Origin of the sequence: Mycobacterium paraffinicum (assembly GCF_001907675.1) — a bacterium.
Classification (GTDB): domain Bacteria; phylum Actinomycetota; class Actinomycetes; order Mycobacteriales; family Mycobacteriaceae; genus Mycobacterium; species Mycobacterium paraffinicum_A.
This window is the reverse complement of sequence record NZ_MPNT01000026.1, coordinates 1-54,562: the sequence shown is the minus strand read 5'-3', so window position 1 is coordinate 54,562 and position 54,562 is coordinate 1. Positions and strand designations below refer to the sequence as shown.

Annotated in this window: 58 protein-coding genes and 1 pseudogene (1 of these 59 cut by a window edge); 30 read left to right on the top strand and 29 right to left on the bottom strand. The window is 68.4% G+C overall.

The window, feature by feature from the left end; translation table 11 throughout:
* Together BRW65_RS22790 and thrS are read right to left on the bottom strand one after the other, a co-directional pair.
* A protein-coding gene (locus tag BRW65_RS22790) for an HIT family protein (RefSeq protein WP_073878556.1) crosses the window boundary here: on the bottom strand, positions 1–206 show its start. Its footprint begins 370 nt before the window's first position; 206 of the gene's 576 nt are visible here — the first part of the coding sequence; its start codon is at positions 204–206; its stop codon lies off the left edge, out of view.
* Positions 199–2,253, bottom strand: a complete 2,055-nt coding sequence (gene thrS, locus BRW65_RS22785) for a threonine--tRNA ligase (protein WP_073878554.1) — start codon at positions 2,251–2,253, stop codon at positions 199–201. Before thrS ends, BRW65_RS22790 begins: the two co-directional genes overlap by 8 nt.
* Before the next feature lie 220 nt (positions 2,254–2,473).
* Here thrS and BRW65_RS22780 point away from each other — a divergent pair, with 220 nt between their 5' ends.
* Positions 2,474–3,325 carry an LLM class F420-dependent oxidoreductase gene (locus tag BRW65_RS22780; RefSeq protein WP_073878552.1) on the top strand — a complete coding sequence of 284 codons (852 nt, stop codon included), beginning with the start codon at positions 2,474–2,476 and terminating at the stop codon, positions 3,323–3,325.
* A gap of 109 nt (positions 3,326–3,434) precedes the next feature.
* Positions 3,435–5,102 (top strand): cation:proton antiporter, encoded by a 1,668-nt coding sequence (locus BRW65_RS22775; RefSeq protein WP_073878550.1) that lies wholly within the window; start codon positions 3,435–3,437, stop codon positions 5,100–5,102.
* A gap of 6 nt (positions 5,103–5,108) precedes the next feature.
* Here the strand turns inward: BRW65_RS22775 and BRW65_RS22770 are convergent, their stop codons facing one another.
* Both BRW65_RS22770 and BRW65_RS22765 read right to left on the bottom strand, forming a co-directional pair.
* Complete coding sequence (locus BRW65_RS22770) at positions 5,109–5,732, bottom strand: PaaI family thioesterase (protein WP_073878548.1); 624 nt, start codon at positions 5,730–5,732, stop codon at positions 5,109–5,111.
* A 20-nt stretch (positions 5,733–5,752) separates the two neighbouring features.
* Positions 5,753–6,637, bottom strand: a complete 885-nt coding sequence (locus tag BRW65_RS22765; protein WP_073878546.1) for an aldo/keto reductase — start codon at positions 6,635–6,637, stop codon at positions 5,753–5,755.
* A 56-nt stretch (positions 6,638–6,693) separates the two neighbouring features.
* On the opposite strand from BRW65_RS22765, the gene BRW65_RS22760 reads away from it, so the two are divergent.
* Positions 6,694–7,194 (top strand): DUF1990 family protein, encoded by a 501-nt coding sequence (locus BRW65_RS22760; protein WP_073878544.1) that lies wholly within the window; start codon positions 6,694–6,696, stop codon positions 7,192–7,194.
* Between the two features lie 111 nt (positions 7,195–7,305).
* On the opposite strand, the gene BRW65_RS22755 is transcribed toward BRW65_RS22760, so the two are convergent.
* The 6 genes and pseudogenes from BRW65_RS22755 to BRW65_RS22730 form a co-directional block, all read right to left on the bottom strand.
* On the bottom strand, positions 7,306–8,247 hold the full coding sequence (locus tag BRW65_RS22755) for an NAD(P)H-dependent flavin oxidoreductase (RefSeq protein WP_073878541.1): 942 nt from the start codon (positions 8,245–8,247) through the stop codon (positions 7,306–7,308).
* Between the two features lie 4 nt (positions 8,248–8,251).
* A complete protein-coding gene (locus tag BRW65_RS22750; protein ID WP_073878539.1) occupies positions 8,252–8,596 on the bottom strand; it encodes a cupin domain-containing protein in 345 nt (114 codons plus the stop codon).
* Between the two features lie 31 nt (positions 8,597–8,627).
* Positions 8,628–9,053, bottom strand: coding sequence for a hypothetical protein (locus tag BRW65_RS22745; RefSeq protein WP_073878537.1), 426 nt, complete (start codon positions 9,051–9,053; stop codon positions 8,628–8,630).
* Positions 9,050–9,733, bottom strand: coding sequence for a helix-turn-helix transcriptional regulator (locus tag BRW65_RS22740; RefSeq protein WP_073878535.1), 684 nt, complete (start codon positions 9,731–9,733; stop codon positions 9,050–9,052). The genes BRW65_RS22745 and BRW65_RS22740 overlap by 4 nt, the downstream gene beginning before the upstream one ends.
* A gap of 7 nt (positions 9,734–9,740) precedes the next feature.
* Positions 9,741–9,854: pseudogene (locus BRW65_RS22735) on the bottom strand (ferredoxin family protein); the annotation flags it as partial.
* Between the two features lie 133 nt (positions 9,855–9,987).
* Positions 9,988–11,148, bottom strand: a complete 1,161-nt coding sequence (locus BRW65_RS22730) for a site-2 protease family protein (RefSeq protein ID WP_073878533.1) — start codon at positions 11,146–11,148, stop codon at positions 9,988–9,990.
* Between the two features lie 258 nt (positions 11,149–11,406).
* Here BRW65_RS22730 and BRW65_RS22725 point away from each other — a divergent pair, with 258 nt between their 5' ends.
* The gene (locus tag BRW65_RS22725; RefSeq protein ID WP_208611912.1) at positions 11,407–11,637 is read left to right on the top strand and encodes a hypothetical protein; all 231 of its coding nucleotides are present in this window, start codon (positions 11,407–11,409) and stop codon (positions 11,635–11,637) included.
* Positions 11,638–11,740: 103 nt separating this feature from the next.
* Here BRW65_RS22725 and BRW65_RS22720 read toward each other — a convergent pair whose 3' ends face one another.
* Both BRW65_RS22720 and BRW65_RS22715 read right to left on the bottom strand, forming a co-directional pair.
* The gene (locus tag BRW65_RS22720) at positions 11,741–13,135 is read right to left on the bottom strand and encodes a wax ester/triacylglycerol synthase family O-acyltransferase (RefSeq protein ID WP_073878528.1); all 1,395 of its coding nucleotides are present in this window, start codon (positions 13,133–13,135) and stop codon (positions 11,741–11,743) included.
* A 14-nt stretch (positions 13,136–13,149) separates the two neighbouring features.
* On the bottom strand, positions 13,150–14,409 hold the full coding sequence (locus BRW65_RS22715) for an alpha/beta hydrolase family protein (protein WP_073878524.1): 1,260 nt from the start codon (positions 14,407–14,409) through the stop codon (positions 13,150–13,152).
* Positions 14,410–14,621: 212 nt separating this feature from the next.
* Between BRW65_RS22715 and BRW65_RS22710 the strand changes: the two genes are divergently transcribed.
* Entirely contained in the window at positions 14,622–14,891 is a 270-nt protein-coding gene (locus tag BRW65_RS22710; RefSeq protein WP_073878521.1) for a hypothetical protein, read from the top strand.
* Positions 14,892–14,915: 24 nt separating this feature from the next.
* Here BRW65_RS22710 and BRW65_RS22705 read toward each other — a convergent pair whose 3' ends face one another.
* Positions 14,916–15,860 (bottom strand): GNAT family N-acetyltransferase, encoded by a 945-nt coding sequence (locus BRW65_RS22705; protein ID WP_073878617.1) that lies wholly within the window; start codon positions 15,858–15,860, stop codon positions 14,916–14,918.
* A gap of 368 nt (positions 15,861–16,228) precedes the next feature.
* Between BRW65_RS22705 and BRW65_RS22700 the strand changes: the two genes are divergently transcribed.
* Together BRW65_RS22700 and BRW65_RS22695 are read left to right on the top strand one after the other, a co-directional pair.
* Positions 16,229–16,492 (top strand): hypothetical protein, encoded by a 264-nt coding sequence (locus BRW65_RS22700; RefSeq protein WP_073878615.1) that lies wholly within the window; start codon positions 16,229–16,231, stop codon positions 16,490–16,492.
* 137 nt (positions 16,493–16,629) lie between these two features.
* Positions 16,630–18,471, top strand: coding sequence for an AMP-dependent synthetase/ligase (locus BRW65_RS22695; protein ID WP_073878518.1), 1,842 nt, complete (start codon positions 16,630–16,632; stop codon positions 18,469–18,471).
* Positions 18,472–18,578: 107 nt separating this feature from the next.
* Here BRW65_RS22695 and BRW65_RS22690 read toward each other — a convergent pair whose 3' ends face one another.
* Positions 18,579–19,382: a ribosome hibernation promotion factor gene (locus BRW65_RS22690; RefSeq protein ID WP_073878516.1), complete on the bottom strand. Its 804-nt coding sequence runs from the start codon at positions 19,380–19,382 to the stop codon at positions 18,579–18,581.
* Positions 19,383–19,394: 12 nt separating this feature from the next.
* Positions 19,395–19,676: a DUF1876 domain-containing protein gene (locus BRW65_RS22685; RefSeq protein WP_068085093.1), complete on the bottom strand. Its 282-nt coding sequence runs from the start codon at positions 19,674–19,676 to the stop codon at positions 19,395–19,397.
* A 217-nt stretch (positions 19,677–19,893) separates the two neighbouring features.
* Between BRW65_RS22685 and BRW65_RS22680 the strand changes: the two genes are divergently transcribed.
* Positions 19,894–20,541 carry a TetR/AcrR family transcriptional regulator gene (locus BRW65_RS22680; protein WP_073878514.1) on the top strand — a complete coding sequence of 216 codons (648 nt, stop codon included), beginning with the start codon at positions 19,894–19,896 and terminating at the stop codon, positions 20,539–20,541.
* Here BRW65_RS22680 and BRW65_RS22675 read toward each other — a convergent pair.
* The 3 genes from BRW65_RS22675 to pcaH are packed head-to-tail and all read right to left on the bottom strand — an operon-like array spanning position 20,532 to position 23,066.
* On the bottom strand, positions 20,532–21,758 hold the full coding sequence (locus BRW65_RS22675; protein WP_073878512.1) for a lyase family protein: 1,227 nt from the start codon (positions 21,756–21,758) through the stop codon (positions 20,532–20,534). The two genes, BRW65_RS22680 and BRW65_RS22675, sit on opposite strands and share 10 nt — an antisense overlap.
* Entirely contained in the window at positions 21,755–22,318 is a 564-nt protein-coding gene (gene pcaG, locus BRW65_RS22670) for a protocatechuate 3,4-dioxygenase subunit alpha (protein WP_073878510.1), read from the bottom strand. Before pcaG ends, BRW65_RS22675 begins: the two co-directional genes overlap by 4 nt.
* Entirely contained in the window at positions 22,311–23,066 is a 756-nt protein-coding gene (pcaH, locus tag BRW65_RS22665) for a protocatechuate 3,4-dioxygenase subunit beta (RefSeq protein WP_073878508.1), read from the bottom strand. The genes pcaG and pcaH overlap by 8 nt, the downstream gene beginning before the upstream one ends.
* Positions 23,067–23,331: 265 nt before the next feature.
* Between pcaH and BRW65_RS22660 the strand changes: the two genes are divergently transcribed.
* The 7 genes from BRW65_RS22660 to BRW65_RS22630 are packed head-to-tail and all read left to right on the top strand — an operon-like array spanning position 23,332 to position 28,776.
* Positions 23,332–24,627: a Rieske 2Fe-2S domain-containing protein gene (locus tag BRW65_RS22660; protein WP_073878613.1), complete on the top strand. Its 1,296-nt coding sequence runs from the start codon at positions 23,332–23,334 to the stop codon at positions 24,625–24,627.
* Positions 24,624–25,151 (top strand): 3-phenylpropionate/cinnamic acid dioxygenase subunit beta, encoded by a 528-nt coding sequence (locus BRW65_RS22655; protein WP_073878506.1) that lies wholly within the window; start codon positions 24,624–24,626, stop codon positions 25,149–25,151. Before BRW65_RS22660 ends, BRW65_RS22655 begins: the two co-directional genes overlap by 4 nt.
* A complete protein-coding gene (locus BRW65_RS22650; protein WP_073878504.1) occupies positions 25,148–25,426 on the top strand; it encodes a dihydrodiol dehydrogenase in 279 nt (92 codons plus the stop codon). Before BRW65_RS22655 ends, BRW65_RS22650 begins: the two co-directional genes overlap by 4 nt.
* Positions 25,410–26,204: a 3-(cis-5,6-dihydroxycyclohexa-1,3-dien-1-yl)propanoate dehydrogenase gene (gene hcaB / locus BRW65_RS22645; RefSeq protein WP_073878503.1), complete on the top strand. Its 795-nt coding sequence runs from the start codon at positions 25,410–25,412 to the stop codon at positions 26,202–26,204. Before BRW65_RS22650 ends, hcaB begins: the two co-directional genes overlap by 17 nt.
* Positions 26,201–26,923, top strand: a complete 723-nt coding sequence (locus BRW65_RS22640) for a class II aldolase/adducin family protein (protein ID WP_073878500.1) — start codon at positions 26,201–26,203, stop codon at positions 26,921–26,923. The genes hcaB and BRW65_RS22640 overlap by 4 nt, the downstream gene beginning before the upstream one ends.
* A gap of 45 nt (positions 26,924–26,968) precedes the next feature.
* Entirely contained in the window at positions 26,969–28,123 is a 1,155-nt protein-coding gene (gene macS / locus BRW65_RS22635; RefSeq protein WP_073878498.1) for a MacS family sensor histidine kinase, read from the top strand.
* A complete protein-coding gene (locus tag BRW65_RS22630; protein ID WP_073878611.1) occupies positions 28,120–28,776 on the top strand; it encodes a response regulator in 657 nt (218 codons plus the stop codon). The genes macS and BRW65_RS22630 overlap by 4 nt, the downstream gene beginning before the upstream one ends.
* A 298-nt stretch (positions 28,777–29,074) precedes the next feature.
* Here BRW65_RS22630 and BRW65_RS22625 read toward each other — a convergent pair whose 3' ends face one another.
* Complete coding sequence (locus BRW65_RS22625) at positions 29,075–29,731, bottom strand: TetR family transcriptional regulator (RefSeq protein ID WP_244168170.1); 657 nt, start codon at positions 29,729–29,731, stop codon at positions 29,075–29,077.
* Between the two features lie 179 nt (positions 29,732–29,910).
* On the opposite strand from BRW65_RS22625, the gene BRW65_RS22620 reads away from it, so the two are divergent.
* The 4 genes from BRW65_RS22620 to BRW65_RS22605 are packed head-to-tail and all read left to right on the top strand — an operon-like array spanning position 29,911 to position 34,544.
* Positions 29,911–30,777: an amidohydrolase family protein gene (locus tag BRW65_RS22620; RefSeq protein WP_073878496.1), complete on the top strand. Its 867-nt coding sequence runs from the start codon at positions 29,911–29,913 to the stop codon at positions 30,775–30,777.
* A gap of 3 nt (positions 30,778–30,780) precedes the next feature.
* The gene (locus tag BRW65_RS22615) at positions 30,781–33,015 is read left to right on the top strand and encodes an acyl-CoA dehydrogenase (protein WP_073878494.1); all 2,235 of its coding nucleotides are present in this window, start codon (positions 30,781–30,783) and stop codon (positions 33,013–33,015) included.
* Between the two features lie 35 nt (positions 33,016–33,050).
* The gene (locus BRW65_RS22610) at positions 33,051–34,250 is read left to right on the top strand and encodes an amidohydrolase family protein (RefSeq protein WP_244168169.1); all 1,200 of its coding nucleotides are present in this window, start codon (positions 33,051–33,053) and stop codon (positions 34,248–34,250) included.
* A 9-nt stretch (positions 34,251–34,259) separates the two neighbouring features.
* The gene (locus tag BRW65_RS22605; RefSeq protein WP_073878492.1) at positions 34,260–34,544 is read left to right on the top strand and encodes a hypothetical protein; all 285 of its coding nucleotides are present in this window, start codon (positions 34,260–34,262) and stop codon (positions 34,542–34,544) included.
* Positions 34,545–34,654: 110 nt separating this feature from the next.
* Here BRW65_RS22605 and BRW65_RS22600 read toward each other — a convergent pair whose 3' ends face one another.
* The 4 genes from BRW65_RS22600 to BRW65_RS22585 all read right to left on the bottom strand — a co-directional run bounded on the left by BRW65_RS22600 (position 34,655) and on the right by BRW65_RS22585 (position 38,402).
* Positions 34,655–35,971, bottom strand: coding sequence for an acyltransferase family protein (locus BRW65_RS22600; RefSeq protein ID WP_073878490.1), 1,317 nt, complete (start codon positions 35,969–35,971; stop codon positions 34,655–34,657).
* Between the two features lie 113 nt (positions 35,972–36,084).
* The gene (locus tag BRW65_RS22595; protein ID WP_073878488.1) at positions 36,085–36,378 is read right to left on the bottom strand and encodes a YiaA/YiaB family inner membrane protein; all 294 of its coding nucleotides are present in this window, start codon (positions 36,376–36,378) and stop codon (positions 36,085–36,087) included.
* A gap of 98 nt (positions 36,379–36,476) precedes the next feature.
* Positions 36,477–37,280, bottom strand: a complete 804-nt coding sequence (locus BRW65_RS22590) for an IclR family transcriptional regulator (RefSeq protein WP_073878487.1) — start codon at positions 37,278–37,280, stop codon at positions 36,477–36,479.
* A gap of 30 nt (positions 37,281–37,310) precedes the next feature.
* On the bottom strand, positions 37,311–38,402 hold the full coding sequence (locus BRW65_RS22585; protein ID WP_073878485.1) for a permease: 1,092 nt from the start codon (positions 38,400–38,402) through the stop codon (positions 37,311–37,313).
* 97 nt (positions 38,403–38,499) lie between these two features.
* Here BRW65_RS22585 and BRW65_RS22580 point away from each other — a divergent pair, with 97 nt between their 5' ends.
* Both BRW65_RS22580 and BRW65_RS22575 read left to right on the top strand, forming a co-directional pair.
* The gene (locus BRW65_RS22580; RefSeq protein ID WP_073878483.1) at positions 38,500–39,309 is read left to right on the top strand and encodes an SGNH/GDSL hydrolase family protein; all 810 of its coding nucleotides are present in this window, start codon (positions 38,500–38,502) and stop codon (positions 39,307–39,309) included.
* Positions 39,310–39,345: 36 nt separating this feature from the next.
* Entirely contained in the window at positions 39,346–40,002 is a 657-nt protein-coding gene (locus BRW65_RS22575) for a DedA family protein (protein WP_073878480.1), read from the top strand.
* An 11-nt stretch (positions 40,003–40,013) separates the two neighbouring features.
* Here BRW65_RS22575 and BRW65_RS22570 read toward each other — a convergent pair whose 3' ends face one another.
* Positions 40,014–40,634 carry a TetR/AcrR family transcriptional regulator gene (locus BRW65_RS22570; RefSeq protein WP_073878478.1) on the bottom strand — a complete coding sequence of 207 codons (621 nt, stop codon included), beginning with the start codon at positions 40,632–40,634 and terminating at the stop codon, positions 40,014–40,016.
* Between the two features lie 155 nt (positions 40,635–40,789).
* On the opposite strand from BRW65_RS22570, the gene BRW65_RS22565 reads away from it, so the two are divergent.
* Both BRW65_RS22565 and BRW65_RS22560 read left to right on the top strand, forming a co-directional pair.
* A complete protein-coding gene (locus tag BRW65_RS22565) occupies positions 40,790–41,227 on the top strand; it encodes an anti-sigma factor antagonist (protein WP_073878476.1) in 438 nt (145 codons plus the stop codon).
* Between the two features lie 39 nt (positions 41,228–41,266).
* A complete protein-coding gene (locus BRW65_RS22560; protein WP_073878474.1) occupies positions 41,267–42,352 on the top strand; it encodes a glutamate--cysteine ligase 2 in 1,086 nt (361 codons plus the stop codon).
* Between the two features lie 128 nt (positions 42,353–42,480).
* Here BRW65_RS22560 and BRW65_RS22555 read toward each other — a convergent pair whose 3' ends face one another.
* The 3 genes from BRW65_RS22555 to BRW65_RS22545 all read right to left on the bottom strand — a co-directional run bounded on the left by BRW65_RS22555 (position 42,481) and on the right by BRW65_RS22545 (position 45,069).
* On the bottom strand, positions 42,481–43,266 hold the full coding sequence (locus BRW65_RS22555) for a sulfite exporter TauE/SafE family protein (RefSeq protein ID WP_073878472.1): 786 nt from the start codon (positions 43,264–43,266) through the stop codon (positions 42,481–42,483).
* Positions 43,267–43,330: 64 nt separating this feature from the next.
* A complete protein-coding gene (locus BRW65_RS22550) occupies positions 43,331–44,263 on the bottom strand; it encodes a catalase family peroxidase (RefSeq protein ID WP_073878470.1) in 933 nt (310 codons plus the stop codon).
* Between the two features lie 17 nt (positions 44,264–44,280).
* Positions 44,281–45,069, bottom strand: a complete 789-nt coding sequence (locus BRW65_RS22545) for an SDR family NAD(P)-dependent oxidoreductase (RefSeq protein WP_139273212.1) — start codon at positions 45,067–45,069, stop codon at positions 44,281–44,283.
* A 178-nt stretch (positions 45,070–45,247) separates the two neighbouring features.
* Here BRW65_RS22545 and BRW65_RS22540 point away from each other — a divergent pair, with 178 nt between their 5' ends.
* Positions 45,248–45,823, top strand: a complete 576-nt coding sequence (locus BRW65_RS22540; protein ID WP_432206449.1) for a hypothetical protein — start codon at positions 45,248–45,250, stop codon at positions 45,821–45,823.
* 42 nt (positions 45,824–45,865) lie between these two features.
* On the opposite strand, the gene BRW65_RS22535 is transcribed toward BRW65_RS22540, so the two are convergent.
* On the bottom strand, positions 45,866–46,456 hold the full coding sequence (locus BRW65_RS22535; protein ID WP_073878468.1) for a carboxymuconolactone decarboxylase family protein: 591 nt from the start codon (positions 46,454–46,456) through the stop codon (positions 45,866–45,868).
* Between the two features lie 151 nt (positions 46,457–46,607).
* Between BRW65_RS22535 and BRW65_RS22530 the strand changes: the two genes are divergently transcribed.
* Together BRW65_RS22530 and BRW65_RS22525 are read left to right on the top strand one after the other, a co-directional pair.
* Positions 46,608–48,167 (top strand): long-chain-fatty-acid--CoA ligase, encoded by a 1,560-nt coding sequence (locus tag BRW65_RS22530; RefSeq protein ID WP_073878466.1) that lies wholly within the window; start codon positions 46,608–46,610, stop codon positions 48,165–48,167.
* Positions 48,164–48,949 (top strand): MBL fold metallo-hydrolase, encoded by a 786-nt coding sequence (locus tag BRW65_RS22525; protein WP_073878464.1) that lies wholly within the window; start codon positions 48,164–48,166, stop codon positions 48,947–48,949. Before BRW65_RS22530 ends, BRW65_RS22525 begins: the two co-directional genes overlap by 4 nt.
* Here BRW65_RS22525 and BRW65_RS22520 read toward each other — a convergent pair.
* A complete protein-coding gene (locus BRW65_RS22520) occupies positions 48,944–49,783 on the bottom strand; it encodes an enoyl-CoA hydratase/isomerase family protein (protein WP_073878462.1) in 840 nt (279 codons plus the stop codon). The two genes, BRW65_RS22525 and BRW65_RS22520, sit on opposite strands and share 6 nt — an antisense overlap.
* 172 nt (positions 49,784–49,955) lie before the next feature.
* On the opposite strand from BRW65_RS22520, the gene BRW65_RS22515 reads away from it, so the two are divergent.
* The 4 genes from BRW65_RS22515 to BRW65_RS22500 form a co-directional block, all read left to right on the top strand.
* Entirely contained in the window at positions 49,956–50,825 is an 870-nt protein-coding gene (locus BRW65_RS22515) for a formylglycine-generating enzyme family protein (protein WP_073878460.1), read from the top strand.
* 224 nt (positions 50,826–51,049) lie between these two features.
* Entirely contained in the window at positions 51,050–51,754 is a 705-nt protein-coding gene (locus BRW65_RS22510; protein ID WP_084187927.1) for a GntR family transcriptional regulator, read from the top strand.
* 59 nt (positions 51,755–51,813) lie between these two features.
* On the top strand, positions 51,814–53,166 hold the full coding sequence (locus tag BRW65_RS22505; protein ID WP_073878458.1) for an arylsulfatase: 1,353 nt from the start codon (positions 51,814–51,816) through the stop codon (positions 53,164–53,166).
* Positions 53,167–53,178: 12 nt separating this feature from the next.
* On the top strand, positions 53,179–54,562 hold a 1,384-nt coding region (locus BRW65_RS22500), incomplete at its 3' end, for an ATP-binding protein (RefSeq protein ID WP_073878456.1).

The window sequence follows — 54,562 nt, the reverse complement described above, 5'->3', positions numbered from 1 at the left end:
GCGACCACCAGGCCTTCCTCGTCCGACAGTCGCGGGATGTCGGTGAACGGCTGCTCGGTCTTGCCCGACGAGTTGGGGTCGCGCTTCATCGGCGCTTCGGCCAGATAGGTCATCCGGTACGGCGTCCACAGCCGTTGCAGGTGGTCACTCTCGCCGACACCGGTGTCCAGGATGGTGTCCTCCGTGCGTTCCGTGGGTTCACTCACCGCCGGTCACCTTCACCAGTTCGGCTGTGGGGGCGGCGTTCTCGCGTTCGGCGATCCACGCCACGATGGCGTCGACGGCGCTGTCGCGGGGCACACCGTTGATCTGCGTGCGGTCCCCGAAACGGAAGCTCACCGCCTTTGACTGGACGTCGCGGTCCCCCGCCAGCAACATGAACGGCACCTTTTGCGCCGTGTGATGGACGATCTTCTTGGCCATCCGGTCGTCGCTGCCGTCCACCTCCACCCGCACGCCGCGCGATTTCAGCTGCGCCGCAACGCTTTCCAGATAGGAAACGTGTTCGTCGGCGACGGGTATCCCGACCACCTGCACGGGCGCCAGCCACGCCGGGAACGCCCCCGCGTAGTGCTCGGTGAGGATGCCGAAGAACCGCTCGATCGACCCGAACAGGGCACGGTGGATCATCACCGGCCGCTGCCGGGTTCCGTCCGGGGCGGTGTACTCCAGCTCGAAGCGCTCCGGGAAGTTGAAGTCCACCTGGATGGTCGACATCTGCCAGCTGCGGCCCAGGGCGTCGCGGGCCTGCACGGAAATCTTCGGGCCGTAGAACGCCGCGCCGCCGGGGTCGGGAACCAGTTCCAGGCCCGACTCGGCCGCCACCTCGGCCAGGGAGTTGGTGGCCTGCTCCCACATCTCGTCGGTGCCGACGAACTTCTCCGGGTCCTTGGTGGACAGCTCCAGATAGAAGTCCTCCAGGCCGTAGTCGCCCAGCAGCTCGAGCACGAACCGCAGCAGCGACGCCAGTTCGCCGTGCAGCTGGTCGCGCGTGCAGAAGATGTGTGAGTCGTCCATGGTGAATCCGCGCGCCCGCGTCAGCCCGTGCACCACACCGGACTTCTCGTAGCGGTAGACGGTGCCGAATTCGAAGAGCCGCAACGGAAGTTCGCGATACGACCGCCCCCGCGACCGGAAGATCAACGTGTGCATCGGGCAATTCATCGGCTTGAGGTAGTAGTCCTGCCCCGGCTTGCGCACCGCTCCGTCGTCGCCCAGTTCGGCGTCGAGGTGCATCGGCGGGAACATTCCGTCGGCGTACCAGTCCAGGTGGCCGGAGGTGTGGAACAGCTGCGCCTTGGTGATGTGCGGGGTGTTGACAAACTCGTACCCGGCCTCGATGTGCTTGCGCCGCGAGTACTCCTCCAGCTCCCTGCGCACCACGCCGCCCTTGGGGTGGAAAACCGCCAGCCCCGAACCGATTTCGTCGGGGAAGCTGAACAGGTCCAGCTCGGCGCCCAGCTTGCGGTGGTCGCGCCGCTGCGCTTCGGCGAGCAGCTCGAGGTGGCGGTCCAGCGCGTCCTGCGATTCCCACGCGGTGCCGTAGATGCGTTGCAGGCTCGCGTTCTTCTGATCCCCGCGCCAATACGCGGCGGAGCTGCGGGTCAGCTTGAACGCCGGGATGTGCCTGGTGGTCGGGATGTGCGGGCCGCGACACAGGTCGCCCCAAACACGTTCCCGGCTGCGGGGGTTGAGGTTGTCGTAGGCGGTGAGCTCGTCACCGCCGACCTCCATGATGTCGGGGTCGCCGGACTTGTCGTCGACGAGTTCCAGCTTGTAGGGCTCGTCGGCCAACTCCGAGCGCGCCTGGTCCTTGGATTCGTAGACGCGCCGCTCGAACAGCTGCCCCTCCTTGACGATCTGGCGCATCCGCTTTTCCAGCGCGGCCAGGTCCTCGGGGGTGAACGGCTCCGCCACGTCGAAGTCGTAGTAGAAGCCGTCGGTGATGGGCGGCCCGATTCCCAGCTTCGCTTGCGGAAACATGCCCTGGACGGCCTGAGCCAGCACGTGCGCGGCCGAATGCCGGATGACGCTGCGCCCCTCGTCGGTGTTGGCCGCGACCGGGACGACCTCGGTATCGACTCCGGGCGTCCAGCTCAGGTCGCGCAGCTTGCCGTCGGCGTCGCGCACCACGACGACCGCGTCGGGTGCCCCGCGGCCCGGCAGCCCCGCCTCCCGCACCGCGGCCGCGGCGGTGGTCCCGGCGGGCACCCGGATAGGGCCTGCTGGGGACGGGTTTGCGGGGGCGCTCATCGCGTGGGTTCTCCTAGGTCGGTGGGTCGACGACCATGCTATCGGGGCGTCTCACGGCCGAGCAGGGCCGTCGAGTAGCGCGCTTGCGCCGACGTGCGAACGGTTCTCCGGATCCGGTCTTGGCTTCCCGTTTTTCGTCACGCCCTCCGGGTAGCCCACGGTGACCGCTCGATCGAGCGAAGTCGTCGCTTGGTACCGCGTGAGGCAGGGAGGCCACCCTATGCAATTCGGTTTGTGCTATTTCCCGACGGACTACGGTATGCGGCCGGACGAACTCGCAGCAGCGGGCGAAGAACGCGGTTTCGAGTCGCTGTTGTTCTGCGAGCACACCCACATCCCGACCAGCAGGAAGTCGCCCTACCCCGGGGGTGGCGAATTGCCCAGGATGTACGTGCACACGTACGACCCGTTCGTCGCGTGCACCGCCGCGGCGGCGGCGACGAGCCGCTTGAAGATCGGCACCGGGGTGTGTCTGGTGGTGGAGCGAGACCCCATCACGACGGCCAAGGAGGTGGCCAGTGTTGACCGCCTTTCCCTCGGTCGTTTCCTCTTCGGGGTGGGAGCGGGATGGAACCGCGAAGAGATGGCCAACCACGGCACCGACCCTCGCGTCCGGATGTCCGTGATGCGCGAACGGGTCGAGGCGATGCGGCAGATCTGGACCAACGACGAGGCGGAATACCACGGCGAGTTCGTCAATTTCGACCCGATCTGGTCCTACCCCAAGCCGGTCCAATCCCCCCTGCCGGTGCTGGTCGGCGGGATGGGCCCCACCGTGGAGGACCGCATCATTTCGTTCGGCGACGGTTGGCTGGCGCAGGACGTCACGCCGGAAAATCTGGACGAGTTCGCCGAGCGCGCGGCCCGATTGCAGCAGCGCGCCGCCGATGCGGGGCGAGCCCGGATTCCGATCAGCCTCTTCGCCGCATCGCCGGACCAGGGCATGGCCGAAAAGTACGCGTCCGCCGGGATCGACCGGTGCCTGTTCCTGCTGCCGGACGGTGACGATTCACAAGTCACCGGGGAGCTCGACAAGTTGGCCGAGCGAATCTCGATCGGGCAGAACGCCTAGGCCGACCGACTTCCAGCGCCCCGCCGTCGGGTCGAGGTCCGCCCGGCCCGGCAGCGCAGCGACGGCGCCCGCAGCGAATTGTCGGCAGAATGGGACGGTGGGGGCGCAGATGGCTTTGGCATTGCTGCTCGCCGCTGTCGGCGCCATCGTGGTGACGAACTGGGTCAGCGACCGCACCGGACTCCCCAGCGCGGGGCTGCTCACCCTCGTCGGTATCGGTTACGGGCTGCTGCCGGGGCCGAACGTCGGCCTGCGGCCCGACATCGTGATGACCTGCATATTGCCGCCTCTGCTGTACAACGCGGCCCTGGAGTCGTCGCTGGTCGGGATCCGCCGCAACCTGCGCACGGTCATCAGCCTGTCGGTCATCCTCGTTCTACTGACCGCGGCTTCGGTCGGCGCCGCCTTCGCCCTGCTCGTCACCGGTGCGACGCTCGCGGCGGGTGCGGTGCTCGGCGCGGCGGTGGCACCCACCGATCCCGTGGCCGCGCTCGCGGTCGCCCGTAAGGTCGGTCTGCCGCTCAACATCGTCACGCTCATCGAAGGCGAGGGGCTGCTCAACGACGCGACTGCGCTCACCACGTTGTCGGTGGCCATCACGGTGGCCAGGGGCGCGGACTTCTCGTTCCCGTTTGCGGTCCGGGAGTTCGCCCTGGCCGCGGTGGGCGGTCTGGTCATCGGGCTGGCCTTCGCTTGGTGTCGGCGCCTGTTGCGGCGGTTCCCGCACGACGTGATGACGGCCAACGCGATCTCGCTGGCCACGCCGTTCCTGGCCTATCTCGCGGCCGAACAGGTGCACGCGTCGGGTGTGCTGGCGGTCGTCGTGTGCGGATTGGTCGTCGGACACGACTCACCCCGCTCGGAGTCGGGCGCGAGCCGGTTGCAGACCCGGGCCGTGTGGCGGCTGGCCAACTTCCTTCTCGAGGGCCTCGTCTTCCTGTTGATCGGTCAGCAGTTTCCGGTCATCCTCGACGGCCTGCGCGGCTACCCGGTGTCGACCATCGTCGTGGCGACCACCGTGACCACCGCGGCGGTGCTGTTGGTGCGGCCGCTGTGGCTGCTGCTCACCCAGTCGCTGCCGCGGTCTCTGCATACCCGGCTCGGCAACGTCACGGGGACCGGCGATGACGACGACGATGATGATGATGATCCGGCCCAACCCAATCCCGGGCGCGACCGCAACGCGGAGAGGCTCAGTGGCCGTGAGATTTTCGTGCTGAGTTGGGCCGGCACCCGCGGCGTCGTCAGCCTCGCCGCCATCTTCGCCGTGCCCTTCACGACCGACAGCGGCGCACGGTTTCCCGTCCGGGATCTCTTGCTGTTCTGCACCCTGGTGGTCGTCCTGGTGACGCTGATCGGGCAGGGCAGCACGTTCGGCCCGGTCGTGCGCGCTCTGGGCGTTCACGCGAAGGCCGTCGACGAAGTGCGCCTCCGTAATCGGGCGCGCACGGCCGCCGTTCGCGCGGCCCTCGACGCCCTCAACGAGCTGGGTCATGGCAGCGAAGCCGACGCAAGGGCGATCGACGCAGTGCGGAGGCAGTTGTGCGCCCGGCTTGAGCGGTACCAACGCCGGCTCGATCTCCTGTCGGATTCCGACGACTTACCCGAGCACCCCGAATACGAGGCGGCCGTGGCGATCCGGCGGGCGGCCATCGATGCCGAGCGCGACGAACTGGTGCGCTGGCGTGACGCCGGCATGCTGCCCGATCGGAGCCTTCGGGTGCTCGAACGCGAACTCGACCACGAAGAGGTGACGCTGCCGACCAGCCGGCTCTGACTCGACTCAGGGCTGGCCGGGCTTGAGCCGCACGAACAGGGCGTCGGCTTCAGTGAGCAGCGTGTCGCCGTCGGTCAGCCGGCCGGAGACGAAGATCTTGCGCCCATCCACCCTGTCCACCCCGGCGTCGAACTGCAATTCCTTTTCGATGGGCACGATGTTGCGGTAATCGATCTTGAGGTAGGCGGTGCGCTGCCGCCGACTCCCGGTGAGAAGGACCGCCGTCAGGCCGAGCACGGTGTCGAACAGCATGCCGAGTGAGCCGCCGTGCACCGCGCCGTTGCGCCCCAGATGGAACCGGGCGAAACGCGCCCAGCCGTGCACGCGGCCGTCGTCACCCTTGCGGGCAGACATCGGAACCGTCAGGACGTTGCCGCGCATCGGCAGGTCCATGCGGCGGCCCGAGGGTGCCGCCCACTCGTCGGCGTCGTACGGGGCGAGCAGCGCCGACAGCTTCTCCAGCTGATTCGCCGCCTCGCTGATGACCTCGTCGGGGGCGTCCACGGCCCGGGCATGGTCCTGCAGCTTGCGCACGGCGTCGATGAACCGGCCGTAGTCGGGGCCGCCCTTGGTCGTCGGTTCGGGCGGGTTGAACCCGCCGCCGGGGTGCCGGTCGTGTCCGCTGATCACCGGGACACCGTATCCGGTGGTCAGACGGTCTTCTGACCTCCGGCGGTCGACAGCGCCTCGAACTCGTCGTCGCTCAGCTCGATCCGGGCCGCGGCGACGTTCTCCTCCAGGTGCGCCACCTTGGACGTGCCCGGGATCGGCAGCATCACCGGCGACCGTTTCAGCAGCCAGGCCAGCGCCAGTTGGGACGCGCTCGCATGGTGCTCGGCGGCGATGCGCTGCAGCGGGCCGTCGGGAGCGGCCAGCGGCCCGGCCGCCAGCGGGAACCACGGGATGAAGCCGATGCCCTGGCTGGTCGCGGCCTCCACCAGCGGCTCGGCCCCTCGGGCCGAGAGGTTGTACATGTTCTGCACCGAAACGATCTCGGTGATCCGCTGGGCCTCCGTGAGCTGATCGACGTTGACCTCGGACAGGCCGATGTGGCGGATCTTGCCCTCGTTCTTCAGCGCCTGCAGCTCGCCCACCTGGTCGGCCAGCGGGAAGTCGCGGTCGATGCGGTGCAGCTGGAACAGGTCGATCGTGTCGACGCCGAGGCGGCGCAGGCTCATCTCGCATTCCTGCCGCAGATAGCTCGGGTTGCCCAGCGGGATCCAGATGTCGGGTCCGGTGCGTAGCAGCCCCGCCTTGGTGGCGATGACCAACCCGTCGTAGGGGTGCAGCGCCTCGCGGATGATTTCCTCGGCGATGTAGGGCCCGTAGGAGTCCGCAGTGTCGATGAAGTTCACGCCGAGTTCGACGGCGCGCCGCAACACGCGGACCGCTTCGTCGCGGTCCGCGGGCGGGCCCCACACGCCTTTGCCGGTCAGGCGCATCGCGCCGAAGCCCAATCGGTTGATGGTCAGGTCGCCGCCGAGCGTGAAGGTTCCGGACGCTTGTGCAACGGTTTCGGAGTTTTGTGCGGTCACTTTTACGACCGTACGCCGGACATCTGGCCCGCATCTCGGCGTGGCAAGCTGGGCGGGTGGACTTAGGGGCGCTCGAGGAACTGCCGTTGACCTACCCCGAGGTGGGGGCGACGGCGTCCGGCGCGTTGCCCGCGGGATACGGCCACCTGCACACGGAGAAACAGATCGGCACCGGGCAGCAGCGCTTCGAGCGCGCCGCCGACGCCGTCATGCGCTGGGGCATGCAGCACGGGGCCCGCCTGCGGGTGCGGGCCAGCTCCGAGGTTGCCGAGGTCGGCACAGTTGTGTTGGTGCGCATGGGTTTTCTGCCCGCGCCGTGCCGGGTGGTGTATGTCATCGACGAGCCCGACATCCGCGGATTCGCCTACGGCACGTTGCCTGGACATCCCGAGTCCGGTGAGGAACGTTTCGTCGTCCGGCGTGACCCCGCTTCTGACGCGGTGTTCGCTGAGGTGACGGCGTTCTCGCGGCCCGCGACCTGGTGGAGCAAGGCCGCCCGGCCCGTGGTGTCGGTGGCTCAGCGCGTCATCGCCAAACGCTATCTGCGCGGGGTCTGAGCCCGGCGGGGTTAGTGGCGCCCGACGCCGCCGTTGTGCAGTTCGTCGCCGAGTGTCACGCCAGCGTGACGATGGCCGCCGAGTGTCACGCCAGCGTGACGGCCCGGGGCGCTACGAGCCCCAGGCCTTCAGCAAACGTTCTGCGCCCGAACACATTTCGTCGATGACCTCGGCCACCGACGCGTCGTCCCGGATCATCCCGACGCCCTGACCGGCATCCACCGGCGCGACCCGGCGGTCGTCGGCGGCGATGGAGGCCTCGAGTTCGTCGCAGGCCTGCGGGTTGAGCGCGTCCTCCTTGCCGGTCCAGCGCTCGACGAAATCGTTGGTCAGCACCCGCGACGGGAATCGCGCCGGCCACGGCCGGGCCTGGGCGACGTCGAAGGCCCGGGTGACCGCGGTGTCGGTGGCCCGGGCCGCGATCAGCGCGCGGCGGCTGCCGTCACCGGAGAGCGCCTCCGGGCACGCGGCCAAGCGGGTGCCCACCCACGCTCCGCTCGCCCCGGCGGCCAGCACGGCGGCCAGGCTGCGCGCCGACGCCACGCCGCCACCGGCGAGGACCGGCACCGAGACGGCGTCCAACACGGTGTCCAGCAACGGGAGCGTCGCCAGCGTCGTCTCACCGTGCCCGCCGCCCTCCGAGCCGCGGGCCACCAGGATGTCGACGCCGGCATCGGCCGCCTGGCGAGCCCCGGGGCCGTCGTATACCTGGGTGGCGGTGGGGATTCCGGCGTCGTGGGCCTTCGCGACCCACGACCAGTCGGTCCCGAAACTGACCGACAGCAGGGCCGGACGCGCCGCCAGGGCGTCCTCGAACAGGCCCGCCTCGGTGCGCATCACCCAATCGACCAAGCCGATGCCGAACGTCCCCCGCACGTGCTGCAGCTGGGTTCTCAGCAGTTCCCTCGTCGCCGCGCTGCCCATGCCCACCATGCCCAGGCCGCCGGCCGCGGTGACCGCCGCCGCCAGCCGGCCGCCGGCAACCCCGCCCATCGGCGCGTTGACGATCGGTACCCGCAGCCCGAATTCCCTCGACCAGGACGTCGAAAGCATGCGGCTAGTGGGCCGAGGGCAGGGTCTTGAGCACCGTCAGCATCACCACCGAATCCTCGACCGCACGCAGGGCGTGCCGGGCCGCCGGAATCGCGACGTAGTCGCCCGCTTTGCCCTCCCAAGCGTCACCACCGGTGGTCAGGCGAACGTGGCCCTGCAGCACCTGCAGCGTCGCCTCGCCGGGGCTGTCGTGTTCGGAAAGCTCATGTCCGCCAAGCAAAGCCAGCACGGTCTGCCGTAGTTCGTGGGTGTGGCCCCCGTGGATGGTGTGGGCGGCGCGGCCGCTGTGCGTCTCCTTGGCCTCCGCCAACTTTTCGGACGCGAGGCTGGTCAGCGAGATCGATTCCATTGCTGTGTCCTTTGCGGTTGAGCGGATGCGATCACCCCGTCAGTAGCAGTATCCCCGCCGCGACAAGCGCGGCTACCTTGACCACCTCGAAGCCGACGTAACCGTAGTGCGCCCGGGAGCGCGGCCCGTCCGCCCCGGCGAGCACGCTGTCGGATCGGCGCGTCAATCGGGGGCGAATGGCGATCAACTGGACGGCGAGCGCTCCCACGGCGACGCACGCCGCCGCGGCGACGCCCGCGGGCGTCGGGCCCGCGACCACGATCGCCACGATCACCAGCGCGAAGCACACCTCGGCGGTATTGAGGGCCCGAAACACCAGCCGCCCGATCCCGAGCCCGATCTGCAACGTCACGTTCGGCGCACGGAACTTCAGCGGGGCTTCCAGGAACGAGATGGCCAGCACCATGCCGAGCCACACGAAGGTGACCGCGACGGCGATCGCCGGACCCGTGCTCACTTGGCGGCCTTCCGCAGCTTCAGGTGCGCCAGGCACAGATCGGGCTCGACGAACGCCTCGAGCCGGTCGACCGAGACGGGCGCGCCCCAGGTCTCCATGGCGCCCTGCATGAGGCCGAGGTGCACGGGGCAGACGACGGTCGTCCGGTTCTCGGCCAGTTCCAGGAAGGGGCAGTGCCGCAGCCCGACCTGCTGCTCTCCGTCGGCCGTCCGGCGTTCGGGCGCGAAGCCGAGTTCATCGAGCATGTTGACCAGGTGGTCGATGGCGTCGTCGGCGCTGGCGGCGACATTCGTCGGGACCCGCTGCAGGCCGGCGTCCAGTCTTCTGCCCCAGGCCCGGCCCGCGGCCACCGCCTTGGCGCTGGCGTCCGGCTCACCGGCGAACGCCGTGGCCAGCACCTCGGCGAGCAGGCGATAGTGTCGCGTCCCGCCGCGGTCCATCTGCCGGACCGCGCGAAACATCAGCGGCGGGCGGCCCGGCCCCTTGCGGTCCAGCTCGACGTGCTCGACCTGCCCGTCGCCGACCAGGGTTTCCAGGTGGAATCGGACGGTGTTGGGATGCACGCCCAGCACGTCGGCGATCGCGGCGATGCTCATGGCGTCGGGCGACGACCGCAGCACCCGCAACACCTCGCGGCGGCGGCCGGCGGACTCTCCGACCGACGTGGGCGGCACATTCACGCGACCCTCACACTCCTTCCGCTTGGCCGGCCCCCGGGTGAACGGCCAGCAAAGGAGTGTCTACACCTATCGGATCCAACTTGGCCGCGCCGCCCGGTGACCCGAGGGGGGCGTCTCGTCCCATCACGTCGATGCACGCGTTCCCGATCACGCACGTCATGCGAGAGAGTTTACACAAGGTTGGTTGTAACAACACGGTTCCGCCGGCATCGCAAGCAACCGTGACCGGTAAACCCTGACGGCGAGGTCTCGATCTAAATGCTTTGAGCCGGAGCCGAATTCGCGCCCTCGGGGTGAGCGAGCCGGTAGACCTCGATCAGCCGGGCCACATCGGTCGGCGTCACGATGCCGACCACCTGGCCGCCGTCGAACACCAGGGCGCGGCTGCGCGGACCGGCGGGGGCCATCCGCTCCAGCAGGGTGGTGAGCGGCTCCTGCGGTGCGCCGGACGGCACCTCCGGCAGCGGCTGCGCGATCTCCCCCACGGTGGCGGTGGCGCGGCGATCGGGCGCGACGTCACGCAACTGGCGCAACGTGATCAGACCCGAAATCGCCCCGCTCTGGTCGACGACCGGGTACGCGGAGTGGCGATCGCCGAGCACATAGCGCTGGACGAAATCGTCGACGGTGATCCATCCGGGCGCGGTGTGCGGGCGGGCGGTCATCGCGTCGGCCACGCGCACCCCGGAAAACATCTGCTGGGTCGAAATCCTCGTCTCCTCTTCGCGACTGGCGGCGAAGATGAACCAACCGATGAACGCCAACCAGACCCCACCCACCAGACCGCCGAGCAGAAACTCGGCCAGCCCCAAGCCAATCAGGACGAAGGCGACCACCCGCCCGGCGTGCGCGGCGCCGATGCTGGCGCGCACGCTGTCGCCGTGGCGGCGCCACAGGAATGCCCGCAGCACCCGCCCACCGTCCAACGGTGCGCCGGGCAGCAGGTTGAACAGGCCCAGCAGCATGTTGATGCCGGCCAACCACGACGCGACCCCGATCGCGATCGGTGATACACCCACCACCGGCAGGACAGCGACCAGGCCGCCGAAGACGGCCGCCAACGCAAGGCTGGTGGCCGGGCCGGCGATCGCGATCCGGAAGGCCGCCGTCGGCGTCTTCGCTTCGCCGCCGAGCGTCGTGACTCCACCGAACAACCAGAGCGTCACGCTGCCCACGGGCACCCCGGCGCGGCGGGCGACGACGGCGTGCGCGAGTTCGTGCGCCACCAGCGACGCCAACAGCACCAGCGCGCCGCACGCCCCGGCCACCCAGTAGGCGGCGGGTGAATACCCCTTGACGCTGCCGGGCAGCATGCTGGCCAGGCTCCAGGTGAACAACCACAGGATCACCAGCACGCTCCAGTGGACCTTCACCGGGAAGCCGGCGATCCGCCCAATCGGGATCGCATCGCGCACCTCGAACCTCCCAAAGTCGTTGCGGGCAGGCGGTCCGCCCGCCGCCTCGTGTCCGAAGGTAGTGCGACGCTTCGGTTGCTACTAGGGTCGTTTGACCCCGGCGTGCGGCAATCGCCGCGGCCGGTCGGCGGTGATGACTTTGGGCCCGATCCGCAATCTCCGCGTGACGGAATACCGGGGCCTTCTCACGTAATTTGGCATGCGGTTCCGGTTGAACAAAGGAGCATGGCGGTTATGGGTGGTATCCCACCGTTGATGTTGACCGACTCTGACGTGGACGCCCTGGCTTGCGAGTTCCTGGAGTCGCGGTATCTCGGCCCCATCTATGCCGACTGGTCTCCCGATCGACGCCTGGACACCTTCCTGCGGCGCCGCGGCCTGGCTCGCGTCGCCGACGACGGCGACCTGTCCAACACCGTCTTGGAGCGCATCATGGGCCACGCGGGCCGCGCCTCGCGGCTGGCGTTTCGGACCGCACCGAGCCTGTAAATCCGCAGACAAACTGCGAGTGCGGGTCTGCAAATTTACAGGCTCGGCCACACCGGCGATTCCGCCGGTTCCCACCACGACGGCCAGACCGTTGCTCCCGCCGTCAGCCCACCTCGAGAGCGTCCTCCAGCTCGGCGAGGCACTCCTCTGTCAGCGGTATGAACTTCTCGATGTCGGGCACCACGTCGAGGCCCGCGGCGTAACCAAACCCGACCCGGTCGGCGTACAAGCACGTCGTGATGTTGAGCGCATGACCGTCGTAGACCGTCGACACCGGGTACATCTCCTCGACTCGCGCTCCGTTCCAATACATTTCGGCCGCTGGACCGCGGACATGCGAGATCGGCAGGTTGTACCCGGTTCGAACTTTCGGCGTGAACGGCAGCAGCGGACCGATCGCCGTCGCGGCGATGCTCCCCGCGTTCGTGAGCAGCGACGCCGCCGCTCCGCGCTTGCCCACCCAGCGCTTCCCCTCGGACATCGATCGATGGATCGCGTCCAGCCGGGCCAGCGGGTCGTCCAGGTCGGTGGCCAACGGGCACATCCACAGCCCGAACTTGTTGCCATGCTGGTCATCTGGCGAATCATGTTCGTGATCGCGGACCGTGATGGGGCAGGCGGCCACCAAAGGCCGCTCGGGCAATTCCCTGCGATCGCCCAACCACCGCCGCACCACCCCGGCCGCCATCGCGGTGAGCACGTCGTTGCCCGTCACGCCGGCCGCCTCTCGCACGGCGTGGATGCGCTCCTTGGCCCAGCTGCCGGCGGCGACCGCGCGTTCGGGGCCGGGGCGCCCGTTGAACCGCGTGAAGGGCGCCCCGAGCGGCAACGCGGTGGTGTGCCCCACCAGGGCGTCGAACACGGTGGCGATTTCACCGGTGGCCACCTTGCCGATCAGCCCCGCACCCGACGCCGCCGCGTCCGTCAGCGACCGCAGCGGCGCGACCAGGCGGGACACCAGCCCGGCCGAAGGCGACGGCGCGGGCTCGGGACGACGGTCGGCGTAAAACGGTGGCATGGACCGGCGGCTGGGATCGTCGCTCAGCGCGTCGGTGATCATCTGGAAACCCGCCACGCCGTCTGTCACGGTGTGGTGCACCTTGATGTAGAAGGCGAAGCGGCCGTCGTCGAGGCCGTCGATCAGATACGACATCCACATCGGCCGGCTCGAGTCCAGCCGCAGGGCGTCCAGCTCCCCGATCAGCCGCCAGAACCCGTCACCGGACACCGTGCGGCGCTGGCAATGTTGGCTCACGTCAACGGGATTCATGTGCCGCCAGACCCACATGCCGCCGGTGTCCACACCGCGGTGTGGGTATTTCCGCAGCCTGGGGTCGATCGGATCGTTCCCCGCGAGCGTCCTCCGATACAGGTCGTCGACGTAGTCGGGCCCGGCGTCGTCGGGCGGCGACAAGATCAGCACGGCACCGACGTGCATCGGGCTGGACACCCACTCCGCGGTCATCATCGCCGCGTCCAGTGGGTCCAGGGGATTCATTTCGGCCTCCGCGACTAAGCGGGCCGGTCGCGCCGAGCCACGGCCCCATTCAGCAGGCCCGACTGTTGCAGCGCCGCCTCGACGAACCGCTGTACCGGTCGCGCGCGGAAGAATCCCGTGTGACCGCCGCGATACCAGACGATTTCGGGTTTGCCCCAGTGCTCCCAGAGGCGGATCACCTGCTCGCGGGGATGCACCACTTGGTCGGCGAGTCCGGCGTAGATGAAGCGACCCTGCATGGGGACGAGCGGGGCAAGCGATAGGGGCGAGGTCATCCGCCCGATGGGCGCCGCGAGTTCGATCGTCTGGCGGCGGGGATCTTCGGGGGCAAGCCCGGAGTGCCGGCTCAGCAGCCCGACCAGGTCCGCGACCGGTACACCGAGGATCGCGCAGGTCAGCCCGGCTTCGAGGCTGGCGACCAACGCGGTGATATAGCCGCCAAGCGACAGGCCGTTCAAGCCGATCTGGGATTCCGGCTCTTGGCGGCGTATCCAGGAAAGCAACCGCCGGATGTCCCACACCGCGTGCGCCGTCGCGTGCACGTCGTCGAAGATGTCCTCCCCCGGAAACACCGCACCCTTCGGCAGGCCCCGGGCCCGTGGCCCGTGCATCGGCAGGACGGGCATGACGACGTTCAGTCCGAGGTCCGCGTGTAACCGCCAGGCCCGGAACAGCGCGAGATCCAATGCGGCCCGGCCCATTTCGGTTCCGTGTATACAGACCAGCCAGGGCCGGGGTTGCGGATGGCGCAACAACAGGGCGTACTCGCGGTTATTTGCGGTGTAACTCATCCACCGATCCGCGCCGGGTTCGCCCGGCCGCGGCAGGTACCCGCTATCGAAAGACATGCGGTAAAAGGATCGCCTCCCCTTTTTGACCCCGTGCACGGTGACGTCCGACAGCGGCGGGGGTGCGCCGAAGAATCTCTTCGGATGGTCGAGCCATCCGCGGTCGCCGTAGAACGTCAGCCCGGCGACCACCTCGTCCGTGATGCGCGCGAACTCCTCGGGGCGACTGACCGGGCGTCGCGCCTTGAGTCCCATCAGGACGACTTCGTCGCGAAACGCCTGCGCCGCCAGGGCCAGGGTGGGTCGCGCGATCGGAAGCTCGTCGGGCGCTTGACCGAGGTAGTCGCGCCACGATTCGGCCAGGTAGCGACCGGTGCTCGTGAACGGTTTGACGGCGCCGCTCAAGCCGACACCCGCGGGTGGACTCAACGGCAAATCGCCGCCAGGGCGTCGGGAAACACCGTCGTCGTCGGTCGGTACGGCCATGGTGGCAAACTAGCAGGCGCTCGAAACGGCGCGTTAGGGACTTACGGCCCGGTCGCGTTCACGAAAGTCCTTGCCCGACAAGCCGATGATACGCAACCGGCCCGGGCCCTATGACCAGGCGCGAAGGGTCTTTCGTCACTCGCGCCAGCCGCCGGGCGGTCGTAACGTCGGGGCCGCCACAAGCACCTCAGACGCTCCCGAGGAGTCCGATCATGACCGAGGCACCGCAAAAGACCGAACCGCGATGGGCCGAACTGTCCGATGACGTGCTGGAATCCGTCGAAACCGGCCGCAAGCAAGCCATCGATGCGGTCCGCAAGTTCGTCGACCAGATCAGCCCCGTGCTTCCCGAGCAGTCACGACGCAAGATCGTCGTCGACGCCGCCCTGGACCTGGCCGACGAGTTGGTCACCGCACGCATGGAGTTCTTCCGCAGCGTGGTCCGCAGCGCCGGACACGCCGTGAGCAAGCACGGCGAGTAGACGCGCCCAACCCGGCGGGCGCCGCTAGTCGAACGCGTGGATCACCTGACGGGCCACCTGCCGGATCTGTTGATACACAACGCGATCGAGGGGTAGATCCCGATAGCGCGGGATCTCCCCCGTCGTGGTGACCACACCCGGCTCCTCGTGCGCCCACTGCGCGTGCACCTTGTCGCCCAACGCGCGCGCGGGTGGATTGTCGGACAGCACGCGGGCGTGGAATCGCTTGATGCCGTCGACGCGCGCCGCGACCGCGAGCGCGCCGAGCAGCAGCGTGCCTATGCCGCGGCCCTGGTAGCCGTCCGCCACGGTGAGCGCGACCTCTGCCGACGCGGGATCGTCCTGGTCCCGAACGAAGCGGGCGTCCGCGACGACCGGGCCTGCGACGCCGTCGGTGACCACCCACACGAAGTGGTCGACGTAGTCGACCTCGAAGAGATAGGTCAGGCGCGCATCGGTGGGAGTGCCCCCTTGATAGCGCCGGTACAGGGTCTCCCGGGAGAACGAACCGCTGCTCTTGAACCGCTCGGCGTCACCGGGCAGGACGGGGCGCAGCGAGAGCACGGCGCCGTCCTTGATCGTCACCGGGATCGGGGCGACGTATGCGGCCAGCCGCTGCCGCGCGGTGCGCAGCATCCGGTCGGCGATGACCGGCACGGTCAGCATGCGGTCGAAGGCGGCGCCGTATCCGATGTACCCGCGCACGTCCTCCACGGCCGTCACGGTTGCCGTCCTGGTGGCGCGCCGCAGCAATGCGATCTCACCGACGATCGTCGCGGACGACAGCTCGGTGACCGTGACCCTGCCCTTGGGTCCGACGTGCCGCACCCCGATGCGGCCGGACGCGATGATCGCGAAAGACTCCGCTCGTTCCCCCTGCCGCATCAGGACCTCGCTGGCGACCGCGTGCAGGGGCTCGAGAAGGGCGGCCAACGTCTTGAGGTCCTCGGCCGGGATCTCGGCGAACATGGGCAGCGCCACGAGTTCTTCGGCGCGGACAGCCCTCACGTCGGCCCACCTGTCAGCTCGAGTCCCCGGCCCGGATCACACCTCGATTGCGAATCCATTGCTAAAGCGGTCATCTCGCCAATTTCGTAATTCAGCGGCCCCGCGACGGGTAACGTGGCGATGCGTCCTTCGCGATGTACGGTACGCGAGCCGCACCACCGTCGCGGGAGAACGAAGTAGGCGACCGCTGTGACAAAAGACCCTGTCGGACTGGGACTTCGGCAGACCGGAAGCGAGACCAAAGCCTTTCGGTGAACGTGCTCTTGGCCTCTACGGCCGGGCCCCCGGGGCTGGTCGGATGGATCGAGAAGGCAAACGGGGAGGGGAACATGAACACAGCGAAGTGGCGGCAGCATTGGCCACAGCGCCGGCCCGCGGCCCGGATCTACCAGCTGACCGATCGCCTCCACGAGGGACATGTTGCCCGAGTGCCCGCCCACCAGATACCCGCCACCGTGTCCGCCTGGTTGGAGGAACTCGGCGCGCACAGCCCGCTGGTTGACGACCTCGAGCGCGCGGTTCTGGGAGGAGACTGGTCCGCGGCGCACGCCCTCGGTGAGTGCCTGTCCATCGAGATCGCCCTGGCCGACTGACCGGCGCGCCCGGGGACGTTTGCCCGCGCCCCCCGTGACTTTCGTCACTACCGCATAGCCCCCGCGTTCCGCAGGATCGACGGTATACCGGTGCACCACGTCATCGGTATCCGTTTCGGCAGCAATGGATTCCCGTTATGAATGCACCACTGGCCTCAATGGAGAGGCCCGACCTCGGCAAGATCGAGAACCGCGCGCCCTCGGTGGCACAGATGTTCGTCAATCGCGTCGCCGCCACACCCAACGCGGAGGCCTTCCGCTATCCGCAGGACCACACCTGGGCCAGCGTGACCTGGCAGCAGGTCGGCGACCGAGTCAACAACCTGGCCGCGGGGCTGATCGCGCTGGGAATCGCGCCCGAGGACCGGGTCGCGCTCGCCTCCGCGACGCGCTACGAGTGGGTCCTCGCCGACTTCGCGATCGTGTGTGCGGGCGCCGCGACCACCACCGTGTACCCCACGACGAACGCGACCGACGTCGCCTACATCGTCGCCAATTCCGGGAGCCGGGTGGTCATCGCCGAAAACCAGACGCAGCTCGACAAGCTGATCGAGCACCGGGCCGAACTGCCCGACGTCCGCAAGGTCGTCATGATCGACGGCAACGGCGACGGCGACTGGGCGATCTCCCTCGCCGAACTCGACCTGTTGGGCAAGCAACTGCTCGCGGACACGCCCGATGCCGTCAACGACAGGGTCGCGGCCGTCGGTCCCGATCACCTGGCCAGCCTCATCTACACCTCCGGCACCACCGGCCGGCCCAAGGGCGTGCGGCTGACGCACGGGGCATGGACGTACACCGCCGCGGCGATCGATTCGCTGGGCATCCTGGGCCCCGACGACCTGAACTTCCTCTGGCTGCCGCTGGCCCACGCGTTCGGCAAGGTGATGTTGGCACTGCCGTTGCAGATCGGCTTCCCCACCGCCATCGACGGCCGCGTGGAGCGGATCATCGACAACCTCGCCGTCCTGCGACCCACCATCATGGGCGCGGCGCCGCGCATCTTCGAGAAGGCACACGCCCGCATCCAGGACATGGCAGCCGAGCGCGGCAGGCTCAGGAAAATGATCTTCGATTGGGCGATCGGGGTCGGCAAGAAGGTGTCGGAGGCGCGGCAGTCCGGGAAGGAGCCTTCGCGGGCGTCGTTGCTGGCCTACAAGGTCGCCGACCGGCTGGTGTTCACCACCATCCGGGAACGGTTCGGTGGACGCCTGCGGTTCTTCGTTTCCGCGGCGGCCGCGCTGGACCGCGACGTCGCGCAGTGGTTCGACGCCGTCGGCATCATCGTGCTGGAGGGCTACGGCCTGACGGAGACCGCGGCCGCTTCATTTATCAACCGCCCCAACGCCTATCGATTCGGGACGGTCGGCCGGCCGTTCCCCGCCACCGACGTGAAGATCGCCGGCGACGGCGAGATCTTGCTCAAGGGACCGGGTCTGATGACCGCCTACCACGACCTGCCCGACGCCACCGCCGAGGCGCTCGACGGGGACGGATGGTTCCACACCGGCGACATCGGCGAATTGGATGCCGACGGATTCCTGCGGATAACCGACCGCAAGAAGGACATGTTCAAGACCTCGCAGGGCAAATACGTGGCGCCGTCGGCGATCGATGCGCGATTCAAGGGCTGCTGCCCGTACGTGAGCGAGATCGTGGTCTACGGGGAGGGCAAGCCGTACTGTGTCGCCCTGGTGAGCCTCGACAGCGAGGCGATTACCGATTGGGCCAACAAGAACGGTCTGGCGGGCAAGTCGTTCGCCGAGATCGCGCGCGACGACAAGACACAGCAGCTGATCGCCGGCTACATCGACGCCCTGAACACCGAACTGAACCGCTGGGAGCAGATCAAGAAGTTCACGATCGCCGATCGCGAATTCACTGTCGAATCCGGCGATCTGACGCCGAGCATGAAGCTCAAGCGCAAGGTGGTCATCGACAAATTCGCCGACCGCCTCCAGGCTCTCTACGAATCCTGACGCCCCGATACCGGCCTGTTCGCGTTGCAGGAGAGCGAAGTTTGGGGCGGCGGTCCCGGACGGGGGGATGCCGGGACCGCCGCGGATTCGGTTGGCCTATCGGCGTTTCACGTCGCCGGTGTGATGAGCCCGTAGTGTCCGTCGTAGCGGTGATACAACACGTTGCCGCGGTCGCGGGCGGTGTCGACGAAGAACAGGAACGGCAGGCCGAGCAATCTCATCCGCTCGATGGCCTGATCGATGTCGAGGCGCGGGGCCGGCTGCGGGCTGAGGGTCAACGGCAATTCGAACGGCGCCAGTTCCTGCGCGGCCACCGGATTGACCTGTGCCAGGCGGTATTCGGCCGGCCCTTCGCGATATAGCACGCTGTCCTGCCCTGTGTTCCTCTCGGTGAACAGGTGGAAATCGTAATCGAGCTGCTCCATCTCCAGCGCGGCCTCTTCCACCGTGCAGGTGAGCAGGCTGTATGACTTGTGCCGCATGACTCGGCGTTCGCTGTCCGGTCGCGGAAAATAGTTCGGCCGGTGCGTCGGCTCGCTTTCGTGCCGCCACTCGTGCGGGCCGCGCCGTGGCATGCCACCGCGCTTGGCTTCCCAATGTTCGCCGGCGCGTTCCAGTTGACGGCGCAGCCGCGCCTCGAGTCGGTCGATCGCCTCCCGCGCCGTGACGCCTTCGACCTGCGCACGCACCAGCCGGCCGTTGACGTCGAGGTTGGCCTGCGCGATCACCCGGCGGGCGACCGCCGGGTCACCGTGCTCGCTCAACTTGACGTGGGCGTACAGCACCGGCTCGTGGGAGAGGTGGCCGAGCTCGCCGATCTTCGTCCGCGCGTATTCGTCGGCCCCGGGCAACTGGCCGCGCGTCGTCACCTCGACGTCGAAGGCGGCCGGAAGATCGGGTCGTTGTCTCATCGTGTCCCCCGGTCAGTGGTGCAGGCCCGTGACGGGCTCGTGCGTGCTGGCTTGAATATCTACCGATGTCGCAGCCAACAGCTGGTTGGCCAGGTCGGACAGCGCACGGGCGACGGCGAGCTCGTCCCCGATCGCGGTCACGGGCTCGTCGGCGGGGTCGAGTCGTGCCAGGCCGACGCCGACGAGCGTCTTGCCTTGCCAGGACAGTCGCGCCTTCGCCCGCGTCTTTTCGTCGCGCTCCTCGACCAGCACGTCGATGTGGCAGGCCTTGGTGGCGTCGTCGTTCTTCGTCATCACCAGATGCGACCATTGCGCGGCGGGGCCGCAGTAGGGGCGGAAGTCCCGAATCCCGGGGCAGTTCGTCGGCCCGGGCCCGGGTGCGCCCCACGCGGTGAAACGGCCAGCAAATTCGCGGAAGCCCGCGAAGAAAGCGTCGAACTTAATCGACATTATTGCTGGGCTTAATCAACAGTTTCGTTCGCGTATATCGGGGTGCCCAACAGTAGCGGGCGTGTCCAACCTCCCGACACAGACCAAGTACCTGCATGCCTCGCGGGGCCGCCGGTCGTCGCCGCACTCCGGCGACGACCGCGAACAGGCGATACTGGCGACCGCGGAGCGCCTGCTGCGGGAACGCCCGCTCGCGGATTTCTCGGTGGACGACCTAGCAAAAGGCGCCGGGATTTCGCGTCCCACGTTCTACTTCTATTTCCGATCGAAGAACGCGGTGTTGCTGTCGCTGCTGGACCAGATGAACGGCAAGGCGCAGGCGGCCCTGCGGTCGCTCGGGGGAATCTCGTCGGGTGACCCCGCGGAGCTGTGGCGGGCGCGCATCGAGGCGTTCTTCGAGGTGTCCGGCTCCCACCCAGCGGTCGCGGTGGCCGGCGCCTCGGCGAAGGCCACCAACCCCGAGGTGCGGCAGTTGTGGTCCACGCTCATGCAGCGGTGGATCTCGCTGACCACGGCGGCCATCAAGGCGGAGCGCGGCCGTGGCGCCGCCCCCGACACCGTCCCGGCCGAGCAGCTTTCGCTCGCCCTCAACATGTTGAGCGAGCGGGTGATGGCCGCCACGTTCACCGCCGAGGACGAGGCGATGCCCGAGGACCGGGCGGTCGACACGCTGCTGCACATCTGGCTGGCCAGCATCTATCAGCGCTGACCGAGCGCCCGCCGGGCCCGGTCCAGGCTCTCGTCGATGAGCCGGTCCACCGCGCCGAGGTAGGTCGGCGACGGGGGCCTCCCCGCCAGCCCGGCGATCGCCTCTTGCTCCCCGAAAACGTCCGCGCGATCCAGGGTTTCGGACATCCGGTCGGCGTGCACGGTCAGCCCCGCCAGCAACTCGCCGCACTGGGATCCGGCGACGACGGCGCGCCTGGCCAACGTGCGCAGCGCGTCCCATTCGGCGTGCCAGGCGCCGTCGGGTCGCTCGTCGTTGGCCAGCGCCGCCGCGGTGTGCAGGGTTGAGGCCAGCGGCGGTGCGGACAGGGCGGCCCGGCGGATCAGGATGGACAACACCGGGTTGCGTTTGTGGGGCATCGACGACGAGCCCCCGCGGTGCTCGCCGCCGGGCTCGCTCAGTTCGCCGATTTCCGGGCGGGACAGGGTGACGACGTCCGACGCGATCCGCCCCCAGGAGTCGGTGCAGCCGACGAAGGCATCGGCGGCCGCGGTTACCGGCGCGCGCGTCGTGTGCCACGGCGATCGGATGGCCAATCCCAAAGCCGTTGCGGCGCTTTGCACTAGGCTGGCGGACACCGCGGCGGGGTCGGCGGAGCCGGTGAGCAGCGCCGCCAGCTCCGTGCTGGCGGCCAACGTCCCGGCCGCCCCACCGATCTGGATGGGGACGACCAACGCGGACAGCGTCCTGAAGGCATCGACGACGCCGTTGAGCCAGCCGGCCACCTTCGCCCCGAACGTGGTGGGCGCCGCGTGCTGGGTGAGGGTGCGCGCCACCATGGGCGTCACCCGGTGCAGGCTGGCGAGTTCGGTCAGCGTCGCGACCTGACCCCTGAGCTGTGCGGCGAGCTCCCCCACGACCTCGCGCACGCCGAGCATCAGTGCGGTGTCCAGGACATCCTGGCTGGTGAGACCCCGGTGGATCCACGGCGCGACGTCGGGCGCGGCGCGCTGCCGCAGCAGGCCGACGAGGCCGATGACCGGGTTGCCGCCGTCCTCGGCGGCGGCCGCCAGGGACTCAGAATCGTTGGCCGTCAACAGCATTGGCAGGTCCGCCCCGGCGCACTCCGGTGGGGCCATGCTTTCGGCGACGAGGGCGTCCAGCCAGGCGGTTTCCACCGCGGCCATCGATTCCAGCAGGGCCCGATCCGTCATGTGGTCTCGGGCGCGGTGGTCGCCGGGCCACAACAGGTTGGTCATCGCCCACCGTCCCGGTACGCCAGGAACACCGTTTCGAACCGGCCCTGCAGGCGAATGTCGAAACGGTAATCGGAGCAGTCGCTTTCGGGGACGCACAGCAGGGTGGCGCGACGCTCGGCGTCGAGGGCCGCCAGCAGCGGGTCGGCGCCGAGGTCGCCGCCGGGCAGGTAGGCGCGGGTGAACAGGCGGTCCAGCAGGCCCCGCGCGAACACGGTGAGGGCGAAGAACGGTGGCCGCCCGGCGGCCGTCGGGCCGGGCGCCACGGTGGTGAAGGCGTAACGGCCGTCGGCGTCGGTCGCGCACCGGCCCCAGCCGGTGAACGCCGGAGTATCGCGGCGCAGCGAACCGGCCTGCCGCGCGACGTGGCCGGCGTCGTCGGCCTGCCACAGCTCGACCAGGGCGTCGGGCACGCCGTCACCGGCGCCGTCGTACACCGCGCCGTGCAGCCGCACCGCGTGCGGATGCCGGTCGCCGACCAGCGCGCCGCCACCGGGGTAGGGCAACCCGAGGTCCAGGAAGGGGCCCACCGTTTGCCCTGGGGTGCAAGCACATTCAGTCATCGTCGCCCTCGACAGGAGTGCGGCCGACGCCCGTCAGCACGATGTCCCACCGGTACCCGGTCGCATATTCGGGCTCGGTGAGGTCGTGGTCGTAGCGGGCGATCAGCCGCCGCCGCGCGGCCGGGTCGAGGACCGACTGGACGATCGGGTCCAAGTCGAACATGGGGTCGCCAGGGAAGTACATCTGGGTGACCAGGCGCTGCGGGAACGCGGTCCCGAACACCGAGAAGTGGATGTGCGCCGGGCGCCACGCGTTGTGGTGGTTGCGCCACGGATATGGGCCGGGCTTGATGGTCAGGAATCGGTAGGAGCCGTCCGGCCCGGTCAGGCACCGGCCGGCGCCGGTGAAGTTGGGGTCGAGCGGGGCCGGGTGCTGGTCGCGCTGATGGCGGTAACGGCCGCCGGCGTTGGCCTGCCAGATCTCGATCAGCTGGCCGGCGACCGGTTTGCCGGACCCGTCGACCACGCGCCCGGCCACGATGACGCGTTCGCCCAGGGGTTCACCCGGATGCCCCGCCGTCAGGTCGGCGTCGAGCGGGTCGACGTCCTGGTGGCCGAAGCACGGCGCCCACAGCTCGATCCCCTCGGGGTCGACCGGCACCAAGGCTTGTTTGGGATGCCGCAGTGTGGTGCCGCGGTAGGGCGGGTAATCGAGTCGGGGCTGGGGCTGGGGCCCGCGGTATTCGGCTGCGATGGCGGCGATCTCGGCCGTGATGTCACCCTGAGACGCGAGACACTCGGGCTTCATGAGCCGTGACGCTACTCTCCAAGGCCCCGCGCACCGCGGAAATCGGCGGCGGCGCCGGCGTTACAGCGAGCGCACCAGCGCTGCCCGCCCCTTGTCGAGCGCGGGAAGCGGGTGATTGACCGGTGGCGGGTAGATGCGGGATTCTTGATAGCGGAATATTTCTCTGCTTAGCAGATAACCGAAGCGGGAGGCGGGGATCACCGTGACAGTCCTTCGCGACGCCGGCAACGGTCTCGACGGCGTGCTCGCCAGCGTCCGCGGCGGAATGATCCCGGCCCACATATATAACGACGCCGACGTGTTCGCGCTGGAGAAGGAGCGGCTGTTCGGGCGGGCGTGGACGTTCGTGGCGCACGAGTCCGAGATCCCGCAGGACGGTGACTACGTGGTGCGCCGGGTCCTCGACGACTCCTTCATCATCACCCGCGATTCGACCGGCGAGGTGCGCGCCCTGTTCAACATGTGCCTGCATCGCGGCATGCAGGTGTGCCGCGCGGAGATGGGCAACGCCTCCAACTTCCGCTGCCCGTACCACGGCTGGACCTACCGCAACGACGGCCAGCTCACCGGCCTGCCGTTCCACCGGGAGGCCTACGGCGGCGAGGACGGGTTCGCCAGAAGCTCCCAAACCTTGCTGCCCGCACCGAACTTCGCGAGTTACAACGGCCTGCTGTTCATCAGCCTGGACCCAAACGCCGAACCGCTCGAGGACTTCCTCGGCGACTTCGCGTTCTATCTGGACTTCTACACCAAGCAGAGCGCGGGCGGCATCGAAGTGCGCGGCCCTCAGCGCTGGCGCATCAAGGCGAACTGGAAGATCGGCGCCGAGAACTTCGCCGGCGACATGTACCACACCCCGCACACCCACGCGTCGATCGTCGACATCGGCCTGTTCCGCGAGCCGAAGGCGCAGAAACGCAAGGACGGCGCCACCTACTGGGCGCACCGGGGCGGCGGCACCACCTACAAACTGCCGCCGGGCGGCTTCGAGGAACGGATGCGCTACGTCGGCTATCCCGACGACATGATCGGCCGGATCAAAGGCGTGTGGACGCCGCAACAGCAACGAATGGTCGGCGAGGACGGGTTCATGATCTCGGCCGCCACCTGTTTCCCGAACCTGAGCTTCGTGCACAACTGGCCCAAGGTGCGGGACGGCCGCGACGACGAGACGCTGCCCTTCATCTCGATCCGGCTGTGGCAGCCGATCAGCGAGAACGAAACCGAGGTGTGTTCGTGGTTCGCCGTGGACGCCGCCGCTCCCCCGCAGTACAAACGGGATTCGTACAAGGCGTATCTGATGTGCTTCGGTTCGACCGGCATGTTCGAGCAGGACGACGTGGAGAATTGGGTGTCGCTGACCACCACGGCCGGCGGTTCGATGGCCCGTCGGTTGCTGCTGAACAGCCGGATGGGCCTGCGCTCCGATGGCAGCCCCGTCGTCGCGCCGCTGCCCGCCGAGGCGTTCCACGGGCCGGGTCGCGCGCAGGTCGGCTACAACGAGCACAACCAGCGCGCCCTGCTGAACCTGTGGGCCGACTACCTACAGGGCGCCGTATGAGAAAGCCGTTGCCCTTCAACGATGTTCGGCACCTGCAGGCGCACCAGTTCCTGGTGGACGAGGCCTACCTGCTCGACGCCCAGCGGTACGAGGGGTGGCTCGAGACACTGACCGACGACGTCCGCTACGTGATGCCCGTCCGGGTCACCACCGCGCGCGGCGCGGGGTTCGACACCTCTCCCGGGATGGCGCACTTCGACGAGGACAAATACTCGCTGACCCAGCGGGTCGCGCGGATGGGCACCGAGCATGCCTGGGCCGAGGATCCGCCGTCGCGGCTGCGGCATTTCATCACCAACGTGCGGACGTTCGAGGCCGACGACCCGGCGCACCTGTGGGTCGAATCGGCCGAGCTGTTGTTCCGCAGCCGCGGCGACGTGAACGAAAGCGCGCTGCTGTCGTGCGGGCGCCAGGACCTGCTGCGCTGGTGCGGCGGCCCCGAAAAGACCCTCAAGCTGGCCCGGCGCAATATCATCGCCGACGAGTCGGTGTTACGGATGCAGAACCTGGCGGTGTTCCTGTGAATGACGAACTGCAGCGGCTGCTGGCCGGTGCTGTCGGCGAACCCCTCGTGGTGGCAAACGAATTCACCGAAGTGGTGGTGCGCCGGGTGGACACCCGAAACGGCTCCAGGTTGTTGATCAGCGCGCCGCGGTCCGGGCAATGGATCACCCTGGACGCGCTCGAGGTCGAGGCGCTGACTTGGCAGAACGGTCGCACACTGGCTGCGATGGTTGGCAATTCCCACGCACCGCTGCTGCCCGATGAGGCCGAGGAGGGCGATGGCCGGCTGGCTTGAGGGCAAGCGCGCACTGGTCGTCGGCGCGGGATCGGGCATCGGCCGGGCCGTGCTCGACGCGTTTGTCGCCGAGGGCGCGAAAGTCGCCGCGCTGGAACGTGATCCGCACAAGTGCGCGGCCCTGAGCGGGGAGCTGCCCGGCGTTCCGGTCGTCGAGGGCGACGCGATCACCCGCGACGCCAACGTACGAGCGGTCGATGCCGCGGTGGCCGCCTATGGCGGTCTGGACACGCTGGTCAACTGCGTCGGCATCTTCGACTTCTACCGCGGCATCGCCGACATCGACGCCGAGGCCCTTCCCGACGCGTTCGACGAGATGTTCCGCACCAACGTGCTGAGCCACCTGCAGTCCGTCAAGGCCGCGCTGCCCCGGCTGCGGGCCGCGGCGGGGCCCTCGATCGTCCTGACCGAGTCGGCGTCGTCGTTCTATCCCGGGCGCGGCGGTGCGCTGTACGTGGCGTCGAAGTTCGCCGTCCGCGGCTTGGTGGCGGCCCTGGCGCACGAGCTGGCGCCGCAGGTCCGGGTCAACGGGGTGGCGCCGGGCGGCACGCTGGGCACCGATCTGCGCGGGCTCGCCAGCCTGGGGCTGGACGGCGTCCGCTTGGACGACACGCCGAACCGGGCGCGGGAGGTCGCCGCGCGCACGCCGCTCAACGTCGCCCTGTCCGGGGAAGACCACGCGTGGAGCTTCGTGTTCCTGGCCTCCGACCGTGCCCGCGGGATCACCGGCGAAACGGTCCACCCCGACGGCGGATTCGGGCTCGGTGCACCGCGATGACTTCCCTCAACGAGCAACGCGCGCTGGTAGCGCAGGGCTGCCGGGTGGCCGCGGCCCGCGGCCTGGTCGACGGCATCCTCGGGCACCTGAGCCTGCGGGTGGACGACGAGCGCATGCTCATCCGCTGCCGCAGCGACGGCGACACCGGGGTGGCGTTCACCCGGCCCGGTGACATTCGGCTGATCACCTTCGACGGCGACGCCGGCGCCGACGGGGAACTCGACGGCTACCGCGTGCCCAACGAGCTGCCGATCCACGTGGAGACCCTGCTGGCCGATCCGGGGCACCGCGCCGTCGCGCATCTGCACCCGCCCGCCGTGGTCGCCGCCGACCTGGCCGGCATCGCGATCCGACCGATCTACGGGGCCTTCGACATTCCCGGGGCGTGGCTGGCGCGCGGTGGCGTGCCCGTCTACGAGCGTGCCGTGCTCATCCGCACCTCGGCACTGGGCAAGGAGATGGTGGCCGCCATGCGCGGCCGGCCGGTGGTGATCTGCCGCGGACACGGGATCACCAGCGCCGCCGCCACGGTGCAAGAGGCGGTGCTGCAGGCGATCAGCCTCGACGCGCTGGCCCGAATGTCGTTGCGGGTGAAAGCCGCCGGCGGGACCCTGCGTGACGTCGACGACGCGGATTGGGACGACCTGCCGGACCTGGGGCCGTCGTTCACCGCGCAGGCCGCCTGGCGTCACGAAGTGGCCCGGCTACCGGCCGACTGACGAGTGCCGCGCCGATCCTGCCGACCGCCATGAGCCGCCGCACTTATGCTGACCACGATGGCGAAAAACGGCCCCGACCCCACCACGCCGTTATGGCGTGCAGCGCAGGTGTTCCGGCTGCTGAGCTGCGTCTACGCGACCGGATTCCAAATCGCCATCAACCCGGATCTGCGTCGGCCCGCCCTGGGCTGGGTGCTGTTCGCGGTGCTCATCGGCTTCAGCGCGGCCTGCGCGCTGGCGTACCTGCGCGGGTTCGGCCGCAGACCGGCATGGGTGCTCGCCGAGATCGTGATCGTCGTGCTGCTCATGTCGTCGAACCCACTCGTCACCACCCCACAATGGGCGGCGGACAACCAGACATGGCCGACGACCTTGTGGGCCAGCAACCCCACGATCTCGGCGGCTATCCAGTTCGGCCCCGCCGGCGGCATGCTCACCGGCCTGGCGGTGATGGCCACCAATTTCACCGTCAAGAACTACTTCGCCCTCAACCTGGGGCATAACGCCACCGCGATCATCGAGCTGGCGATCGGCATGGCAATCGGCATGGCCGCCCAAACCGCGCGCCGCGCCCACGACGAGCTTCAAGAGGCGGCCCGATTGACGGCCGCGGTGCAAGAACGGGAACGCCTGTCCCGCCAAGTCCACGACGGAGCCATCCAGGTGCTGGCGCTGGTGGCCAAGAAAGGCCACGAAATCGGCGGCCCCACAGCGGAACTCGCCGACCTGGCCAGCGAGCAGGAACGCGCGCTGCGGCGATGGCTGGCCAGCGCGGAGGACGACCACGACACGGACGGCGCCACCGTCGACCTGTGCACCCTGCTGCGGCGCCGGGAATCCGACCGAGTGTCGCTGAGCCTGCCCCCAACACCGGTGCCCTTGGGCCGCCGGGCGGGCACCGAGCTCGACGCCGCGGTGGGCAACGCCCTGGACAACGTGGGCGCCCATGCCGGCCCCGATGCGCACGCGTTCGTGCTCGTCGAGGACCTCGGCGATTCCGTTGTGGTGAGCATCCGCGACGACGGTGTCGGAATCGCCGCCGGCCGGCTCGAGGAGGCGGCCGGCCAGGGGCGCCTGGGCATCTCGCAATCGATCGTCGGACGGTTGGCGGCGCTGGGCGGCAGCGCCCACCTGCGAAGCGAACCCGGAGAGGGCGCCGAGTGGGAGTTGTGCGTGCCGCGCGGGGCGGGCGCTCCATGACCGATGAGACCCCCACGACGGTGATGGTCGTCGACGACCATCCCATCTGGCGCGACGCGGTCGCCCGCGACCTGGCCGACGCCGGTTTCACCGTGGTCGCCACCGCCGACAGCGTCGCTGCGGCGCGGCGCCGGGCGGCCGTGGTCAAGCCCGATGTGGTGGTGATGGATATGCAACTGCCCGACGGCGACGGGGCACAAGCGACCGCGGGAGTGCTCACAGTCTCCCCCTCGTCTCGGGTGCTGGTGCTCTCGGCGTCCGACGAGCGAGACGACGTGTTGGAAGCCGTCAAGGCCGGCGCGATCGGCTATCTGGTCAAGAGCGCATCCAAATCGGAACTGGCGCAGGCCGTGACAGCCACCGCCGAGGGCCGCGCCGTGTTCACCCCGAGTCTGGCCGGGCTGGTGCTGGGCGAATACCGGCGCATGGCGCAGAGCAAGGACGACGGTCCGGCCCGGCCGAGCCTCACCGAACGCGAAACCGAGGTGTTGCGCTACGTGGCAAAGGGCCTGTCCGCCAAGCAGATCGCCCAGAAGCTGTCACTGAGCCACCGCACCGTCGAGAATCACGTGCAGGCAACGTTTCGCAAACTTCAGGTCGCCAACCGGGTGGAGTTGGCGCGCTACGCCATCGAACACGGCCTCGACGAGTAGCGGTGATCCGCAGGAGATAAGGCGGATATCGACCGTCCCCATCGGAGATGCCCCGGCTGGGGACGAACGTGTCCAGTTCGCCACAAAATATCCCAGCTCACTCCTTTCCATGCCGGTATGCAACAGGCCCTGGAAGGGGTGCTCTCCGACAGCACCGGCCAGTACCTCCATGCCGCTCGCCCGGGCGCTGTGATTCGAAATTCCGTGGGATCGGCGCGACGACTGAACGCGCCGGCGTCGCCGTGCGACTCCGACCCTTGAGCCGCCCAACCTGCATCGCCACTGACGCCCGACAGTCCTACGTCGTGGTCGCTACCGCGGCGTCGACAAGTGTTCGTGCAACCCACTCCACGCGTTCGAGCGCCTCATCCAAAGACCGAGCCTTGACGAGCACTGCCGTCACTGCGCTGGACAGAGCAGCGTCGAGGCCGAAGCTGACACTCGGAATAAGTAGGGGATCAACACCTTTGAGTAGCCGGGAGAGCATTTCGCTGTTGGTGCGAGCCATGTGATCGATGCCGGCCTTGGTCACCGGGTCAGTTGAGGTCATCGCTTGGAGCATCAGTGCCGTCATCTTCGGATTGCGGTGGAAGGCGCGCTGCGCCCGCTCCAGGTAATCCAGAATTCCCGGTAGCGGCGTGCCTTCGCCTGGATCGCCAACTGGCGTGACACGACGGGTCAATCGCTTCTGCCAGTCCTCAAGGGCCGCGGCCAGCAGATGCTCCTTAGAGCTGAAGTATCGGTAGACGGTGCCCAGCGCGACCCCTGACCGCTGAGCCACGGTCCGCATCTGAACCGCATCGGCACCGGCTTCGGTGATCAGCGCGATCACCGCTTCGACGATCTTCGCTCGGCGGGCCAGCTGCCCGCTGGTCATGTCCGCCGCCTGCAGGGCCTGGGTGTGAGGGCGCTCAGCAGTTCTGACGATGACGGTGCGCCTTTCCTGTGACACCACAGCCCCTTACTGGATGATAACCATGTTCTCGCTGTGATTCGCAATCCTAGCGCTATTCACAGTTAAGAGCATGCTATTTCGTGCGACGGCCTGATTCACGGTTGACTAAAGTAGAACCGCGTTTCAATATGTAACCATGGCTCGGCGCTCTCAGCGCGCCGGTTAGATCGGAGGTATTGATGCCCGGACCCGTCGGTCTGCCAGTGATTGACACGATGATTGGCTTCCCGCACGAGGGGTCGGCCCAGTACGACTTCATCCGCAGGCAGACGAAGGACCGCGAGTCGAAGGAGGGCTTCGAGTTTCCCGTCGAGTACATGTTCAAGGACGTTCCGAAGGGTCTACCGACAGACGACCCGGTGTCGCTGGTGCTTCAGCAGATGGATCGATTTGGCATTGAGAAGGCCATGATCGGCGTGACCGAGGACTGCGCCGCCAAAGCGCTGAAGGCCTTTCCGGATCGGTTCGTGCCGTCGGGCGCCGTGGCGGATCCCAACGACGTAATGGGTTCGGTCAACGCCATCCGCCGCGACTACGAGCAGTACGGAATACGGGCCACGTCGGTGTTTCCGGCGGGGACTTTTCCCCAGGTCGCGATCGACGACCCGAAGATGTATCCGATCTATGCGACCTGTGCGGAACTGGGTCTGCCAATCTTTGTGTGCGCCGGAGTGCCGGGCCCGCGTGTGCCGTTCGCCGCGCAGGAGGTCTCGCGGATCGACGTGGTGATGTTCGACTTCCCCGACCTGGTGTTCGTCACCCGCCACGGGTGCGAACCCTGGGAGGATCTCGCGGTCAAGCTGATGCTCAAGTGGCCCAACCTCTACTACTCCACCTCGGCCTTCGCGCCCAAGTACTACCCGAAGGCCATCATCGACTACGCGAACACGCGCGGCGCCGATAAAGTCCTCTACGCCGGCTACTTCCCCATGGGCCTGTCGCTCGAGCGAATCTTCAGCGAGCTGCCCGGCGTGCCGTTCAAAGACGAAGTGTGGCCAAAGTTCCTGTACGGCAATGCCGCACGCATCCTCGGTCTCGAGGACTAATCAATGGCGTTCGGAATCACCGCCGAGCAGGAGCAACTGGCCGCTGCAGTCGGCGACTTCGCGGCGCGCCACGCACCGATCGACAAGACCAGGGCTTCGTTCGACTCCATCGCCGCCGGCGAATTACCGCCCTGGTGGGAGGAACTCACCGCCTCCGGCTTTCACGCGGTGCACCTGCCAGAAGCCTCGGGAGGCCAGGGCGGCTCCCTCGCCGACCTCGGCTGCGTCGTCGAAGCCGCCGCGGCGGCACTGCTGCCCGGCCCGCTGCTGAGCACCACGATTACCAGCGCCGTCGCCCAACTCGCGGACGACTCCGGCGCCGACCTACTCGCCGAACTCACTGCCGGCGCACCTGCCGCGGCGGTGCTGCCCGAGCACTCCATGGTCCGCATGACACGTCACCTCGATGGCTGGCAGCTCGACGGTTCCAGCGCACCGACGGCGGGAATGGTTTCGGCACAACGCATCCTGCTCGCCGTACACACCGACACCGACGCTGAGGCCGACGTGCGCTGGTTCAGCCTCGACGTCACGCAGACGTGGCCGGGGGTGTCGGTTGAGCCGCGGCGCGGCACCGACTTGGGCATCGACGTCGGTGTCCTGACACTGACCGGTCACGTCGTGCCCGCAAGTGCCGAACTGTTCGGAATCGCCTGCGCGCCTGCCCGTTGCATCGCGGTGGCCTTGACCGCGTGTGCCGCGGCGGGCACCGTGCGCAGATGCCAGGCAGCGGCGACCGAGTACATCCGCACCCGTGAGCAGTTCGGCCGGCCCGTCGGCGCCTTCCAGGCCCTGCAGCACAAGGCCGCAATGTTGCTGGTCAATTGCGAATTGGCCTCGGCCGCAGCATGGGACGCCGTGCGCGCGGGCGGGGATTCTGTCGCCCAACAGCGGCTTGCCGCCGGGGCGGCTGCGCAGGTGTCGATCGCGACAGCACCCGACCTCGTCCTCGACGCCATGCTCATGTTCGGCGCCATCGGCTACACCTGGGAACACGACACGCACCTGTACTGGCGACGGGCGATCGCCCTCGCCGCCTCGGTCGGATCGCTCACGCGGTGGGCCCGCGAAACGGGCGAACTTGCGTTGCGGGAGAGGCGCAGCACAGCGCTAGATCTCGGCGACGTAGAAGCCGAATTCCGCGCCTCGGTGGCGGCCAGGCTCGAGCAAGCCCGCGGGCTGCCCAACGAGCACCCGGCCGACGACGCCCGGACACCGGGCCAAGCCTGGGGTCAACAGCGCGACCTTCTCGCCGAAGGCGGGCTGATGGCCCCGCACCTGCCCGCTCCGTGGGGCCTCGGCGCCACGGCGTTACAGCAGGTGATTATCGGCGAGGAGTTCGACAAACGCCCCGATCTGCCAAGGCCCTATCTCGGCATCGCGGAGTGGATCCTACCGACGATCCTCACCTACGGAAACGACTGGCAGCGAGAACAATTCGCCTGGCCGATGCTGCGCGGAGCGCAGCGCTGGTGTCAGCTGTTCAGCGAGCCGGAGGCCGGGTCCGATCTGGCCTCCCTGAAAACGCGCGCCGAGAAGGTCGACGGTGGGTGGCTGATCAACGGGCACAAGGTCTGGACCTCGCAGGCAGACCGAGCGCAGTTCGGTGCCCTGCTTGCGCGCGCCGATCCGGATGCGCCCAAGCACCGCGGCATCAGCTACTTTCTCATCGACATGGCCTCGCAAGGCATCACCGTCGAGCCCATCAGGCAGGCCAGCGGTGGCTATGACTTCAACGAGGTTTTCTTCACCGACGTCTTCGTCCCCGACCACATGCTGGTCGGGACACCCGGCGCCGGTTGGGATCTCGCGGTGGCCACCATGGCGGTCGAACGCACCGCGATCGCCAACAACGTCAACATCGACCGATCAGCCGCACTGCGCCACGTCGCGCGCGGTGACGGCCCCGACCGCGGCGCCGTCCTGGAAGCACTCGGCGACATCGAGGCCCACACGTCTGCCATCAAGGCCATGGTGCTTCGCGAAACCCTGCGCCAGGTGCAGGGCTGGGCGGCCGGGCCCACATCGAGCATCGCCAAATATGCCCTGGTCATGCTGCTCCGTCGCGCGTCGACCGCCACGCTGCGACACACCGGGGTCGCCGCGCTGCACGAAGATTCCGAACCCGCCGTGATCGGACCGTATTTCGACATACCGTCCGAACTCATCGGCGGAGGGACCCCCGAAATACAGCTGACCGTGATCGCCTCCATGATCCTCGGCCTACCACGCAAATAACAACGCAAGCACTCCCCGCCATCACCAGAGAGGGCATGACGATGAAAGAAAATCTCGAATTCACGTTCTTCGACTGCGACAACCACTATTACGAGGCACTGGATGCCTTCACCCGCCACATCGAGCCGGCGTTCAAGAAGCGCGCCATCCAGTGGGCGCAGATCGACGGCAAGCAGCGTCTGGTGGTCGGCGGCCGCGTCAACAGATTCATCCCCAACCCCACGTTCGATCCTGTCGGCAAGCCCGGCGCCCTCGATGAGTACTTTCGCGGTCGCAACCCCAAGGGGGCCGACATGAACGCATTGTTCGGCGAATTGGAGCCCATCCCCGCCGCGTATCGGGATCGTGACGCCCGACTGGCGCTGATGGACGAGCAGGGCATGCAGGGCTGCATCCTGCTACCGACCCTCGGGGTCGGGATGGAACAGGCGCTGCTGCCCGACTTCGATGCCACCGTCGCGACATTCCGCGCGTTCAACCGGTGGATGGACGAGGACTGGGGATTCGCCTACCGCGAGCGTATTTTCGCCGCGCCCTACTTCACGCTCTGCCAACCGGATGCTGCTGTGCGCGAGCTCGAATGGGCTTTGGAACGTGACGCCCGGTTCATCGTGATGGTCCCCGGACCGATCACCACCGCCATCGGCACGCGCGCACCCGGTGACCCGATGTTCGACGACTTTTGGCGGCTGGCAAACGATTCGGGTATTACCGTCTGCTACCACTCGGGCGAGAACTATTACTCGAAGTTCATGACGGCCTGGGGTGAATCCGACTACATGATGTCCTTTCAAGCGCTGCTCGGCTTTCGGTCGCTGTTCTCCGGCGACCCGATCCAAGACACTTTCGCCAACCATTTGCACAAAGGTCTGTTCCTGCGATTCCCCAACCTGCGCATGGCGTCCATCGAAAGCGGATCGGCGTGGGTGTTCCATCTCTTCGAGAAGCTGACGAAGTCCTACGGCCAGATCCCCTTCATCTACCAGGAAGACCCGCGCGAGACGTTCAAGCGCCACGTCTGGGTGTCCCCCTTCTACGAGGACGAACTGGCCAGCCTGCTCAAGCTCGTCGGCGCCGACCGCATCATCATGGGTTCGGACTTCCCTCACGTCGAAGGCCTCGCCAACCCAGCCTCTTACATCAAGGACCTAGAAAACTTCGACTACACCCCGGCCCAATGCCGAACCGTCATGCGCGACAACGGCCTCGAGTTGGCGACCCGCCGGCCCGTCTGACGCGACCCCGTGAAGGTCGACAAGGGCTCGCTGGTCGCGATGCTGCTGGAAGTCGGAGAGGAGAACGCCGCCGTCCTACTTGCCCGTTCGACGGTGGCCGACGAAATCGACACGGAAAAGGACCTGGACACCCTCCTGCATTTCGGGCTCGACCCGGATCAGGTCGACGAGGTCGCCCGGTTGGCCGTCGGCGCGATCGCCCCTGACGACGTCAACACCCGACGCCGACGCGACGAGATGGAAAAGGCGATCTCGCGCCGCTTGGCGGACCTGGTCGACGACTGGATATCGTAAGCCATTGCGGCATCGCATTGTCGGCGTCACGTCAGTTCGACCGAAGATCGCGGCGACAGCCGACCCGCAGAGCAGCCAGGTGACCACCCTGCAGTCAACGAATCCTGCGGCTAGCCGCGAATGGTGGTGAGGCGCTTCGCCGGTGCCGCGGCCACCACGCGGGCGCCGACCAACGCGGTCAGCATCACCGCCATGCACACCAGGCCGTCGTCCTTGAGCCCCCACCTGATGGCGGCGAGGATCGCCACACCCGCGACGCACAGCAGGCCACCGACGGCCGCTCCCCGCCCGCGCCCCCGCACGGTCGGGGCGCCGTCCCAGCCGGACAGCGGGTTGTTCTCCAGCGGGCGCAGCGCCACGAAAAGCACCGCCACGGCGACGATCACGACGAGCAGCTGCGCGACGCTCACGACGAGGAAGTCCGGCGCGCCCGGGTAGCGAGGGCAGCCGAGGTAGTCGAACGCCAGATGCACGCCCAGCAGCACGGGCATGTGCCACAAGTACAGGGTCATGGCCCCGGAGTTACCGATCGCCGTCCACCACCACACCCGTGGCCGCCGGGCCCAGCGCGCGATCGCCGGCGCGGCGGCAATCGCCAACGCGCTCAGGATGATTGCGTGGCCCGCCAACAGCAGTGAGGGCGGGCTGGTGTTGGACAGCTGGTGATCGCCGGTGCCGACCATGCTGACCTGATACGGACCCCAGGCCACCAGCGCGACGTCGACGGCGAACGCGATCGCCGCGACGGCCAGCGCGACGCGTCGGGTGAGCAACCGGCGGCGGTAGGCGATGCCGAACATGGCAGGGATAAGCCAGACGGCCAGGTTGAGGTAGCCCAGGGGCATCATGGCCGGCCAGTGCAGCCGGATGGCGTCGATCGCCGCGATGGTCCCGTAGACGCCGGCCACGGCGGCGGCGAGACGCCCCGCGGTGGTGATGCGGTACAGCACCGGCATGGCGGCCAGCACAAGCACGTAGGCCCCCAAGAACCACAGCAGCTGCGTGCTGACACCGGCCACCGGCTCGTAGACGTGTTGCGGCAGAGCCCGATACAGAACCGTCAGCACCACAGCCCAAAACGCCAGGTAGTAGAACACCGGCCGGAACAGCCTGGTGCAGCGTTTCATCAGCCAGTCACCCCAGTTCGTGCCTGCGGACCACGACGATAGGCAGGCCGCGGCGCCGGCGAAGAAGAACAGCGGCATGATCTGCAGGAGCCAGGTCGCCGCCTGAAACAGCACCGAGGTGGTCAGCAGGTTGTCCCAGATCAAGACGTGGTTTTCGATGATGCTGATGGCCATCACGGTGTGGCCGAGCACCACGCCGATCAGCGACGTGATGCGGATGACGTCCAGAACGCGGTCGCGGTCGGCCGGAGTGGCCGCCGCCACCTCGGCGACGTCGGGGAATCTGGTGAGAGCTGCCATGGGGATGTGCCGAACCTTTCGGGAAAACCATTGGGCGAGAACGCATCAAGCATTGCCGGTCGTGGGGGGCCTGCGCCCGCGCAGTTCTACGCGTCGGGCCTGAGTAGTACTACTCAGTTCGCGGCGGTGTTGAGCGGGTCGTAGTCGGCCAGCAGCTTCTCGATGCGCGCTTCATCCAGCCGCACCCGCACCGTCGCGGCCTCCTGCTGGTCGCGAATCACCTTGGCCAGGGTGAACGCGCTCGACACCAAGAACAGGAAGGTGATGCCGAGGAAGCCCCGCTGCCACGCGTCGAGCGGAAGCAGGTAGATACCGCCCAGCGCGGTCACGAAGCTGATCGCGAACGCGACAGCGGCCTGGACGAAAAACGCGGTGGTGGTCTTGGACATGGTGTTGGGAGTTGTCATGCCAAACAGCCTGCGGCGGCGCCCCGCTCGCCGGATCCGTAAGAATACTCAGATTCGCGGTTGCCGGTTGGCTGGGCTTGGGTCACACGCGCGTTGTCTCAGCCCAGCTGATCGCCAATCTCCTTGGCGGCCTTGACAAGCGCGGCGGCCACCGTCGCATAGCGGGCGGCGTCGAGCCGATTCTGGGGTGCGGCGGCGTTCAGCGCCAGCCGCAGCCCCGGCGCCCGCGTGGGTATCGGCACCGCGACGGAAGCGACACCCTCCTCGCTCTCCTCGCGGTTGATCGCGTAGCCGCGCTCGCGGATGGCGGCAAGCTCGGCCTGCAATTCGGTGCGGCTGCCGATCGACGATGAAGTGATGCGTTCCAACCGTTCTCGCGGCAGCAGCTGACGCAGCTCCGGCTCGGGCAGCTGGGCCAGCATCACCTTGCCCGTCGAGGTGCAATGCGCCGGCATGCTGCGGCCCAGCCGGGACGCCACCCGGACCGCGGCCGGTCCCTCGACGGCGGCGACGAACCGGACGCTGGCACCGTCCAACATCCCGACGTGAATCGTTTCGCGCAGCTGTTCGCCGAGGCTTCGCATGATCGGGGTGGCCGTTCGCTGGATGTCGATGCGGCCGAAGATCGCGAACGCGACACCAGTCAGCGACGGACCGGGCAGGTAGGCCTTGGACACCGGGTCCTGCCGGACGAACCCGCGGTAGGCCAGCATCGCGAGCAACCGGTGCGCGGTGGACGACGCCACGCCCAGGTATCGGGTGGCCTCGCTCAACCGGATCTGCGGTTGCTCACCCAACAGCAGCAGGAGTTTGAGCGCGTTGTCGACCGACTCGATCGGATACTGCGGCGCAAGCGAATCGGCGGCCGGGGCGCCGGCGGCCCGCTCGCGCTTTCTCGCCATGACAGTGAAGGTACTCGCGCCGATTGCGACTCACAGCAAGCTGAGCACGGCCGCGCCGAGGAGTCCCGCCACGACCACGACGCCGGTCGCGGCCGCGGTCGCCTTCCACCCGAAGCTGCGGGCGACCATCGCGGCACCCGGAACGCTCACCGCCGGAAGGGTGATCAGCAGCGCGCCGATCGTCCCCGACGATGCGCCCAGCAGGGCCAAACCCTGCAGGATCGGGATCTCCCCCGCCGTCGGGATGACCATCAGCGTGCCGGCGATCGCGACGACCGCGACCAGCAGCAGGCCCAGCAGCAGCCCGCGGTGCGCCGGTTGTCCCAAGGTGAGCAGGAAACCGCGGAACGCCCCGACCGTGAGCACCAACACCGCGTACTCGGGCAGCAGGAACAGCATCAACCACAGCAATGCCCGCACGAACCTGCGCGGCCTGCCCGCGCTCTCGTCGTCGGCCGGAGGCGCCATCGCGCGAGGCGGCGTCGGGCCCCGGCCGGACGGTCGGGAGAGCCATCCCACCGCGGCCCCGACACTCAGCACCGTCGCGGTTCCGACGACCAACCTGGTCAGGCTCCATTGCCAGGGAGCGACGAAGAGCAGAAAAACGAGCACCGCCGGGTTGAGCAGCGGGTTTCCCAACCAGTAGGCGATGGCGGCCGCAGGCGTGACGCCGTTGCGCCGCAGGGTGACCGCGACCGGTGCGGCGCAACATGTGCACATCATCGATGGCATGCCGGCGACTCCGCCGGCCAGCGCGCTGGACAACCGACCGTGGCGGTTCAAGACGCGCGGCAGCCACGGGCGCGGGATCAGCGCCTGCACCGAGGCGCTGATCAGCAGCGCGACCACCAACGCCGGCCAGATCGACGACACGTATGCGTGGAAGAAGGTCGCCGCGGCGTGCCAGGTCGGCCGATCGCCGGTGTGCACGCCGCCCACGGTCAGAACGCTCGATCCCGACCAGTGGTGGGTGCGATGGGCGCCGGCGGCCTTGCCGGCGTAAGGCAGCCACTTCGCCCACAGCAGCCCCGCCACGAACAGGGTGAGCGCGATGAAAACGCCGATCGCGACGTTCCCCCGAGGATCGGCGTGAATTGCATTGCCCTTCAAAGGCATCGCCATGCCCACCGACGCTAGTCGACGAACCGCGATCCTCCTCGGGCGCGGGGGTGGCCACGCCTGACCAACCGGGACCGCGATCGCGATTATTCTCGGCTTCGTGCGCGGGGCATTTCCCTCTGGATATCGCCGTTACGTCGCCATCGGGGACAGCCAGACCGAGGGCTTGTGGGACGGCGACGACGTCGTCGGCCTCCTCGGATTCGCCGACCGGCTCGCCGTCATGATCGATTCGCTGCACCCGGGCCTGCACTACGCCAACCTCGCGATCCGCGGCAAACGCATCGCCGACGTCCTGCACGAGCAGGTGCCGCGGGCCCTGGCGATGCGGCCGGACCTGATCACCGTGTGCGCCGGGATGAACGACGTGATCCAGCCGGGCCGGTCGTTCGGGCCCGCCCTGGTCGACCTCGAGCACGTCTACGCCGCGCTGGCCGGGTCCGGCGCGACCGTGGTGACGACCACGTTCCCCAACGTCGCGCAGTTCCTCCCGCTCGGGCGGCTGGTGTCCGGGCGTCTCGCACGCATCAACGCGGCGATCACCGCGGCCGCCGAACGCTACGGGTTCGGGCTCGTCGACCTGTACAACGCCCCGTCGATGCGCGAGCTGGACACCTGGGCCATCGACCGGGTGCACGCCTCCACCAAGGGGCACATGCTGTTCGCCGCCGCGGCCGCCGAGGCACTGAACCTTCCTGGCAGCAACCATGATTGGGCCCACGCGACTCCGGACGCCCGGCGGCGCTCGCGCACCGCCGGCGCGTACGAGCAGCTGCGCTGGACGCAGGACAGCTTCTTCCCGTGGATCTGGCGGCGGCTGCGCGGCATGTCGTCGGCCGACGGGCGCGAACCCAAACGCCCGCAGTTGGAGAGCCTGGGCACGCCGGCCGATGCGAACCGGCGGGTTTAGGGCGCACATCGGCGGGCGGTCAGGCATCCTGGACGCATGGACGTGGAGGCTTTGCTGCATGCGATTCCGCCGCTCGCCGTCTACCTGGTGGTCGGCGGTGTGGTCGGCCTCGAGAGCCTGGGGATTCCGCTGCCCGGCGAGATCATCCTGGTCAGCGCGGCCCTGATGTCCTCACACGACGACCTGCCCGTCAACCCGATCGGCGTCGGCGCCGCCGCGGTGATCGGCGCCGTGGTGGGCGATTCGATCGGTTACACCGTCGGGCGCAAGTTCGGCATGCCGCTCTTCGACCGCCTGGGCCGGCGGTTCCCCAAACATTTCGGTCCCGGACACGTGGCGTTGGCCGAAAAGTTGTTCAACCGCTGGGGAGTTCGGGCCGTCTTCTTCGGCCGCTTCATCGCGTTGTTGCGGATTTTCGCCGGGCCACTGGCCGGGGCCCTGAAGATGCACTATCCGCGCTTCCTGGCGGCCAACGTCTCGGGCGCTATCTGCTGGGCCGGCGGCACCACCGCGCTGGTGTATTTCGCCGGGATGGCCGCCGAGCGCTGGCTGGAGCGGTTTTCCTGGATCGCGCTCGTCATCGCCGTCGTGTGCGGTCTGATCGCCGCCTTCGCGCTGCGGGAACGGACCTCCCGGGCCATCGCCGAACTCGAGGCCGAGCACTACCGCAAGGCCGAGAACACCGCGGCCTGACTCTCAGCGGCTCAGCTGGCCGCCTCGCCGAGGTCCTCCGGCGCCATGGGCCGGTGCTCTTCGATGAGGCCGACCGCCATCCGGCGGGCCCGCAACGCCGCCTCGGTGTCGCCCACGCCGGCCAGCACGATGGCCCCCTTCATCAGGATGTGCCAGCACGAGGCGAAGTCCTCGACGTCGATCAACCCCGCGGCGACGGCGCGCTGGCGCACGATATCGCGGACGTGGTCGATGTGGACGATGCAGGCCTGCCCGGCCGGGGAATCGGGGCCGAGCTCGAGCAGCACGTTGATGAACGAGCAGCCCTCGTAGCCGTCGCGCAGCTGGATCCAGTCGTGCATGACGTCGAAGATCGCGAGCAGCTGCTCCTCGGGCGTCTCGCCGCGCTGACGGGACTGCTCCTCGATCAGGCCGTGCGTCCAGACTTCCTCGCGCCGTTGCAGCACGGCCAGCACGAGGTCGTTCTTGGTGGCGAAGTGGCGGTACAGCGTGGCCTTGGCGACGCCGGCCCTCTCGATCACCTCTTCGGTGCCGACAGCACGGATTCCACGCCGGCTGAACAGGTCATATGCGGCGGTCAAGATGCGTTCACGAGCCGACGCGGGAGGCGTTCCGACATCGCAAGTTGTCATAACAACGCACAACATACTCTTAGCCGCGACGTGTAGACAGACCGACCTGTCTTGTTATAGAAATGAGATTCGCACTCCGCGAAGAGTCTGTCTTCAGAGGGCAGGACGGGCATCCATCGCAGCGTCGTAGACGCGAGTCGATTAGGAGGCCACCGATGAGCTCGGCCATTGCAGAACCTATGACAACGACCCACCTCATGTTGAGCACCAAGCTGGTGTATGAGTTGGGCGATCCGAACAGCACGCTGCGCGCGACGGCCGATCGCAGCGGACCGGCGGTGCTCGTCTATGCGGGCGGGGAGATCGACGCTTGCAACGAGCACACCTGGCGCCAGTTGCTCAGTGAAGTCGCCGGCATCGTCGTCGCGCCGGGCCCCCTGGTGGTCGACGTCACGGGCCTGGAATTCATGGGCTGCTGCGCCTTCGCGGTGCTGGCCGACGAGGCGAAGCGCTGCAAGGACCGCGGCGTCGAGCTTCGCCTGGTCAGCCGGGAACCGATCGTCACGCGCATCGTCGACGCGTGCGGCCTGTCCATGCTGCTGCCCATCTACCCGACCGCCGACTCGGCGCTGGCGGCCGCGGCGCGTTGGTGACGGGGCCGCACCCGCACTGATCGGCCCGCCCCCGTCGGGATGAGCGAACCTCCCACCTTCGGCGCGGAGGAAGAATTCCTCCTCGTCGACCCGCGAACCGGCGAACCGGCTCCCCGAAACAGCGAGGTGGCCGCGGCAGCCGAGCGCCGGGGTGTCGACCTGCAGCTGGAACTGAGCAGCTGCCAGGTGGAGACCACGTCCAGCGTCGTGGCGACCAGCCCGGAACTCGGCGAGGAACTGTCCCGGTTGCGGCGCACGGCCGCGCAGGCGGCCCAGGCCGTGGGGCTGCAGTTGCTCGCGGCCGGGCTCCCGCCGGCCACGCCGCACGAGTTTCCCGTCACCGACACCCCGCGCTATCGGCGGATCGGCGCCGAATACGGAATGGTCGCGCACGAGCAGGGAATCTGCGGCTGCCATGTGCACGTGCAGGTGCCGGACCGCGCGGCCGCCATCCATGTCAGCAATTGGCTGCGGCCGTGGCTGCCGTCATTGCTTGCGCTGTCGGCGAATTCGGCGATCTATCGCGGCGCCGACAGCGGCTACGCCAGCTGGCGCAGCGTCCTGTGGCGACGCTGGCCGGTGGCCGGGCCCCCGCCCTTCTTCCCCTCACCCGAGGACTACGACAGCACGGTGCGGATGCTGATCGACAGCGAGGTCATCCTCGATCACAAGATGATCTATTGGGACGTGCGCCCGTCGGAGAACTTCCCGACGATCGAGGTGCGGGTGGCCGACGTGCCGGCGACCGTGGCCGAGACGGTGTTGCTCGCCACGCTGGTCCGGGCCGCGGTGATGACGGCGCTCGAGGACGACCAGCCCGGGCGGCGGCTTCCACCGGCGGCCCTGCGCGCGGCCTACTGGAAGGCCGCTCACGACGGCCTGGCCGGGCGCACGCTCGACCTGATGCACGGCGGCGGAGCCGTGCCGGCGCGTGAGCAGCTGGGCACGCTCGTGCAGCGCGTCGGGCCGGCCCTGCAATCCCTCGGCGAATATGAACGCGTCGTGGGCGAACTCGACCGCGTCGCCGCCCAGGGCAACGGCGCGATGCGCCAGCTACGGGCGTGGCGCAAGCGCGGTGAAGTGAGGGACGTCATCGACGAGGCGGCCGCCGCCACGCTGGACTGAAACCCGTTGCTGCGCTTGTGTTCACTCGCGCGTGCGTCCAGGGCGGCGACACGCCGTGGCGGGCCCTGCCGGGGCGCACAGTCAAAGCCGTGAACGCACGCTGGATGCGGCCACCGCTGCGCTGCCGGTCACGCCACTGCGACCAGTCGGTACAGGCCGATCAGGCCGACCACCACGATCGTGGCGCGCAGCGCGTTGCCCGAGAGCCGCCGCCCGTAACGCGCCCCGATCACTCCGCCGACCAGCGAGCCCGCCGCGATCAGCCCGGCGGCCGGCCAGCTGATCCGGTCGAACGCCACCAACGTATAGGCCACGGCGGCAACCACATTCACCACCAGGGTCAGCAGGTTCTTGGCGGCATTCATCCGCTGCACCGACTCCGGCAGCAGCGTACCCATCAGTCCGACCAACAGGATGCCCTGGGCGGCGGTGAAATAGCCGCCGTAGACGCCGACGGCGAACGTGCCGAGCACCAGCACGGCCATGCGGGCGGGGGTGATGTGCTCGGGTGAGCGGCCGGCCACCTCGGCGCGCCGGCCGGTCCACGCCTGGATCCGTGGGCCGACGACCACGAGCACGAGCGCCAGGACCAGCAGGACCGGCACCACCTCGGCGAAGACCTTCTCCGGCAGATGCAGCAGCAGGTAGGCGCCCAGCACCGCGCCGGCCAGCGAGGCGGGCAGCTGCCAGCGCAGGCGGTTCCATTGACCGCGCAACTCCGCGCGGTAGCCCCAGGTGCCCGACACGCTCCCGGCGACCAGGCCGGCCGCGTTCGACATGGTGGCGGTGACCGGCGGGAAGCCGAGGGCGACCAACGTCGGGAACGTGATCAAGGTGCCGGACCCCACGAGCGCGTTGATGGCGCCCGCGCCGAGCCCGGCCAAACAGATCAAGAGCATGTGGGAAGGCGACACTGAAGAAAAACCCTAGCCCGCCACCCGTTTCGGCCCGCGGGCGACCGCCGGATGCCGCTCTGCGTCAGGCGGACGGCGCCTCGGCGCCGCGGTCGACGCCGGTGCGCAGCTTGACCGACGCCGAATACGCGAGCGTCCGGAAGTGCAGGACCGGATCGTCGGAGGGCTCGATGCCGTCGGTCACGCGCATCGGGTCGAACACGACGATGTCGCCGCCGTGCTCACGCTCCGTCTCCAGGCCGGTGATCTCGATGGTGCCGACGGTCGCGATCTGAGTGCTCTGCCATGCCGCGGATGGGTCCACCGTGGAGTCGGCGGGCCCGGCGATCTGCACCCGATATTCGAACCGCACCGGCCCGCCGTCCAGGCGGGCGTTCAGCTCGTCGGTGAGGAAGTCCGCGCCCTCGCCCTGGGCAGCCGACGCGGACAGGTAAGTCTGCGCGGCGGCCGGAACCAGGTGGTAGCGAACGAATCTGGCGCTGCCGTCGGCGGCGACCCAGCGGAAGGCGTGCAGGCCGTGGTATTCGGTGGTGGCGTAGCTGGCCGGGATCTTGTTGGCGTCGCGCACCACCGGCAGCGCGCCGAGCAGCCGGGGATGGGTGAGGAAGTATTTGGCCATGCGCAGCGGCGTGGTCAGGCCGGGCCGCATCGCCTTGAGCAGATCGACGAATCCGTCGGGTGTGCTCGAGACGAACAGCCGGGCGGTCTGCGTCGACACGTCGGTGGTGGAGCCGTCGGGCAGGGTGAATTTCACCGCCATGCCGCGGATCCCCGGCACGTTGTCGCGCTGCTTGGGATTGCCGGCGCCGTTGGAGAAGCGGATCAGCGCCGGGACCGTCGAGCCGTCGAGATGCTTTGCGCGCGAAAGCATGACCGCGTCGGGGGTCGCGGTGAAGGTGCCGCGGTAGAGCGTGCCTTTGGCGTGCAGCGCGCGACAACCCGGCTGCGCGCCGCCGGTGCCTCGAATCGCCTCGATCGCCTCATCAGGTGTGACCATGGGCGAATCTTAAGGCGCTATTCGGGAAAGCCGAAGAGTTTGACGACACCGTGATCGCGGCCGGCGGTGTAGCCGCCGTCGACGGCGATGGCCTGGCCGCTGACGAAGGAGGCGTCGGGCGACAGCAGGAACGCCGCCATGGCCGCGACCTCCTCCGGCTGGCCCAGCCGTTGCAGGGCGTGTTCTTCGGTGATAGAACGCAGCGGGCCCTCCATGCCGGGCAGGCCGAAGACGCTTTGCGCCATTGGCGTTTCGATGAAGCCGGGGCAGATGGCGTTGGCCCGGATGCCGCTCGGACCGTAGTCGAGCGCGATGTTCTTGGTGAGCAGGACAACGCCGCCCTTGGCCGCGTTGTACGAGCTGCCGCCCGCCGTGCCTTCCAGGCCCTCGACGCTGGCGACGGTCACCAGCGAACCCCGTTCGCCGTCGACCCGGGGCTGCTCGATCATCCGGGCCAGCGCCGCCTTGGCGACCAGGAACGTTCCGGTGAGGTTGATCCCGATCACCCGGTCCCACTCGGCTCGGTCGAGTAGATGGGCCGGGCCGCCGCCGGCGACGCCGGCCGCGTGCAGCACGCCGTCGAGGCGGTCGGGCACGGCGGCCAACACCGCGGCGATCGCGGCTTCGTCGGTGACGTCGGCGGTCACGAACGTGAACGCCGGGCCCAGGTCGGGCGCGTCGGCCAGGTCGGCGCCGATCACCGTGCCGCCCTCGGCGATCAGGCGCCGAGCGGTCGCCAGGCCGATTCCGGACGCGGCGCCCGTCACTATGAAGGTGCGAGAGCGGTCACGCTCTGGGATCGCCACGTCTGGTCCCCTCGGTCGAAGGTCGGTTGGGCCGCAGACATGTTGACACAGCCGGTTTCGATAGAGGAGAACTATTATCAAATCGCCGCGCGGTCTTGGACAGGGCTCGCGTGCGGGGAGAGTGTTAGAAGCAGCGGCGAATCCCCAGTTTGCCCAGACCCCGAGCAGGAGCCAGCGCATGTTCTCGTCGACACCCATACGTCCGCGGCGGGCAGCCGCCACCCTGGCCGTCGCCACCGCCGTGACGGCGGCGATCGTCCTCTTCCCCACCGCTCCTTCGGCGCCGGTGCGGCTCGCCTCGACCGAGCCGGTCGAGGTTGCCCAGGGCGTCTCGATCGTCCCCGCTCCCGGTTGGACGCTCGGGCACCGCGGCCCGAATTGGGTGGCATTCAACAACGCCGACGGCAGCGCGCAGCTGCGGGTCGCGGTCAAGCCGGCCGGCGCGACGGATGTCGGCGCGGTGTTGCAGGCCGACATCGACGAGTACGCGTCGTCGTCCGGCCTGGGCGACATGAAGAATCTGACCGCCCCCAACACGCAGCCGCTGCAGAGCGCGAACTTTCAGCTTCAAGCGTCCATCGACTACACGGCCAACGTCCCGGCCCCGGGCGGCCCCATCCCCGTCCTGGGCACGTTCACCGAGCTGCTGAACACGTCTAATCAGCGGTCGGCCTTCATCGACTTCCGGCAGAACAACAACGCGACCCCGCAGGCCGTGGACGACGGCGGGATGATGATCCGCTCCATGGAGTGACGGCGGCGGACTGGCGCAGGCGAGTTAGCAAGGCGTGCACGGCTATTCGCCGTCCCCCTCTCGTCCCGGAACCGACGCATCGAACGCGTTGAGGGTGACGGCCACCATGGAGAAGCAGCCGACAAGAAAAACGATTTCGGCCAGGCCCCGCTCACCGAACGTGCGTCTCACCGCCTGGTACGTCGTCTCAGGAAGCACCCCGCCACGGTTCAGCGCCGCCGCCATGTCGTAGGCGACCGCCTGGTCACCGCTGAGGTCGCTGGGCCGCTCGCCGGCGGCGATGGTCGCGATTGTCCGGTCGGGCAGCCCCGCGCGGCGCGCGAAGTACTCGTGGCCGTACATCTCGTAGCGGGCACCGAACTTGGCGGCGGTCACCAGGATCACCAGCTGATGGACCGTCGCGGGCAGCACGCTGTGCTCCCAGAGCGCCTTGTTGAACGCCCAGGCCGGCTTCCCGAAATTCGGGAAATGCAGCCAGCCGTTGAAGGGGCCGATCAGGGCACCATCGTCGCGGCGGGCGATGAGTTCCCCGAAGTGGTCCTCGATCATCGCCGCCATGTCGTCATAGAGCTCCCGTTGATCAGCGCTCAACGTGGCCGGTGGCAGCGGTGCTAGACGCGTCCTTGCTGGCATGGCTCGATCCTGCGACGGCGGCCACAGTTGTGCCAGGACTTGTTGGTGACCAGTGGTAGGCGGAACCTCCCAGAGCAACGGGCAGGCCGTCCGGCGCGCCCTGGCATGATCGCGTAGCACAGACTGGAGCACACCGACCTCGGAGGGGTTCATGCCACCAGCCGACATCTCGGCCAACACCACGGAGACGCTCGCCGGGTTCGTCGAGCGACACGCAACGCAGCGGCCCGACGCCATCGCGATCCGCTTCGGCGAGCGGCAGTGGTCCTGGGCGGACTGGGCCGCGCGGATTCGTCGCATCGCGGGTGCCCTGCGCGCGGCCGGAGTGCGGCGCGGGCAGAGCGTCGCATTCCTGGACAAGAACCACCCCGCCTGCCTCGAGGTCCTTTTCGCCGCCGCGTCGATCGGGGCCGTCACCACCGTCGTCAACTGGCGCGTGATGGGCGACGAACTCGTGCATGTGCTCGACGACAGCGGGGCGCGGCTGCTCTTCGTCGGCGCCGAACTGCGGGCCGCGGCCGAGGCGGCCGCCGCGCGGGCGCCGGGCGTGGAGCGCATCGTCGTGGTGGACGACGAGTACGAATCCCTGCTGGCCGCCGCCCCGCCCATCGAGCGCGACACCGAGGTCCACGAGAGCGAAACCGCGCTGGTGATCTACAGCTCGGGCACCACCGGCCGACCGAAGGGCGTGTTGCTGAGCCAGCGGGCGCTGGTCAACCACGCGGCGAACCTGGCGCCGGCCTTCCCGTTCGACGACGGTGACGCCAACCTCGTCGCCATGCCGCTCTTTCACGTCGGCGGAATCGGGTACGCGCTCTTCGGGATTCGGGCCGGGGTGCCGACGATCATGACCCGCGAGCCCGACGCCGCGGCCCTGACAGCGGCCGTGCGGGCCGGCGCCACCCACGCCTTCTTCGTCCCGCCGGTGATCGCCCGGTTCCTCGATGCCGGCGAGTCGGCCCACGGCACGATCGCGGGCCTGCGCTACATCGTCTACGGGGCCGCGCCCATGCCGCTGCCGCTGCTGCACCGGGCGCTGACGACCTGGCCCGACACGCGTTTCGTGCAGGTGTACGGGCAGACCGAACTGTGCGGCGCGGTCACCGCGCTCAGCGACGACGACCACCGCGATTCCACCCGCCCGCACCTACAGCTCGCGGCCGGAAAGGCGGTGCTGGGCACCGAGATTCGGGTGGTGGATCCCGAGACGGGCGCCCCCGTGGCCGCCGGGGAAGCCGGCGAGATCTGGGTGCGGAGCAACCAGAACATGACCGGCTACCTGAACCTGCCGCAGGCGACCGCCGAGACGATCACCGACGAGGACTGGGTGCGCACGGGCGACGTGGGGCGCCTGGACGCCGACGGCTACGTCTACATCGAGGACCGCCTCAAGGACATGATCATCACCGGCGGCGAGAACGTGTACGGGCCGGAGGTGGAAAGCGTCCTCGTCGAGCATCCCGCGATCACCGACGCCGCGGTGATCGGCGTGCCCGACGACTTCTGGGGCGAATCGGTCAAGGCGATCGTGGTGGCTGACGGCGAGGTCGATGCGCAGGAGGTGATCGATTTCTGCCGTCAGCACCTCGCCGGCTACAAGTGCCCGCGGACGGTGGACTTCGTGGCATCACTCCCCCGCAACGCGAGCGGAAAGATTCTGAAAGCCGATCTGCGCGAACCGTATTGGCGCGGCCACGGACGGGGCATATGAGCGCCGTCGATGCGTGGCGGCGCGAGTGTGCGATCAGTGTGCTCGGCGGTCCGACCACGGTGGTCGACATCGCTGGCCGGCGGATCGTGATGGATCCGACGTTCGATCCGCCGGGTGCCCATGCGTATCTGACCAAGCTGACCGGCCCGGCGGTGAGTGCCGAGGCGCTCGGCCCAGTGGATGCGGTGCTGATCAGCCACGACCAGCACCCCGACAACCTCGACGACGACGGCCGCCGGATGGCCCTGGCCGCGCCGCTGGTGCTCACCCACCCCGGTGGCGCCGCCCGGCTGGGGCCACCCGCTGTTGGGGTCGCGCCCTGGGACACCTATGACCTGTCCGGATCGCTTGCGGTGCAGGCGGTTCCGGCGGTGCACGGGCCGGCCGACGGCCAGCGTGACGCGAGCGGCCATGTCAACTGCGAGGTGACCGGCTTCGTGCTGTCCGGACCGGACCTGCCCACCGTGTACCTCAGCGGCGACAACGCCTCGATGGCGGCGGTCAAGGACGTGGCCGACAGGGTGGGTGTCGTCGACGTCGCGGTGCTGTTCGCGGGCGCGGCCAGCGTGCCGGCCAAGGAGCGCGGGCGGCCGCTGACCCTGACCTCGGCGCGCGCGGCCGCCGCCGCCGAGATTCTGGGCGCCCGCGTCGTCATACCGGCCCACGTCGACGGCTGGGCCCACTTCGGCGAGGGCGTGGACGAGTTCGCCGCGGCCTTCGACCAGGCCGGGATCGGCGACCGGTTGCGGGTCGCTCCCCATGGGGAATGGATCGACTTATAGCCGTCCCTCGACCCGCAGGTCGGGGTGCACCCAGTCGGGTGAGCGGCGCTCCTTGAACGCGCGGTAGCCCTCGCGCGCCTCCGCGTCGCTCAGGCTGCTCGTCATGCCGATGCGGTCATAGAGGCCCAGGTAGCTGTCGATGCTGGACTTGATGACACCGCGGGCGCGCGGCGCGGTCCGACAACATTGCGCGAGTAGCTCTTTCGCGGTGTCCAGCAAGTCGTCGTGCGGCACGACGCGGGTGACCAGGCCCCAGTCCAGGGCCTCCGCGGCGGTCAGCACCCGTCCGGTGAACATCAGGTCGCGGGTGCGCACCGGCCCGATGACGCGGGTGAGCATCTGGCTGCAGTAGGTGTCGGCGTAGCCGCGGAACAGCTCGGGCACGCGGAAGGTGGCCCGCTCGCTGACCACCGACAGATCGCTGCACAGCGCGATCTGAAACCCGCCGCCCTGGCACAGGCCGTTGACCGCCGAGACGACGGGTTTGGCCGACGTGCGCACCGTGTCGAACGGCGTGACGTCCATGCCGAGCGTGCCGCCGAAGGTGATCCAGTTGTCCGTGGCTCCCCCGCCGCCCATGTCACCTCCGGGCGCGAACACGTCCCCGGTCCCGGTGATCAGCAGCCCGGCCAGGTCGGGGTCCTCGGCGACACGTCCGACGGCGTAACGGATCCCGAAGTACATCGCGGGGGTCAGGGCGTTACGCGCCTCGGGACGGTCGATGGTGCACACCGCGATCGACCCCTGGCGCTCGAAGGTGAGGTAGGGCGTGCCCAGCCAATCCCCCTCCGGCGGGCGGTGGGTGTCGTGTGGTGTCGTTGGCTGCCGTGTCACGGGACTCCTCTCGCCGCGGCGGCCCCCGGGCGGCGCTACCGTCGCTATTACAGTATCGACGGGTTTGGGCCGCCCGTCGGTGGGTCGCGGCGCGCCCTCATGGGCGCGGTGGACGCACGCGGGGCCTACCCGGCAGCCGGCGGGCGAGCGGCGCACCGCATAGCCTGGCGGCATGCTCACCGAGTTGATCGACCTTCCCGGCGGCGACTTCCTCATGGGGTCCGACACTTTCTACGCCGAGGAAGCACCCGTGCGCGAAGTGACCGTGCGGCCGTTTTCGATCGAGCGTCATCCGGTGACCAACGCCCAGTTTGCCGAATTCGTCGACCAGACGGGCTACGTCACCGTCGCGGAGAACGCATTGGACGCGACCGCATTCCCCGGGGTGCCGCCCGAGGACCTGGTACCCGGTGCGCTCGTGTTCACACCGACCTCCGGGCCGGTCGATCTGCGCGCCTGGCGGCAGTGGTGGACCTGGATGCCGGGCGCCTGCTGGCGGCAGCCCTTCGGGCCGGGGTCCTCGATCGAAGATCGGCTCGACCATCCGGTGGTGCAGGTGGCCTATCCGGACGCCGCCGCGTACGCGAGCTGGGCCGGACGGAGGTTGCCCAGCGAAGCGCAGTGGGAGTACGCCGCGGGCGCCGGCATGTCGTCGACCTATGCGTGGGGCGACGACGTCGCTCCCGGCGGTCAGATCATGGCCAATACCTGGCAGGGCAAATTCCCTTATCGCAATGACGGCGCTCTCGGATGGGTGGGTACCTCCCCGGTAGGCACGTTCGCGCCCAACGACTTTGGACTGGTCGACATGATCGGCAACGTCTGGGAGTGGACCACCACCCGCTACAGCGCCGGTCACCACACGACGCCCAGCTGTTGCCCGACGCCGGCGACCGGCGACCCCTCCGTGATGCAGACGCTCAAGGGCGGCTCACACCTGTGTGCACCGGAGTATTGCCATCGATACCGTCCTGCCGCGCGGTCGTCGCAGTCTCAGGACAGCGCGACCACCCACATCGGATTCCGCTGCATCGCCTCCTGACAAAAGTGGCGAAACATTGTCGATAACGCCGTGGCATATGCCCTGGCCTACGGCGTAACGCACCGGCCAGGTGGCGTAACATTGCGCTAACCGCCACCCCCGGTCATTGGTGGCACAGTGAGGCCATGCCCCGGCGCCCGCACATTCCTCCTAAGGACTTTCCCCGTCCTGTCACTCGGGAGTACGCCGGTACGCGGGCAGACGCGGCGCGGTGGGTCCGCGACGTGTTACGCAGCCAGATCCTCGAGGGCGCCTATGGCGGACTGGCCGCCGCCCGCCCGGCGCTGCCGTCGGAATCCGCTCTGGCCGCCGAACTGGGAGTGAGCCGCAACGCCATCCGCGAAGCGCTGGAACTGCTGCGGGGGGAAGGTCTGATCACTCGCGTGCAGGGCTCCGGCACGTTCGTCACGGGCGCAAAGTTGCGCCAGCACCTCGACCGGCTCGAAGGTCTTGCGGAATCCCTTGCGGGGCACCGGCTTCCAGTGGACAACAGGGTCTTGTCCGTACGTGAATCCACCGCCACCCCGTTCGTGGCGGCAAAACTGCAGCTGCCCGAGAACGCCCCCATCCTGTTCATCGAGCGCCTTCGTTCGGTCGGAGGGCTGCCGCTGTCGCTGGACACCACGTCGCTGCGCATCGGGGCCATTCCGATGGACGCCCAACTCGACAAGCAGGACGTATTCGCCCTCATCGAGCAGGAACTGGGCGAGCGCCTGGGTTGGGCCGAGATCACCGTCGAATCCGTCGTGGCGGACCCTAACACCGCCACACTGCTGCAGATCCGCACCGGTGCGCCGCTGCTGTTGTTGCACCGCCTGACCCATTTGCGCGACGGCACACCGTTCGATCTGGAGACGGTGCGCTATCGCGGTGACCGATGCTCACTGGTCACGACCGCCACGCGGGAGGACGCACCGCCGCCGCCGTAGTCGGCCGATCCACACCGCAAAAACGATTCATCCCGCACTAATTGAGAGGTGGCACCGTCATGCCCGCACAACCCAACATCGTGTACTTCCATGTGGACAACCTCGGCATGGGGGAGCTCGGCTGCTACGGCGGAGGGATCCTGCGCGGCGCCGACACCGCCCGCGCCGACGCCTTCGCCGCCGAGTCGCTGAAGCTGTCGCACTTCGTGGTCGAACCACAGTGCACCCCAACCCGGTCGGCACTGATGACCGGGCGCTATCCCATCCGGTCGGGCAATCACACCATCGCATTGGGCGGAAACGGTGGTGGGATCGTCGCCTGGGAACGCACCATGGGCGACATCTTGTCCGAGGCCGGTTACGCCACTGCGTGTTTCGGAAAATGGCACATCGGCGCCGAGGACGGCCGTTGGCCCACCGACCATGGCTTCGACGAGTGGTACGGCCCGGCCCGCACCTACGACGAGTGCCTGTGGCCCGACGACCCGTGGTACGACGCTGAGCGCGACGGCTACTCGTATATGTACGAGGGCACCAAGGCTGACGGGGTCACCGCCACCGACCAGCAGCTGACGGTCAAGCTCAAGGGTGAGATGGACGGCGAATACGACCGTCGTGCCAAGGCGTTCATGAAACGCAGCGTCGAGGCAGGCAAACCGTTCTACCTGTACCACAACCACTCGTTGATGCACTTCCCGATGGAGGTGCGCGAGGAGTTCAAGGGCAAGAGCACCAACGGCGCTTGGGGTGATTCGCTGCTGATGCTCGACCACGACTTCGGCAGCATTCTCGATTATCTGGCCGAGCTGGGCATCGAGGAGAACACGATCGTGGTGTTCGCCGGCGACAACGGCGCCGAGGACCACCTGGCCGGTCGCGGCACCGCGGGCTTCTTCGACGGCTCCTACTTCAGTTCCGCCGAGGGCGGGATCCGCACCCCGTGCCTGATCCGCTGGCCGGGCAAGGTCAACCCTCGCGAGAGCAACGAGATGGTGCACGTCACCGACATGTTCCCGACGCTGCTGCGCTGGGCCGGCTGCGACGTCCCCGACGACCGCATCATCGACGGCATCGACCAGCGCGAGTTCTTCGCCGGCGCCAACGAATCCAACCGCGAGGGCTGCATGGTATGGCTCAACGAGGAACTACACGCGGTGAAGTGGTCACAGTTCAAGATCAACTTCAAGCGGCAGCAGCACTTCCATGACCCGGAGATCCCGCTTGGCTTCGCCCGCATCACCAACCTGCTGGAGGACCCGAAGGAACGCGAGGCGGTCAACCAGACCTGGGTGCGGTGGTGGGTGATGCAACACGCCTACCGGTTCATCCAGGCGTTCGACGAGAGCGTGAAAACCGAGGAGCTGATCCCAGCGGGGGCGCCGCTGGACTTCGTTCCGGCCCGCACCGCCTAGGAGGTATGGCCGATGGCCGACGGTGTTACTCCCAACGGTTATGGCGCACAATCGATCACCATTCTGGAAGGCCTCGATGTTGTCCGCAAGCGACCGGGCATGTACATCGGGTCCACCGGGGAACGCGGCCTACACCATTTGATTTGGGAGGTCGTCGACAACGGCGTCGACGAAGCCATGGCCGGCCACGCCCGCCGCGTGGACGTGACGCTGTTGGCCGACGGCGGGGTCGAGGTGACTGACGACGGGCGTGGGATTCCGGTCGCGATGCACGCGACCGGAATCCCCACCGTGGACGTCGTGATGACGCAGCTGCACGCCGGGGGCAAGTTCGACGCGGAGTCCTACAGCGTCTCCGGCGGATTGCACGGAGTCGGGGTTTCCGTCGTCAACGCCTTGTCCACGCGACTCGAGGTGGACATCTGTCGCGACGGATTCCGATGGTCGCAGCACTATGACCACGCCAACCCCGGCGCCTTGACCCGCGGGGCGCGCACGACACGGACCGGCACGACGGTGCGGTTCTGGGCCGACCCCGACATTTTCGAGACCACGCTGTATAGCGCCGAGACCGTGTCCCGAAGATTGCGAGAAATGGCCTTCCTGAATAAGGGGCTACTGCTGACGCTGACCGATCGACGCTCCAATGCCGCCGATCCCCCACAGCAGCGTACGTTTCACTACCCAGGCGGCCTGGTCGACTACGTCACCCACCTCAACCGCGCGAAGTCGCCGATCCAGCCCAGCATCATCGAAATCTCGGGCAGCGAACCGGGACATGAGGTCGAGATCGCGATGCAGTGGAACGAGGGCTACTCGGAGTCGGTGCACACCTTCGCCAACACCATCAACACCCACGAGGGCGGCACCCACGAAGAGGGCTTCCGCAGCGCGCTGACCTCGGTGGTCAACAAGTACGCCAAAGACAAGAAGTTGCTCAAAGAGAAGGACGCCAACCTCACCGGGGAAGACATCCGCGAGGGCCTCGCCGCGGTGATCTCCGTCAAACTCGCGGAGCCGCAATTCGAGGGCCAAACCAAGACGCGGTTGGGCAACGCCGACGTCCGCTCCTTCGTCCAGAAGATATGCCACGAGCAGCTCGCCCACTGGTTCGAGGCCAACCCGGCCGAAGCGAAGATCATCGTCACCAAGACCGCGTCCTCCGCTCGGGCACGCATTGCGGCGCGCAAGGCGCGGGAACTGGTGCGCCGCAAGAGCGCCACCGACCTCGGCGGCCTGCCGGGCAAGCTGGCCGACTGCCGCTCCACCGACCCCCGGAAATCGGAACTCTATGTGGTGGAGGGTGATTCGGCCGGCGGCTCGGCGAAGAGCGGCCGCGACTCGATGTTCCAGGCGATCCTGCCGTTGCGCGGCAAGATCATCAACGTCGAAAAGG

What these genes read in the sequence shown, in the direction of transcription:
- BRW65_RS22685 (WP_068085093.1), bottom strand. Translation starts at nt 19,676, where the DNA reads ATGACGAAGAACGACGACGCCACCAAGGCCTGCCACATCGACGTGCTG.
- BRW65_RS22585 (WP_073878485.1), bottom strand. Translation starts at nt 38,402, where the DNA reads ATGGCGATGCCTTTGAAGGGCAATGCAATTCACGCCGATCCTCGGGGG.
- BRW65_RS22615 (WP_073878494.1), top strand. Translation starts at nt 30,781, where the DNA reads ATGGCGTTCGGAATCACCGCCGAGCAGGAGCAACTGGCCGCTGCAGTC.
- pcaH (WP_073878508.1), bottom strand. Translation starts at nt 23,066, where the DNA reads ATGAAGCCCGAGTGTCTCGCGTCTCAGGGTGACATCACGGCCGAGATC.
- thrS (WP_073878554.1), bottom strand. Translation starts at nt 2,253, where the DNA reads ATGAGCGCCCCCGCAAACCCGTCCCCAGCAGGCCCTATCCGGGTGCCC.
- BRW65_RS22675 (WP_073878512.1), bottom strand. Translation starts at nt 21,758, where the DNA reads ATGACCAACCTGTTGTGGCCCGGCGACCACCGCGCCCGAGACCACATG.
- BRW65_RS22590 (WP_073878487.1), bottom strand. Translation starts at nt 37,280, where the DNA reads ATGGCGAGAAAGCGCGAGCGGGCCGCCGGCGCCCCGGCCGCCGATTCG.
- BRW65_RS22610 (WP_244168169.1), top strand. Translation starts at nt 33,051, where the DNA reads ATGACGATGAAAGAAAATCTCGAATTCACGTTCTTCGACTGCGACAAC.
- BRW65_RS22780 (WP_073878552.1), top strand. Translation starts at nt 2,474, where the DNA reads ATGCAATTCGGTTTGTGCTATTTCCCGACGGACTACGGTATGCGGCCG.
- BRW65_RS22600 (WP_073878490.1), bottom strand. Translation starts at nt 35,971, where the DNA reads ATGGCAGCTCTCACCAGATTCCCCGACGTCGCCGAGGTGGCGGCGGCC.
- BRW65_RS22565 (WP_073878476.1), top strand. Translation starts at nt 40,790, where the DNA reads ATGAGCTCGGCCATTGCAGAACCTATGACAACGACCCACCTCATGTTG.
- BRW65_RS22750 (WP_073878539.1), bottom strand. Translation starts at nt 8,596, where the DNA reads ATGGAATCGATCTCGCTGACCAGCCTCGCGTCCGAAAAGTTGGCGGAG.
- BRW65_RS22775 (WP_073878550.1), top strand. Translation starts at nt 3,435, where the DNA reads ATGGCTTTGGCATTGCTGCTCGCCGCTGTCGGCGCCATCGTGGTGACG.
- BRW65_RS22755 (WP_073878541.1), bottom strand. Translation starts at nt 8,247, where the DNA reads ATGCTTTCGACGTCCTGGTCGAGGGAATTCGGGCTGCGGGTACCGATC.
- BRW65_RS22660 (WP_073878613.1), top strand. Translation starts at nt 23,332, where the DNA reads ATGATCCCGGCCCACATATATAACGACGCCGACGTGTTCGCGCTGGAG.
- BRW65_RS22695 (WP_073878518.1), top strand. Translation starts at nt 16,630, where the DNA reads ATGAATGCACCACTGGCCTCAATGGAGAGGCCCGACCTCGGCAAGATC.
- BRW65_RS22620 (WP_073878496.1), top strand. Translation starts at nt 29,911, where the DNA reads ATGCCCGGACCCGTCGGTCTGCCAGTGATTGACACGATGATTGGCTTC.
- BRW65_RS22515 (WP_073878460.1), top strand. Translation starts at nt 49,956, where the DNA reads ATGCTCACCGAGTTGATCGACCTTCCCGGCGGCGACTTCCTCATGGGG.
- macS (WP_073878498.1), top strand. Translation starts at nt 26,969, where the DNA reads ATGCTGACCACGATGGCGAAAAACGGCCCCGACCCCACCACGCCGTTA.
- BRW65_RS22530 (WP_073878466.1), top strand. Translation starts at nt 46,608, where the DNA reads ATGCCACCAGCCGACATCTCGGCCAACACCACGGAGACGCTCGCCGGG.
- BRW65_RS22525 (WP_073878464.1), top strand. Translation starts at nt 48,164, where the DNA reads ATGAGCGCCGTCGATGCGTGGCGGCGCGAGTGTGCGATCAGTGTGCTC.
- BRW65_RS22570 (WP_073878478.1), bottom strand. Translation starts at nt 40,634, where the DNA reads ATGACAACTTGCGATGTCGGAACGCCTCCCGCGTCGGCTCGTGAACGC.
- BRW65_RS22700 (WP_073878615.1), top strand. Translation starts at nt 16,229, where the DNA reads ATGAACACAGCGAAGTGGCGGCAGCATTGGCCACAGCGCCGGCCCGCG.
- BRW65_RS22690 (WP_073878516.1), bottom strand. Translation starts at nt 19,382, where the DNA reads ATGAGACAACGACCCGATCTTCCGGCCGCCTTCGACGTCGAGGTGACG.
- BRW65_RS22540 (WP_432206449.1), top strand. Translation starts at nt 45,248, where the DNA reads ATGTTCTCGTCGACACCCATACGTCCGCGGCGGGCAGCCGCCACCCTG.
- BRW65_RS22575 (WP_073878480.1), top strand. Translation starts at nt 39,346, where the DNA reads ATGGACGTGGAGGCTTTGCTGCATGCGATTCCGCCGCTCGCCGTCTAC.
- hcaB (WP_073878503.1), top strand. Translation starts at nt 25,410, where the DNA reads ATGGCCGGCTGGCTTGAGGGCAAGCGCGCACTGGTCGTCGGCGCGGGA.
- BRW65_RS22505 (WP_073878458.1), top strand. Translation starts at nt 51,814, where the DNA reads ATGCCCGCACAACCCAACATCGTGTACTTCCATGTGGACAACCTCGGC.
- BRW65_RS22655 (WP_073878506.1), top strand. Translation starts at nt 24,624, where the DNA reads ATGAGAAAGCCGTTGCCCTTCAACGATGTTCGGCACCTGCAGGCGCAC.
- BRW65_RS22630 (WP_073878611.1), top strand. Translation starts at nt 28,120, where the DNA reads ATGACCGATGAGACCCCCACGACGGTGATGGTCGTCGACGACCATCCC.
- BRW65_RS22595 (WP_073878488.1), bottom strand. Translation starts at nt 36,378, where the DNA reads ATGACAACTCCCAACACCATGTCCAAGACCACCACCGCGTTTTTCGTC.
- BRW65_RS22640 (WP_073878500.1), top strand. Translation starts at nt 26,201, where the DNA reads ATGACTTCCCTCAACGAGCAACGCGCGCTGGTAGCGCAGGGCTGCCGG.
- BRW65_RS22715 (WP_073878524.1), bottom strand. Translation starts at nt 14,409, where the DNA reads ATGGCCGTACCGACCGACGACGACGGTGTTTCCCGACGCCCTGGCGGC.
- BRW65_RS22710 (WP_073878521.1), top strand. Translation starts at nt 14,622, where the DNA reads ATGACCGAGGCACCGCAAAAGACCGAACCGCGATGGGCCGAACTGTCC.
- BRW65_RS22550 (WP_073878470.1), bottom strand. Translation starts at nt 44,263, where the DNA reads ATGGTCACACCTGATGAGGCGATCGAGGCGATTCGAGGCACCGGCGGC.
- BRW65_RS22705 (WP_073878617.1), bottom strand. Translation starts at nt 15,860, where the DNA reads ATGTTCGCCGAGATCCCGGCCGAGGACCTCAAGACGTTGGCCGCCCTT.
- BRW65_RS22535 (WP_073878468.1), bottom strand. Translation starts at nt 46,456, where the DNA reads ATGCCAGCAAGGACGCGTCTAGCACCGCTGCCACCGGCCACGTTGAGC.
- BRW65_RS22720 (WP_073878528.1), bottom strand. Translation starts at nt 13,135, where the DNA reads ATGAATCCCCTGGACCCACTGGACGCGGCGATGATGACCGCGGAGTGG.
- BRW65_RS22560 (WP_073878474.1), top strand. Translation starts at nt 41,267, where the DNA reads ATGAGCGAACCTCCCACCTTCGGCGCGGAGGAAGAATTCCTCCTCGTC.
- pcaG (WP_073878510.1), bottom strand. Translation starts at nt 22,318, where the DNA reads ATGACTGAATGTGCTTGCACCCCAGGGCAAACGGTGGGCCCCTTCCTG.